The following is a 55,437-nucleotide window of genomic DNA, read 5'->3' as shown; positions in this document are numbered from 1 at the left end:
ATCCTCCACCTGTTCATGCGGCAGCAGGAGGCGCAGCGCAAGCTGCCCGAACGCGATCAATACCTCGCTTCGCACGGTCTCGATTCGGTCGTGTGCGCACACTGCCGCTCGATAGACACCCGCGAGTTCGGCCTCAACGATTCCGGCGACGACCGTCGCATCGTCGCCTGCTCGCAGTGCGACAAGCTCCTGTTCCGCTACACGCGGGGAACGCCCGGCTCGCTGCAGAACGATTCCGCATAGGGACGGGTCAACGCGGCATCATGCTCCTGGAGGCCGTTCATGGAACTCGCATCCCTGACATCCTCGCTGCTCGCCACGCTAGGCGTCGCGCAGGAGCGTTTCGAGAGCGGCGAGATCGCGGTCCATAGCCCGATCGACGGCAGCCTGATCGGCCGCGTCGGTGCCACGGAGCGGGCAGCAACGGACGCGGCCATCGCGCGCGCGCATGACGCGTTCCTGGCCTGGCGCAGCGTCCCGGCCCCCCGCCGCGGGGAGCTCGTGCGGCGCTTCGGTAATCTGCTGCGCGATCACAAGACCGATCTCGGCACGCTCGTCACGATCGAAACGGGCAAGATCCGCCAGGAAGGCCTCGGCGAAGTGCAGGAGATGATCGACATCTGCGACTTCGCCTGCGGCCTCTCGCGGCAGCTGTACGGACTCACGATCGCCAGCGAACGGCCGGGCCACCGCATGATGGAACAGTGGCATCCGGCGGGCGTGGTCGGCGTCGTGTCGGCCTTCAACTTCCCGGTCGCGGTATGGGCGTGGAACGCGATGCTCGCATGGGTGTGCGGCGACAGCGTGGTATGGAAGCCCTCGGAACGCACGCCCCTCACCGCGCTCGCCTGCAGGGCGCTGTTCGAGCGCGCGTGCCGTGGCATGTCCGAAGCGCCGGCGGGCTTGCTCGAGCTGGTGACCGGGGGGCGCGAACACGCGGCTGCACTCGCGGACGACAGGCGCATCGCGATCTTCTCGGCGACCGGCTCCTGCAGCATGGGGCGCGCGCTGGCGCCGCGCGTCGCAGCGCGGCTGGGGCGCTCCATCCTCGAGCTGGGCGGGAACAACGCCGCCATCGTGTGCCCGAGCGCCGATCTTGCGCTCGCAGAGCGCGCCATCCTCTTTGCCGCGGCAGGCACGGCCGGCCAGCGCTGCACGACTCTGCGCCGTCTCATCGTGCATGAATCGATCGCCGATACGCTGCTCGAACGGCTGCGCGCAGCCTGGCGCCGCATTCCCGTCGGCAGCCCCCTCGACGCTTCGTCGCTGGTCGGCCCGCTCATAGACCCGGGCGCCGGGGCGGCAATGGATGCCGCGCTCGCCGAAGCGAAGGCTGCGGGCGGCAAGGTATTCGGAGGCGAGGCGGTGATCGTGCGCGGCTGCGAGGGCGCTTGTTACCGGCGCCCGGCGCTGGTCGAGATGCCCGCGCAGAACGACATCGTCCGCCGCGAGACATTTGCCCCAATTCTCTACGCGATGCGCTACTCCACCCTCGAGGAGGCGATCGCGCTGCATAACGACGTGCCGCAAGGGCTGGCGTCGTCGATCTTCACCCGCGACCTTGCCGAGGCCGAACGCTTCCTCTCCGCCGCCGGGAGCGATTGCGGAATCGCCAACGTGAACATCGGCCCCTCGGGCGCCGAAATCGGCGGTGCGTTCGGCGGCGAGAAGGACACCGGCGGAGGGCGCGAATCGGGCTCGGATGCGTGGAAGGGCTACATGCGTCGTGCGACCTGCACGATCAACTATTCCGGCACGCTGCCGCTCGCGCAGGGGATTCGCTTCGGGCTGGATGAAAGCTGAGCCGGCGGGGCCGCCCTAGCCTTCGGCGGCCACAGCGGGCTCGCGCGTCACCAGCAGCTGGTCGATGCGGTAATTGTCGATGTCGACCACCTCGAACTTGTAGCCGCCGTAACTCACCGCATCGGTGCGCTTGGGCACCTTGCGCAGCATGTACATCATGAAGCCGGCGAGCGTCTCGTAGTTCTCGCTGCCTTCGAACATGTCGATCTCCAGCGCGTGCATCACGTCCTCGATCGGCGCAATGCCGTCGATGAGCCACGAATCGGCGTCGCGCTTGACGATGAGTTCCTCCTGCAGCGTGCTACCGAGTTCTCCCATCACGGTGTTCATGACGTCCTGCAGGCTCAGCAGGCCCACGATCAGCGCGTATTCGTTGACGATCAGCGCGAAGTCCTCACGCGCCGCGCGGAAGCGGTCCAGCGCTTCGAACAGCGTGAGCGTGTCGGGAATGACGAGCACGCTGCGCACCATCGGATCCGCGCGCAGCGAGAGCTTCTGCCCGGACAGGATGCGCGCGAAGATGTCCTTCAGGTCCACGTAACCGACCACGCTGTCGATCGTGTTCTCGCACACCGGGAATTTGCCGTGCGGCTGATCGGTGAGCTTGTTGCGGATGCTCTCCTCGGATTCGTTCAGGGTGAAGAAGACGATGTTCTCGCGATTAGTCATCGCCGAACCGACGGTGCGGGTGTCGAGTTCGAACACGTTCGCGATGAGCTCGCGCTCCTGGTTCAGCAGCGTACCGGTCTGCGCGCCGGCCTCGGCCATCGCGACGATGTCCTCCGAGGTGATGTCCTCGGCACGCACGTTGGGCAGCTTGAACAGCGCAAACAGGCGGTTCGCGAGCCCGTCGAAGAACCACACGGCCGGCGCGAAAGCGATCAGAAACAGCCGGATCGGCTTCACCACCGCCACGGCGACCCGCTCCGGCGCGACCATCCCCAAGCGCCGCGGAATCAGGTCGGCGAAAAGGATGAACAGCGAGGTGACGACAATGAAGGACAGCACGAAGCTCAGCGTGTCCAGCATCGGGCCGTCATAGGCAAGGGCGATCACGCCGGAAATCGCCGGCGAGAGCGCCGATTCGCCGACGATCCCGCCCAGGATGGCGATGGCGTTCAAGCCGACCTGCACCACCGTGAAGAAATGCCCCGGGTTCTCCTGCAGCGCCAGCACGCGAGCCGCGGCGACGTCTCCGCCGTCAGCCATCAGCCGCAGCTTGATCTTGCGTGCTGCGGCGAGGGAAATCTCCGAAATCGAAAAGAATGCGCTCAAGGCAATGAGCGCGGCAATGACCAGCAACTGATTCGACAGACTCACAATCAAACTCCGCACTCGTCCGCAGCAGTCCCCGCAGCGGCGATGCGCCGCCGCGTGCCTGCAACGGACTATTCACCGGGCAACTAAATACCGTTCGGGCTGAGCCTGTCGAAGCCCAGCCACTGCCCTTCGACAAGCTCAGGGCGAACGGTTGTATTTGATTGCCGCCTTAGCAGTACCGGTTCAGAAGAGGATCTTGAACCCGACGCCCAGCGCCCAGCCGCGCTCGTTGTCGTCCTTTGCGTCGCCCTGCGGCCAGAAGTGCCCCAGGCTCACCTCGACGAGCGTCCAGTCCCGATACACCGGTTGCTTCCAGATGGCACGCACGCCAGTCTCGGAGACGTTGTCGGAACCCGCGGTCGTTCCGCCGATCAGGCCTTCCAGCGACAAGCTGCGCAGATCGCCAAAGTTCTTGAAGATACCGATACTGTTCGACCATGCCAAGCCGTCCGTCTCGTCCGAGATCGTTCCGGCAAGCTGCCAGTGAAATGCGAGCGAGCGCGAAATGCCATGACCGAAGTTCAGCGAGGTCGTCGAACCCACGCCGTCCTTGCGGTTCCAGAAAACCGTTTCGCGAAATTCCAGGCGGTTGCGCTCGCCCAGCCTCCAATCCTTCCTGTAGCGGGCATGGGCGTAGGGTTTGATGCCGCTGCGCAGGCCCGCGCGGAAGTCGATGCTGTCGCGCAGCGCATAGCCGAGTCCGGCAAAGAAGGTCTGATCCTCCTTGCGGTCCTCCGGAAGCAGCAGTTCGTGGCGGGTGAAGGGCTCGGGCTGGTCGGTGAGTAGCTCGCGCTCGTTTTCCTGCCCGAAGAACAGGTAGGTCTTTTCCTTCACGTTGGGCATGTCGAGCCGTGCGCCGAAGCGGAAGCTCGCATCGGGTTTTTCTTGCTGGCGTGAAAGGAACTTGAACCCGATCTGGCCCGACACTTTCCCGCCCTGCTCGAACGGCTTGTCGCCGAACCAGCTGTCAACATGCCGCGCAACACCTTCCGTGAAGTCATGCACCAGTGCACGACTGCGGTCGAGCATGGGAATTTCCGCCTCGGCCGGCGCATCCGCCCCCGCTGCCCACCCGCTCGCGACATACCCGAGAAGCATGCAACCTGCCAGACTGCGCCTCATGGCCGACCCTCCTGCAACAATCGGAAAGCAGACACCTCCCCGTAATCTACGGTGTCCGACCGAAAAAGGCGAACGCGCAACGACGGGCGGCGGGAATCCCGTCACGAATGCCGCATCGTTTCCCGCCGCGGGCGATCAGTCGCGCGGCCCCATCAGGCGCTCCGGCTCAACGGACACGGTTTCGGTGCCGTCCGTGATCCACAGCTGCCCATCCTGGATCGTGCACTGCAGACGCATGCTGCGGGCGGTCAGCGCGGCGAGCGCGGGGGCAACGTCCTCAGGGAGATTGATCACGGTGAGGTTCGTAAGCCGCGTGAGCTTGTCGCGGATACCGCTCCACCAGATGTCGGCTGCCCTTCCGTAGCTCATGACCACGACTTCGTGCGCGCGACCGCAGGCCTTGCGGATCCATTTTTCGTCCGGCTGGCCAACGTCGATCCAGCGCTCGACGAGGCCGGTGAGATCCTTCTGCCACAGGTCCGGCTCATCGTCCACGCACAGTCCCTTCGCGAACGCGAGCGCGGGATCGGCATACAGCGCGAAGGCGAGGATGCGCACCATCATCCGCTCGTCGGTCTCCGACGGATGGCGCGCGATCGTCAGGTTATGGTCGCCGTAGTAGTTGCGGTCCATGTCGGCGACCACGAGCTCGGCCTTGAATATGGTTGCCTTGAGGGCCATTTGTTCGCATCCCGCTGCGGCCTCGGGCCGCGGTTGATTGATTGTGCGGCGTTTCAGTGCGTCGAATTGCCGGCGGCGCGGCGCGCGTGCTGCCACGCGAGCACCGCCTGCGTTGCGTGCGCCATCACGCGGTCGCGACACTGCGCCGGCAGCTCCGTCGACAAGGCGCCGAACAAGGCCTCGTTCATCTCGCGCGCGAGTCCGTCGGCCGCGTGCCCCTCGGCCAGGCACTGGATCTGGATGTGCGCGACCGCATCGGCCACCAGGCGCCACCCGAGCACCGGCATCAGCTCGGTCAGCGCAAACATCATCCCGCCGAGGCGGGTCAGGATCGCCGTCGCCTGCTCGCGCTCGTCGCTCGCGATCATCGCGTGCCACAGGGCGAGGTGGATGCCGCGCCGCAGATCGATCTTGAAGTCGATCGCATTGCCCTCGCCTTCGGCGATCGCGGCAAACTGGCGTTGGAAGCGCGCATCCTGCTCAGGGTCCAGCGCGGTGCGCAGGGCTCCGAGCAGTTCCGACAGGCCGGGAATGGCGACCAGTCCGAAAGCCTGGCTGTAGGCGAGCCCCCATTGATCCAGTCCGGATACGAGCATCGCCAGGCGCAGCGCACGGGCGTCGTCGTCCGCAGCCGCCCGGCTCCAGTTCCCGAGCGCCGCAGCGAGCGACTCGACCCCGCGCGCACGGCCGGCGTCGTCCTCGTCCAGCGTCAGGCGGAACACCTGCGCAAAGCCGTCCTGCGCCATGCGCGCGGCGAGCTTCTGCACGTCAACCGCCGCCAGGGCGGCGAGCGAGTCGACCGGGATCGTTTCAGCGGATACGTCTTGCGTCATGTCTGCGGTCCGGGAAAGAGGCACTGGAAAGGGGGCGTATTCTGAGCCTCGCGCGAGCGGACGGCAAATATCGCCGGGCACCGCTGCGGACGGTCTTGTGCATTGCGCCATTCCTGACAGAATGAGACCCCCTCCCGAAGACCGACGAACATGTCCGACCTGCCCTTCGAGTCACTGACTCCCGACCTCATTCTCGACGCGCTCGAGAGTGTCGGGCTGCAGCCCGACGGCCGCATGCTTGCGCTCAACAGCTACGAAAACCGCGTCTATCAGGTCGGCATGGAGGATGCCGCGCCGCTGGTCGTGAAGTTCTATCGTCCGGCGCGCTGGAGCGACGAAGCCATCGCCGAGGAACATGCCTTCGTGACCGAACTGGCCGCGCGCGAAATTCCCGTCATCGCGCCCCTCGTGCTCGCGACGGCCACGCTGCACCACTTTGCCGACCAGCGCTTCGCCGTCTTCCCCCGCGCCGGCGGGCGGGCGCCGGAGCTCTCCGACCCCGCGACGCTCGAATGGATGGGCCGCTTCATCGGCCGCATCCACGCCGTCGGCGCCCTGCAGCCCTACCGCGAACGGCCGACGCTGGACATCGCCAGCTTCGGCGTGGAGCCGAGGCGCTACCTGCTCGATAAGGATTTCATCCCCGCCGATCTGCTTGCGGCATGGACGAGCATCGTGGACCAGGCGCTGGACGGGGTGCGGCGCTGCTTCGATCGCGCCGGCGCGGTCGCGCACCTCCGCCTGCACGGCGACTGCCACGCCGGCAACGTGCTGTGGAGCGAATCCGCCGCGGCACCGGGGCCCCAGTTCGTCGACTTCGACGACAGCCGCATGGGACCCGCGGTCCAGGATCTGTGGATGCTGCTCTCCGGCTCGCGCCAGGAAATGAGCCGTCAGCTTGGCGACGTGCTGGCGGGCTACGAGGACTTCCACGAGTTCTCGCCACGCGAGCTGCATCTCGTGGAGGCGCTGCGCACGCTGCGCCTCATCCACTACTCGGCGTGGATAGCGCGACGCTGGAACGACCCGGCCTTCCCGCGCGCCTTCCCGTGGTTCAACACGCAGCGCTACTGGCAGGACCGCGTGCTGGAGCTGCGCGAGCAGGTCGCCGCGATGGACGAACCGCCGCTCTGGTCGATCTGACGGCGCCGTTCAGGCGCGCCGCAGGAACGACCGCTCGCGCGACTTGGGCGGCAATGCGGTGCCGGAGCGGAAGCTGTCCAGCATGCGCCGCAATGCGACCGCGTCGTCGTCGCCGAAGCCGCGCTTGAAGTCGGTCAGGACGAGACGCGAGCGCGTCATCCAGTTGCCCGGAGCGTCGTCCACCGCGCACCAGGATGCCGTCGATATATCCGGCACGTGCTGCCCGAGCCACAGCATGGCCTCGCGTTCGCGCAAGCCGTGCAGTTCGGCGCCGTTCTTGGGGATCACGTGCGGGGTTGCGCCGCACACCCGCGGGCGGATGTCCTCGGCAAAGCGCCCGACCAGCTTGGAGAGCGAAAACAGCATCCGCCAGTCGGAGGTGATGACGATGCGCGCCTCTTCATAGTCGCGCACGACCGCCTCGATGTGCGGCAGGCAGCGAAAATCCTCGACCTCGCCCCAAGGGTGGGTGACGCCGTCGAAATCCATGAAGATGTAGCTATGCCGAGTCATTGATTGATTGCCGATAGTAACGGCGCGAAGGCACGCCGAATGCTAGAATGCTGCATTGCGCAAAATCCCGCAAGTAGCCCGTAGAAACGACTGATTGCGGTTTTCACGTATTTCCAAAGACATACCTGCGGCGGTGCAATGCTGCAGAGCATCATTTTCATTCCAGCACTCCCGAGGATTTATCCATGAAGCCGCTCGTCAATCTCGAAGGCAAGGTCGGCCTGATCACCGGCATCGCCAACGAAAAGTCCATCTCCACCGGCGTCGCCGAGGCGTGCGCGGAGGCGGGCGCGAAGCTCGTCATCACCTACCAGAACGACAAGACGCGCGCCTTCATCGAACCCGTCGTCAATCGCCTCGGCGTCGAGGACGTGTATCTGCTGGACGTCACGCGCCCCGAAACCCTCGCCGACGTGCATGAGAAGATCGCGGCGCGCCACGGCAAGCTCGACTTCGCGATCCACAGCATGGCCTTCGCCAAGCGCGACGACCTGCACGGGCGCGTCGTCGACACCTCGCCGGACGGCTTCGCGATGGCAATGGACGTTTCCACGCACTCCTTCGTGCGCCTCGCCAAGATGGTCGAGCCGCTGCTGGAGCGTGCCGGCGGCGGTTCGCTGGTGACCATGACCTACCTCGGCAGCGAGAAGGTGATCCCCAACTACGGCGTGATGGGCCTGTGCAAGGCCGCGCTGGAAGCGGCGACCCGCTACATGGCGTTCGAACTCGGCGGCAAGAACATCCGCGTCAATGCGGTCTCCCCCGGCCCGTTGATGACTCGCGCCGCATCGGGCATCGCCGGCTTCGACGGCCTGATGGCGACCGCGGTGGAGCGCTCGCCGATGCACGCCCTCGTAACGCCCGAGGACATCGGCGCGCTGACGGCCTTCCTGGTCTCCGATGCGGGACGGCTGGTCACCGGCGGGGTCCATTTCGTGGACGCCGGCTACAACATCATGGCCTGAGAGCTTGTGAAGAAATCGTCGCGAGCAGGGGCGAGTGCAAGGCCTCAGTTGCAAATGATCGAGCGAACGACGAGACATACCATTTGGTAGGCGAGGAGTGAGCGAGTGAGCAACGCAGCAATCGACCCGCGCAGTAGATTTATTCACAAGCTCTGAGACGCGAGGCGGCGGTGATCGATCTTTCCGAAGCGCGCGCCCGACTCGGTCGTATCGGCCTCCGCCTGCCCGACCCGGTTCCCGCACACGCCCTGCTCGCGGGCCTGCGGGAGATCGGACGGGGCGAATACAGCATCGTGCTGGAACATCCCGACCCCGAGCGCGTCTATAAAGTCGTCAGTTCGCCGGCCGACCTGTTCCTCTACACGGCAGACGACCGCCCGCGCGGTCCGCACTTCCCGGTGGTGTACGCACACCACGGGGCGATCGGGCGCGCGGCCTCGGGTTATCCCTTCCATCTGCTGGAGATGGAGCGCCTCTACCCGTTGCAGGACGGAACACCCGCCGCCGAGCAGGCCGCCCAGCTGATCGACGCCTACTGGTCGGCCTGCGTGGAGCGCACGCAACTGGGTGGGGACATGGGCCGGATCGCGCTATACCATGTGAGCCTGGCGCCTCCGGCGATAGGCGAATCGCTCAAGCTCGCCCTGAAGGCGCTTTCGGACTTCGTCGAGGAATACCAGGTGCTGCCGGACATCCTCAACGCGGACAACATCATGGTGCGCAAGGACGGCACGCTGGTATTCTCCGACCCGGTATTCATCGCCTGAGCGTTTTCCCCAAGGTACAAAGGGCCACGATGAGCGATTTCGACGAGCACCACCCGCCCCACGGCCCCTGCACCGGCGCCGGCATCCCGCGCCAGGGGCAGTTCGACCCGGCCGCATTCGAGCGCGCAGTCAACGATCTCCTGGCCGCCTGCGGCATCGCCCCCGACACCACGCACATGGGCCGCACCGCGACGCGCGTGCGCGAACTGTGGCAGAAGCGCCTGCTCGGCGGATACGAGCTCGACCCCGCCGAAGCGCTGGGCGACGGTTTTCCCGACGAGCGCTCGGACATGGTCGTGATCCGCGGCATCGCCGTGCATGGCGTGTGTCCGCACCATCTCGTGCCGTTCCGCGGCGTCGCCCACGTCGCCTACCTCCCCGGCGGGCGCCTGCACGGTTTCGGGCGCATTGCCCGCCTCGTCGATGCCATCGGGCACCGCTTCACCTATCAGGAATGGATGACCCGCGACATCGCCGACGCCCTGCTGAAGCACGGCCATGCGCGCGGCGCAGCGTGCATCATCGAGGCGGAGCAGCTGTGCCTGCTGCTGGGCGAGGACCGTCGCGGCGACGAACGCGTCGTCACGCAGGCCTTTGCCGGAGAATTCGAGACGCGCGAGCACCTGCGCAGCGAGTTCCTGCACGCGGTGGCGGGTCACGGCCCGCGCTGAGTCCGGCGCCCGACGTTCAGTGGAGGGTGAAGGTCGGCGCCCCGCGGGGGCCGATCTCCAGCATCACGACATCCTTGCCGCGCAGCGTCACCGAACCGTGCACGCGATCGTTGCCCGAAACAGAATACTCGAACTCGTAAACACGCTGGGGACAGAGCCGGCCGTCCTCGTCACGGACCAGGCGCAAGGAACGGCTGGACACGGTTTCGTCGAGGAACTGCACGCCTTCGCGACGGCACGCCGCCCTCGCCGCCTGCACGCCGATTTCGCGCGTCCTGGCACTGTCCAGCCAGAACCAGCCGCACAGGCACAGCAGCATCAGGGCGAGCAACTCGGCGAATGTCATGGTCGGGAATTCCGCAAAACCGGATGCGCCATCATTCAAGCTCCATGCCGCGCATCACGAAGAAAAACAAACCGCCGAGCAAGGCCGACAACGGCACCGTCAGCAGCCACGCTGCGAAGATGCGTTGCAGTTGCGTGCGCGTGACCAGTTCCTTCCGATAAACCTCACGCAGCACCCTGCGCTCCCGCTTGGAGAAATTCGCCGGGTCCGTCTTCTGCTTCGAGCGCGCTTTCAGATCCGCGAGCATCGCCTTCTTCTCGGGCACGGCGGCACGCTCGAAGGAGCCGAGAAACTGATCGATCGCCCCCTGTTCACCGGCCGGATGGTGCGCCTTCATCTCCGCCACCATGCGCGCGTAGTTGCCCTTGAGGTACTCGCGCAGGAAACCGACGCCGATCACCGCGCCGACCGCGATGTGCGTCGAACTGACCGGAAGCCCCAGCACGCTGGCGGCGATCACCGTCACGGTCGCCGACAGGGCCACGCTGAACGCGCGCATCTGGTCCAATTCGGTGATCTCATCGCCCAGCGTGCGGATCACCCGCGGCCCGAACAGCGCGAGCCCCAGCACCAGCCCCATCGCCCCGGTCAGCAGCACCCAGAACGGCACCGGGGTCAGGCGCGCGACCGGCCCGTCGAGGTGTGCGAGCGACTCAACGATCGACGCCAAGGGCCCCACCGCGTTCGCCACGTCGTTCGAGCCGTGCGCGAAGCACAGCAGAGCGGCGGCGAAGATCAGCGGCGAATTGAACAGGCGATTCACGCCCGACTTGGTATTCGCAATTATGTGGCTCGGATTGGACAGCGCGCGCCGCACATACAGGTACGCGGCGCCCGCGGGGACCAGGCCGCTGGCTGCCGCCACGGTGAAATCGGCCGCCCACAAGCGCCCGAAGCCCTTCATCAGCAGGAAGGTCCAGAACGACCACGCCATGAAGGCCACGAGCCCGGGCAGCGTGCGCCGCGCCGCGGCGACCATGTCGACCTGATAGGTGATGAGACGCTTGATCAGGTACAGGAACAGCGCCGCAAAAAACCCGGCCAGCACCGGCGAGACCACCCAGCTCGCGGCGATCGCCCCGACGACCTTCCAGTTCACGATGTCCAGCCCCACGGCGGCGACGCCGGCGCCGAGCACCGCGCCGACGATCGAATGCGTCGTCGACACCGGCATGCCGAAAGCCGTGGCGACGTTGATCCAGAGGCCGCCGGCAAGAAGCGCGGCCATCATCACCCACACCATCGTCCAGCCGTCGCCGATGTTCGCGGGATCGATGATGCCGCTGCGTATCGTCCGGATGACGTCGCCCCCCGCGATCAGGGCGCCCGACGCCTCGAACACCACCGCGAGACCGAGCGCGCCAGTGAGCGTCAACGCCTGTGCGCCTACTGCAGGCCCGACGTTGTTGGCAACGTCGTTGGCGCCGATGTTCATCGCCATGTACGCACCGAGCACGGCGGCGACCACCACCAGGACCCCGCCCTCGGCACCGCCCTTCAGTGCCGCATACAGCATCACGCCCACGACGAAGAGCATGGTCGCACCCAGGCGCAGCAGCTCGCCGTGCCCCTGGCGCGTGGCCTTGTCGATTTCGTCGATATGCTTGAGTTCCAACTTTCAGCCGACCACTATGCGAACGCGGAATTGTTCATTTTCGCAGAATCCGGCCCCGCCTCAGAGGCGATCGTATTTGTCCGACCGTCCGCGCGCCTTGTCGACCGGGTAACGCTCGGCGTTGATGCGCAGCTTCGTGCGCGCGGCATCGGCCAGATCGACGCCGAGCACGTCGGCCAGACGCACGAGGTAGAGCAGCACGTCGGCCAGTTCGAGCGCCACTTCGGCGCGCGCCGCCTCGGGCAGCGCGGCCGACTCCTCGCCGCTGAGCCACTGGAAATGCTCGATCACCTCGCCGGCCTCGCCGGACAGGGCCATTGCCAGGTTCTTGGGAGAATGGAAACGCTCCCAGTCCCGTTCGGCGGCAAATGCCCGCAGCGCGTCGCGAAGCGCGTGGAGGCTGTCCTGCTCGCTCATTCGATGTGGTGCTCCAGGTCGAACCCCGCATCCGCGTCCTCGCCGAGTACGCGCACCAGCCACGGCATCACCGCTTCGAGCGTCTGCGGCAGAACCCACGGCGGATTGATGATGTAGAGCCCGCTGCCGAACATCCCGAAGCCGTCGCGCGCGGGCTTGTTCACCGCGAGCCGCACGTCGAGCCAGCTTTCAGCACCGAGATCGGCCAGACGCTCCGGCAGCTGTCGCGCTTCGGGGCGCGCAAGCATCGGATACCACACCGCGTAAGTACCGCCTGGAAAGCGCTTCATCGCGTCCGCAACGGTATCGACCACGCGCCGGTAATCCTCCTTCACCTCGTACGGCGGATCGATCAGCACCACCGCACGGCGCGCGGCCGGCGGCAGGAGTCCGCGCAATCCGGCAAAGCCGTCCGCCTTGCGGATCAGCACCCGGTCCGTGTCGCGTGCGAAGGTCTGTTCGAGCAGCGAGACGTCGGCCGGATGCAATTCGAACAGGCGCATGCGGTCCTGTTCGCGCAGCTGCGTCATCGCCAGCGCGGGGGAGCCCGGATAGAAGGTCAGCCGACCGTGCGGATTGAACTGGGCGACGGCGTCGATGTAGGCGCGCAAGGCCTCGGGAAGGTCGTCGCGCCCCCACAGGCGGCCGATCCCCGCGGCGAATTCGGCGGTCTTGCCCGCCTGTTCGCTGTCGAGCGCATAACAGCCTGCCCCGGCATGCGTATCGATGTACCACCACGGCTTGTCCTTGCGGTTGAAATAGCGCAGGAGCTCGATCAGGACGAAGTGCTTGAGGACGTCGGCGTGGTTGCCGGCGTGGAAGGCGTGGCGGTAACTGAGCATGGAGGACGCGTAACGGGGTCAGGCGGCGAATGCTAACACTGCCTGCTATGATTGCGGGCTGCCGGCGCGCACCGCCGGCTCCAACGGAGACAGGAAATATGGCGATTTACGCCCTGGGCGAACATACCCCGAGCTTCGGCGACGGGTGCTGGGTTGCGGACAACGCCACGGTGATCGGGCGCGTGGAAGCCGGATCCAACGTGAGCGTCTGGTACAACGTCGTGATCCGCGGCGACAACGACCCGATCACGATCGGCGACAACACCAACATCCAGGACGGCTCCGTCCTGCACAACGACGACGGCGTGCCGCTGAAGATCGGCTCCGGCGTCACCGTCGGCCACATGGTCATGCTGCATGGCTGCACAGTCGGCGACGACACGCTCATCGGCATCAACGCGGTCGTCCTCAACCACGCCGTGATCGGCAAGAACTGCATCATCGGCGCCAACGCCCTCATTCCCGAAGGCAAGGTCATCCCCGACCGTTCACTGGTGGTCGGATCGCCGGGCCGCATCATCCGCGAACTCACCGACGAGGACATCGCCGACCTGAAGCAGAATGCCAGGAACTACGTGCAGAACGCGCGCATGTATGCGGCCGACCTGCGCCACATCACGCCCGACCTGCCGAAGCGCCGCGACTGAGCCGGGGCCGAAGCCGCCGGCCAGGCGCAGGGGGAAGGTCATCCGCGCACCCCTGCCACCGCGGCCGGCGGGTGACGCGCAAGCCAGATCACCGCGGCAAGGATCACTGCGCCGCCGATCACCTGGTTGAACTCGATCGCCTCGCCAAGGAAGATCGCCGCAAGCACGAAGGTGACGACCGGCTCCAGCGTTGACAGGCTCGCGGCGTCCGCCGCGCCCAGTTTCTGCAGTCCGATGAAGAAGCTCACCATCGCAATGACTGTGGACACGATTGCGATCAGCAGCACCGCGATCCAACCGGTCGCCCCCTGCGGCCAGGTGGCACCGCCGACCCCGACCAGCCCCCCATACACTGCCGCCGCCGCCATCATCACCACCGTCGCACTCGCCAGTGGAGCTTCCCGCGCCATGACACGATTTCCGACGAGAATGTAGATGGAATAGATCAGTGCTGCGGCCACGCCAAGGATGATCCCCAGCGGCCGTCCGCTCAGTTCCCCACCGATCGTCAGCGCCGTTCCCGCCAGGGCAGTCAGCACTGCCAGCACACGCCCCGTCGTGAGACGCTGGCTCAGGAACACTGCGCCCAGGACTGTGACAAGGATCGGATAAAGGTATAGCAACAGGGCAACCAAGCCTGCCGAGGCGAAATTCAACGCCTCGAAAAAGGCGTACGACTGCGCCACGTAGCCGATTCCGCCCATCGCGACGAGAATCGCCGCATTGCGCGCGGAAGGCCAGCGGCGCCGGGTCGCCAGCATCACGGCAGCCATGAGCACGGCCGAAATGAGGAAGCGCAGGAACAGCACCGTCACGACGTCAGCACCGCTGGCGCTCGCAAAACGGGCAAAGATCGCCATCGCACCGAAGGCCGCTGCCGATACCGCCACGTATGCCGCACCGACCAGGCGCTCGTTTTGCATTCACCGACTCCGCAAAACCGCGAAGCTTGCCGAAGCAGCGGGACGCGGTCAATGAAATCGGACCATGCGCGCCTTATCCGCGACGATCGACATGGTGGACGGATCCATCCGCGTGCATGACCACACTACGCGCGTCGCGCATGGGAAGCGCCCCTTCCGCTTTTTGACTTGCCGCCGGCCGCTCGCCGAACGATCATGCAAAAATCCGAAAATCCTCGATCTCCCCGCGTTCTTCGCCATGCGCAAATGTAATAATCGGCTATGACGATTCCCGCAATCCGGCCCGAGATGACCGAAAAAGACGCCCCTCTCGCCAGGCTCGTGGCGGGTTGCCGTACGCAGCTGGAACACGACCTGTGCGAATTGTTCGAGGAAATGGGGCCCTCGCTGACGCAGGCGGCGACCGAGAGCGGCAACGCCGGCCGCGATCGCGCCCGGAACATCGCCGCCGCCGCGCTCGTACAGGCCCTTCCGACGCATTGGGACAAGGTGAGCGCTGCGCTGAAGGCCAATCTTGCCGCGCGCGCGGTCCATGTCGCGCGGTCCGAATTCGATTCGGCCGACCAGGCGAACCTGCGGCTCCTGAGCGCCGCAGAGGAATCTGTCCAGTTTGCGATGCGCGAGGTACTGGACCGCGTGACCCTGGCCTGCCGCGACGAAACCAAGCCCCTGGACCGGCGAATCAACTACCTCGTGTTGCGCAGGGTGATGCAACCGGGCGACAAGACCTTCAATCTCGCGGCCTTGTGGTCATGCATCGAAGCGGCCTGCGCCGAACTCACGACCGATACGGGCGCACTCATCCTGCTGCTGCAATTGGTCGGCGAACAAATGGCCACGGAGATGCCGCAGCTCTACCGCGTGGTCAACGAGACCATGATCGAGGCGGACATCCTGCCCTCGCTCAAACGCAGCTATCGCGACACGACGCCGGTCGACCCCAATGAGGTTGCGGAGGAGTCGTCGAAGCTGGCTAGCACCCTGGAGCGCCTCGTTCAGGCGCGCACGAAGGAAACTGCCGCGAAAGAAACGTCCAAGCCGGGCACCATCAGCCAGGAATTGTTCAACTCGCTGAAGACCCTGCAGGCTGCCGCGACGCCGCAAGCCCCCGGCAAGCACACCAACGTCGTGCGCATGGTGCGCGACAGCGGCGCCGCACGCAACGTCATGCCGCTCGAGGCGGTGACGCTGGACATCGTCGTCAAGCTGTTCGATCTCATCTTCAGCGATCCGAACGTCGGGGACGGAATCAAGGCACTGGTCGCCCGCCTTCAGACGCCGGTGCTGCGCGCCGCGATGCTGAACCAGCGCTTCTTCGCCGACCGCGGCCACCCGGCACGGCGCTTTCTCGACAGCATCTCGATCGTCGCCGTGCGCTGGGGAAAGGTCGTCAACGCCGAGGATCCCTTCTACCTCAAGCTGTCCGAGCTGGTCGACAAGGTGCAGAGCACTTACGACGGCGATCTGGCCGCGTTCGATGCCGCCAACGCAGAGCTCGACGCCTTCCTCACCGAACGCGAGGAACACGACGAGCAGCAGAACCGCGCCCTGGCCGACGCGGTTCTCGCACGTGAAGAGGAAATGCGCCTCAAGCGCGAAGGCGAGATCCGTGCGCAGCAGATGGCCGACGCCTGCATCGCCCGCATAGTGGAGCCGGAGACGCCGCCCGAGATCGAGGAGTTCCTCCGGACCTACTGGCGCGACGTCGTCCAGAACCGGATCTCGCAATCCGGTGAGGAAGGAGCCCCCACCGCCGAGGCCATGCAGGTCGCCACCGACCTGCTGTGGTCGGTCACGCCGAAACACCTTGCGGAAGAGCGGCAGCGGCAGGCCGCCGGGGTGCCGACACTGCTGAGCAGGATCAACACCGGTTTTGACGAGATCGGAGCCGCACCGACCGAGCGCAAGGCCTTCCTCGACACCCTGCTCGACCTGCAACTTGCCGCCATGCGCGCGAAAAAGGCCGGCGCGCGCATGGGTTCCTCGACGTCACGCACGCGCGGCGGCGGACCGACCCTTCAGGTCAGCCACGCAACGGACCTCGGCATTCGCGTCCAGGACATCTCGCTACCGACGAGCGAGGGGCTCGACCGGGAAAACACGCCGGACCGCGCAGACCTGCGCCGGGTGCGCCAATTGGTGCGAGGCGACTGGGTGGACTTCACGACCGCGCGACAAACCCGCCGCGAGCGCCTGAACTGGATCAACCGCAGCCGCACGCTCTTCCTGTTCAGCAACAGCGCCTCGCCCTGCGCGATCTCGATCACCCCGGAAGCGCTGGCGGTGCGCCTCAGGAACGGCACGGCGCAGATCGTGAAGATCGACCGGCCGATCTTCGAGCGCGCCATCCACGGCGCGATCAGGTCGCTCGACCAGCACGCCTGAGGGCTGCAGGTGACTCGTGGCACCTGTAGCTGCAGTGCCGTGGCGCCGATCCTGCAGAATCGGCTCCACCTTGCCGGAACTCTCTTCGCCATCTCCCGTCCATCTGCAAGCCACTTCACACGCAGGAACCTGCATGCAACGCGATCCCAGACTCGACGCCCTGTTCAACAACTTCAAGCAAAGCCCGCCCAAACCTGCCGGTCCGCTGCAAAAGCTCGCGGCGATAGCCGCTACCGTGCTCGTGTTCGGCCTGGCGCTGACCTTCTCCGTCCTGTTCTTTGCCGTCGTGGTCGCAGCCGGCGGGCTGATCTGGGGATACGTTTGGTGGAAGACTCGCAATCTGCGCAAGGCGATGCAGCAAGCGCAGGCGGAAGGGACGGCCCGGCGCGGCCCGCGGTCGGCGGACAATCTGGTGATCGAAGGGGAAGTGCTGCGGGAAATCCGCGAAGAGGATCACGACGCCCCACGCAAATGACTCAGGCCGCAAGCTTAGCCATGGCCACCCGCGCCTTCCAGGAGAAGGCGCTTCCGCACACACTTCAGGACACTACGCGCAGGGCGAGGCGAGCTTGCCCTGTCTCGGACACTCAGGGGCACGGGTCACGCGGCCCAGCGCGGCCGTGAGTCTTTCCCATGATTCTTCCGAATCGGGCAAACCGAAGCGGACCAGGGCGTGATCCTTGAAATATCGCGTGAAGATGCCGGCTCTGGCGAGCTCGTCGTGGACTTCTCTTGCGCGCGACTGAAAGACCGTCGCGAACAGCGGCGTCGCGCCCACCACGCCGAGCGGTTCAAGCAACTGCACCAGCCTCAGCCCGGCTGCACGCAGGCAAGGGCGCATGTCTTGTTGCCATGAACGATCCGACAGCGCCAGACGCGCAACCTCGCGCGACGGCCCCGCGATCGTCCACGGCCCGAGTCGGGATGCAAGGCGTTCGCGCAATCCCGTCGACGCGAACAGGAATCCGACTCGTGCACCAGCCAGACCGAAGAACTTGCCCAGCGAGCGCAGGACGATGAGGTTCGGCGCAGCGTCGGAACCGGCTATCGGAGCAAGGCTCTCCTCGGGATTCACGTCGATGAACGCTTCATCGACGACCAGGACGCCGCCCCGCGCTCGGAGCGATGCGGCCACCTCCAGCAACTCGGGAGCGTCGTAGCGATGACCGGTCGGATTGTTCGGATTGCACAGGACGATGTGCTGCGATCCGAAGGCCAACGCACCGCGCAGGTCGCCGGACGGGTGCAGGCGGACCGCGTGTCCGTGTGCCCTCCATGCGTGAGGGTGTTCATTGTAGAGCGGGGACAGGCAGACCACGGAACTACGCGGAAAGAAGGCCGGAAGCGCCTGTATCGCGGCTTGCGAGCCGGCCACCGCGAGCCCGTTCGAATTTCCGTAGTAGGCTGCGGCCGCGTCTTCAAGACCGTCGTCCTCTTCGGGCAACCGCGCCCACGCGCGGGCGGTGAGCATGGGCACCGGCCAGCCGAAGGGGCTCACCCCAGTGGACAAGTCGAGCCATTCGGAATGGGGAATGCCATAGCGGGCCGCCGCGGCCCGCAGCCTGCCTCCATGCTCCGGGACTTTGTAACCCAGGCTCGGAGTCATCTCTTCGATCTGCATGAGCGAATTGCCTTGCTTACAACGCGGATAGACGCCGCCCGCCGTCAAGCTGACGGCTCAGCAGCGCCAGTCGGGCATGAATGCGCGGATCACTGATCCGCAGCGCAAGGTCTGCACAGCGGTGCAGATCCTCCGCTTCGAGCGCGGCCCCACAACTGACCGCGGCCTCCAGGCGCTTCAACGATAGCCGGCGGTGCCCCAGGTCGAGACTGTGCCGCAGCAATGCCACGACCGCGGCCTTGCGTTGCGCCTCGTCCTGCGCGGCGCTGAACGCCTGCTTCAGTTTCCTTGCGACATCCCTGGGCACAATGTTCTCCTGGGGCTTTTGCTGCCGTGAATAAAAGGGAAAGACGCCACACGCGAGGGAGCATAGGGGGAGAGGGAGAACTGCCTTCGTGTGCTCGTCGGCGTCTTTCCATGAAACCGATTTGCCTTATGTACTTGAGACCAATTCCTGCACCACCAGACATTTTGCGAGGACTTCGTCGTATTCGTTGCGGGCGATCGAGTCGGCCGTGATGCCGCTGCCGACGCCGTACTGGCCGCTGCCGGAACCGGTGTCCACGGCGAGCGTACGGATTGCGACGTTGAAGACCGCATCGCCGCCCGGGCGCAGCATTCCGATTGCGCCGCAATAGATTCCGCGCGGCCCCGTTTCGAGTTCCGCGATGATCTTCATCGCTTCGATCTTCGGCGCACCGGTGATCGAACCGCAGGGAAAGGTCGCAGCGAAGATCTCTTCCAGCCCGATTTCGGGCGCGATCTCGGCGGTCACGGTCGAGGTCATCTGCCATACTGTCGGGTACTCCTCGACCGAGAACAGCGAGGGCACGGCTACGGAATGCGGCTGCGCGATGCGGGACAGGTCGTTGCGGATGAGATCGACGATCATGAGGTTCTCGGCCCGCTCCTTCTCCGCCGTCGCGAGCGAGTCGCGCAGCGCGCGATCCAGTTCCTCGGACGTGCCGCGGCGGGCCGTGCCTTTCATCGGCTTGAAGGTCAGGCGCTGCTTCTCGCGGGAGAAGAACAATTCGGGCGAGACGCTCAGAATGCGGTGCCGGCCCAGCTCGACACAGGCGCAATACCCTGTCGCCTGTCTCTCCCGCAGCCCCTCGTAAAGGGATTGCCAATCGCCGACGTAGTGTCCGGCCAGGCGCAGCGTGTGGTTGACCTGATACACGTCGCCCGCGCGAATGTGCTCGAGGATCGTCGCGATATCCTGCTCGTATCGTGCGCGCCCGGCCGACAAGCCCCAGTCGAAGGCTGGCGCCGACGCATGCGTTCGGGCATACGCACCGACCGGCTTGTCGAAGACGCCGAACCACGCGAGCGGCAGGTCGGCCCGGCCCCGGAAACGAAACGCCGGGTCGAAGGCCGCACCGGCCTCATAGCAGACGAAACCCGCGACCCACTTGCCTTCGCGGGCAGCACGATCCGCACGGGCAACCGCCTCGCGCACCTGCGATACTTCTCGGGCTTCGATGATCTCGGACGGCTGCTCGAAGACCAGCGGCCCTTCCTGCCCGGCCGCGTTCGGAAAGTCGAAACGCAGGCGCGTCACGGCTTCGTCACTCCGCACGGCTTCTTCCCGGCGTCCCATGGTCGTTCTCAGGCGAACTCGATCAGGAGGTCTTTGGCATTTTGAAAACGGATCAGGCCGCCTGCTGCAGCGGGAAAGGTGCCTGTGCGACGTATTCGTCGTACTTGCGTTCGATCATCACGCCGACACGGCCGACGCCTTCGAGCACCTGGGGCTTATGCACTGAGAGGCTGATCCAGCTCGGCCGGAACTCGTCGAAGATCACGCCGGCGAGCGAATCGGCGAGGTGTTCGAGCAATGCAAAGCGGCGCTCCGCGAGGTACCCGCGCAGGCTTGCGACCAATTCCGCATAGTCGATGGTGTCCTCGATGCGGTCGCTGCGCGCCGCACGGCTACCGATGCCGAGGCGCAGGGTGATGGACACCGGCTGCGAACCGACCAGCTCATGCGGGTAGATGCCGACCTGCGCGTCTGCGCGGATGTCGTCGATGAAGATCTGGTTCATGTTCGTTCCCGTTTGATGTTGCGAAATCTCAAGATAAATCAGCAGCCTGACCTTGACATGCCGTCTTGCGACAAGCGCGAGCGCTCGAGCGACGATGGCTTTCGTGTTCGTATCGCGGGACGAGCATCCCGGCTTCATCAAGCGGCTTCAGCCGCGAATGGGCGTCGATTCGCGGCTGAAGCTCCCACGGAACAGACCGGCCAGCTCCACGTGAAAACGGAGCCGGTGAACAACCACCGGCTCCGTTTTCGGGACTTGCGTCGACCCGCGATCAGCCGTGCAGCGCCGCCTCACGCACCGCGGCCCGCTCGCCGCTGCCGATGGGCTCCGCCGGCGCCACGAAGACCCCAAACTCTTCCGCGGCATCGAGGATCCAGCTGTACAGGTAATCCGCGAAGCTGCGGCGGATCACCAGTTCCCAACGCTCCTCATCGACACGACGGATCACCGCCGAGCTCTTCGCAAACACACTCGACACCCCCTTGCCCACCGGGAAGGCGCGCGGATGCACGTCATAGGGCGTGCACTTCATCAAGAGCTCGCGCACCCTGGGGCCGGTCAGCTCCAGCACCGTCTGCCCGCCGGTGACGTTCATCACCGCGTAGTGGCCGCTGAGCTCGCGCCGCAGCGCGGCCTCGGCTTCGAACTCGAGGCCCGCCGGCACGACGATCAGCCACTCGTCGGGCGACATCCACTGCAGGCTCACGCCGCGCGACTCGTCGCGGGCGACCGCACCCAGCGCGAGCGGCAGTGCAAGGCCCAGCACGCGCTCGACGCCGGCGCGGAAGCCTTCGTCCTGAGCGTTGCCGCGCAGCACGAGATGACCGAGGAAGGGCTTCTCGCGCACGACCACACCGGCCTCGCGCGCCGAGGCGGCGAGCACCACGTTGATGCGCGCCCTCACCAGCGGCGACTCCGACTTCACCCCGCCGCCGCGCGGGTTCAGATCCATTTGTGCGTAATCAGACATTCTGGCGTGCTCCTTCCGCATCGTAGAAGACCGGGCTCACGACCTCGGCCGCATGCACCCGGCCGTCGGCCATCGGCAGATAAACGGTTTCCCCCAGGCGCTTGGCGCCGCCCTTGACGACCGCCAACGCGAACGAGTGGCCCAGGTTCGGGCTGTAGTAGCTCGAGGTGACGTGCCCGACCATCGGCATCGGGATGCGGATCTCCTTCTCGAGCACGATCTGCGCGCCCTCGTCCAAGACCAGCTGCGGGTCGAGGGGCTTGAGGCCCACGAGCTGCTTGCGGTCCTCGCGCTGCGTGTCCGGGCGCGTGAGCGCGCGCCGCCCGATCCACGAGAAGGGCTTCTTGTAGCCGACGCACCACTGCATGCCGAGGTCCTCCGGCGTCATCGAGCCGTCGGTTTCCTGGCCGACGATGATGAAGCCCTTCTCCGCACGCAGCACGTGCATCGTCTCGGTGCCGTACGGGGTGAGGTTGTACTTCTCGCCCTTCTCGAACAGCGCCTGCCACACGTGCATCGCGTGGTGCGCCTGCACGTTGATCTCGTAGGAGAGCTCGCCCGTGAAGGAGATGCGATAGACGCGGGCCGGAACGCCGGCGACCGTGCCTTCGCGCATGTCCATGAACTTGAAGTTGTCCTTGGAGAGATCGATGTCGTCGGTGAGCTCGGCCAAGAGCTTCCGCGCGTTGGGGCCGTTGATCGCCATCGCCGCCCAGTGGTCGGTCACCGAGTTGAAGTACACCTCCAGCTCGGGCCACTCGGTCTGGTGCCACAGCTCCATCCAGTCGAGCACCGCCGCGGCGCCGCCGGTGGTGGTCGTCATGTGGAAGTGGTTCTCGGCGATGCACGCGGTCACGCCGTCGTCCATCACCATGCCGTCGTCCTTGCACATGAGGCCGTAGCGGCACTTGCCCACGTCGAGCTTGGTCCAGGCGTTGGTGTACAGGCGGTTGAGGAACTCGCGCGCGTCCTTGCCCTGGATCTCGATCTTGCCCAGCGTCGAGGCGTCGAGGATGCCGACCGACTCACGCACGGCGCGGCACTCGCGCTGCACGGCCTCGTGCATCGTCTCGTTGCCCTGCGGGAAGTACCACGGGCGCATCCACTGGCCGACTTCCTCGAACTTCGCGCCGTGCTCGACATGCCACGCATGCAGCGCCGTGTAGCGGCGCGGATCGAAGAACTCGCGGCAGTGACGGCCGGCGATGGCGCCGAAGGTGATCGGCGTGTAGTTCGGGCGGAACACGGTGGTGCCGGTCTGCGGGATGGTCTGCTTCAGGCAGCGCGCGGCGATGGCCATGCCGTTGATGTTGCCGAGCTTGCCCTGGTCGGTGCCGAAGCCCATGCCGGTGTAGCGCTTGACGTGCTCGATCGACTCGAAGCCTTCGCGCGTGGCGAGCTCGATGCCGGCGGCGGTGACGTCGTTCTGCGGATCGACGAACTGCTTCGGGGCGCGCATCGCCGGTTTCACGTGCGGCACCTGGTAGAGCGCCGCGGCCTTGCCCTCGCGCAGCTTGGCGACCTTGGGCAGCGCCGGAGCGGTGACCTCGAAGCCGGTGCGCTGCGCGGCGGCCGTGCCGGCTGCGGCACCGTCGGCGAGCGCCTCGACGAGCGCGCCCTTGCCGTGCACGCCGCCCACCGGGGTCATGCCCGGCACCTTGCCGGGGACGAAGCCGAGGATGTCGTCGCGCCACTCGGGGCGGGCGCCGGTGTGCGCCGCCAGATGCACGACGGGGCTGTAGCCGCCGGAGCTCGCGAGGGTGTCGCAGGCAAGCGTCTCGACGCGGCCCGCCACCTTGAAGCCGCCGATGTCGATGCGGGCGACCTGGGCACCGGTGACGCGCTTCTTGCCGTTCGCCTCGATCACCGCGGAGCCGGGGATGATGCGGATATTGCGCGAACGGGCCTCATTGACGAGGTCGCCCTCGGGGTGCTCACGCGCATCGACGATCGCGACCACTTCGCGGCCGGCATCATGCCAGTCGAGCGCGGCGCGATAGGCGTGGTCGTTGGCGGTCGACAGCACCAGGCGCTTACCCGGCGCCACGGCGTAGCGGCGGATGTAGGTCGACACCGCGCCCGCCACCATGCAGCCCGGCACGTCGTTGTTGGCAAAGACCAGCGGACGCTCGTGCGTGCCGGTGGCGAGGATCACCTCATGGGCGCGCACGCGGTGCATGCGGGCGCGCACCTGGCGGCGGCCGTTCACGCTCGGCGCGAGGTCGGCGAGGTGCTCGGTGCGGCGCTCGTGCAGGGTCACGAAGTTGTGGTCGTGGTAGCCGTTGGCGGTGGTGCGCGGCAGGATCAGCACTTCGGGCAGGGTCGCCAGTTCCGCGAGCACGGCGGCGACCCAGGCCGAGGCCGGGCGGCCGTCGATGAGCTCGCGCGTGTCGAGCAGCGAGCCGCCCATCTCTTCCTGCTCGTCGCACAGGATCACGCGCGCACCGCTACGGCCGGCGGCGAGCGCGGCGGCGAGGCCCGCGGGACCGGCGCCGATCACCAGCACGTCGCAGTGACGGTTGATGTGGTCGTAGATGTCCGGATCCTTCTCCCTGGGCGTGCGGCCCAGGCCCGCGGCCTTGCGGATGTACTTCTCGTACTTCGGCCACAGCGAGGCCGGCGCCATGAAGGTCTTGTAGTAGAAGCCCGGGGGCATGAACTTGCCGCCGACGCTGCCGATCACGCCCATCAGATCGCGGTCGACGTTCGGCCAGCCGTTGGTGCTCGTGGCGACCAGCCCGCCGTAGAGCGCCTGTTGCGTGGCGCGCACGTTCGGCACCTGGCCCGCTTCGGTCGCACCCAGTTGCACGATCGCATTCGGCTCCTCGGCGCCGGCGGCCATGATGCCGCGCGGGCGGGAGTACTTGAAGCTGCGGCCCACGACATCGACGCCGTTGGCAAGCAGGGCCGAGGCGAGCGTGTCGCCGGCGAAGCCCTGGTAGTCGACGCCGTTGAAGCTGAAGCGCAGCGGGCGGCTGCGGTCGATGCGCCCGCCCGTCCCCAGTCGATTGCTCTGGCTCATTTTGCCGCCCCCTTGTCTGCGGACTGGCCGGCGACCACCGAAGGCTTCTGGCCGACCTTGTAGGTTTCGAGGATCTGGTAGCTCACGGTGTCACGCGTGACGTTGAAGAACTTGCGGCAGCCGGCGGCGTGGTACCACAGCTCGTGGTGCAGGCCGCGCGGGTTCTTGCGGAAGAAGAGGTAGTTGCCCCAGTCCTCGTCGCTGGTCGCTTCCGGTTCCAGCGGGCGGGCGATGTGGGCCTCGCCCTTGGGGCGGAACTCTTCTTCCTCGCGGGTTTCCGCGCAGTGCGGGCAGTAGATGTGCAGCATGGTGTCCTGCTCCTCCTCAGTGCGCGACGCCCGCGGCGCCGTGTTCGTCGATGAGTTTGCCGCTGATGAAGCGGTCGATGGAGAACGGCGCCGCGAGCGGATGCGCCTTGCCGGCCGCGAGCGTCGCCGCGAACACGTTGCCCGAGCCCGGGGTGGCCTTGAAGCCGCCGGTGCCCCAGCCGCAGTTGAAGAACAGGCCGCCGACGGGCGTCGCCGAGATGATCGGGCAGGCGTCCGGGCAGGTATCGACGATGCCGCCCCACTGGCGGTTCATGCGCACGCGCGAGAACATCGGGAAGAGCTCGACGATGGCCTGCAGCGTGTGCTCGATGGTCGAGTAGCTGCCGCGCTGGCCGTAGCCGTTGTAGCCGTCGATGCCGGCGCCGATCACGAGGTCGCCCTTGTCCGACTGGCTGACGTAGCCGTGCACCTTGTTCGACATCACGACGGTGTCGAGGATGGGCTTCATCGGCTCGGACACCAGCGCCTGCAGCGGGTGCGATTCGATCGGCAGCTGGAAGCCGGCCATCTTGGCGAGCACGCCGGAGTTGCCGGCGGTGACCACCCCCACGGTGTCGGCGGCGATGAAGCCGCGGTTGGTCTCGACGCCCACGACCTTGTTGCCGTTCTTGCGGATGCCGGTGACTTCGGTCTGCTGCAGCATGTCCACGCCCAGCGCATCGGCGCCGCGCGCAAAGCCCCAGGCCACCGCGTCATGACGGGCGACACCGCCGCGCGGCTGCCACGAGGCGCCCAGCACCGGATAGCGGGTGTTCTTCGACAGGTCCATGATCGGCACGATCTCCTGGATCTGGTTCACGTCCAGCACTTCGCCATCGATGCCGTTCAAGCGGTTGGCATTGACGCGGCGGTGGATGTCGCGCATGTCCTGCAGCGTGTGGCCCAGGTTCATGACCCCGCGCTGGGAGTACATCACGTTGTAATTCAGGTCCTGGGAGAGCCCCTCCCACAGCTTCATCGCGTGCTCGTACAGCCACGCGGCCTCGTCCCACAGGTAGTTCGAGCGCACGATGGTGGTGTTGCGCGCGGTGTTGCCCCCGCCCAGCCAGCCCTTCTCGACCACCGCGACGTTGGTGATGCCGTGTTCCTTGGCGAGGTAGTAGGCGGTGGCGAGACCATGGCCGCCGCCGCCGACGATCACGATGTCGTACTTCTTCTTCGGCGTCGGATTGCGCCACGCGCGCTGCCAGTTCTCGTGGTAGGTGAGCGCGTGCTTGACGAGCCCGAATCCCGAGTAATGCTGCATGTCCTATCTCCTCGTCTTCAGCATTCGATGACGTTCACGGCGAGTCCCCCGCGCGACGTCTCCTTGTATTTGTCCTTCATGTCGCGACCGGTGTCGCGCATGGTCTTGATCACCTTGTCGAGCGACACGAAGTGCTTGCCGTCGCCCCTGAGCGCCATGCGCGCGGCGTTGATCGCCTTGATCGAGCCCATCGCGTTGCGCTCGATGCACGGCACCTGCACGAGCCCGCCCACCGGGTCGCAGGTGAGGCCGAGGTTGTGCTCCATGCCGATCTCGGCGGCGTTCTCGACCTGCTCGGGGGTGCCGCCCATGACTTCGGTCAGCGCGCCGGCGGCCATCGAGCACGCGACGCCGACCTCGCCCTGGCAGCCCACTTCGGCGCCCGAGATGGAGGCGTTCTCCTTGAACAGGATGCCGATCGCGGCCGCGGTGGCGAGGAAGCGCACGACGCCGTCCTCGGTCGCGCCGGGGATGAAGCGGTAGTAGTAGTGCAGCACCGCGGGGATGATCCCGGCCGCGCCGTTGGTGGGGGCCGTCACGATGCGCCCGCCCGCGGCGTTCTCTTCATTCACCGCCAGCGCGTAGAGATTCACCCAGTCCATCGTGGTGAGCGGGTCGCGCAGGCTCGCCTCGGGGGCGTTTGCGAGCTTGCGGTACATCTCGGCGGCGCGGCGCTTGACCTTCATGCCGCCGGGCAGCGTGCCTTCGATCTCGCAGCCGCGGCGCACGCAGGCCTGCATCACCTTCCAGATGTGCAGCAGGCCGTTCCGCGTCTCGGCTTCGCTCCTCCACGCCTTCTCGTTCTCGAGCATCAGCTGGCTGATCGAGAGTTCGTTCACCGCGCACTGGGTGAGGAGCTGGTCGGCGCTGTGGAAGGGGTACGGCAGCTCGGTCGCGTCCTCGACGATGCGGTCCGCGCCGGCGGCTTCCTCGTTGACGACGAAGCCGCCGCCCACCGAGTAGTACACGCGGCTCGCAAGCTCCGCCTCGCCCTCGCCGAAGGCCGTCAGGCGCATCCCGTTGGGGTGGTAGGGCAGCGTCTGGCGGCGCAGGAAGACGAGATCGGTCTTCTCGCAATAATCGACCGGATGCAGGCCCAGCAGCGTCAGGCGCTTGCCCTCGCGGATGCGCACGAGGCGCGCCTCGATGGTGTCGGGGTCGACGAGATCGGGCGCCTCCCCTTCCAGGCCCAGCAGCACCGCCTTGTCGCTGCCGTGGCCCTTGCCGGTCGCCCCGAGCGAGCCGTAGAGCTCGGCGCGGATGCGGCGCACGCGCGGCAGGACCCCCTCGTCCTTGAGGCCGGAGGCGAAGGTGAGCGCGGCACGCATGGGCCCCACCGTATGGGAACTCGACGGGCCGATCCCGACCTTGAACATCTCGAATACGCTGATCGCCATGACGTGTCGCTCCGCGGGCCGATCAGCGGGTGGCCGGATAGACCGGGAAGCGCGCGCACAAGGCCTTCGCCTTCTCGCGCACCGCGGCGATCACGGACTGGTCGTCGATGTGGTCGAGCACGTCGCAGATCCAGTTCGTCAGTTCCTTCGCTTCGGCTTCCTTGAAGCCGCGCGTGGTGATCGCCGGCGTGCCGATGCGGATGCCGCTGGTGACGAAGGGCGACTGCGGGTCGTTGGGCACGGCGTTCTTGTTCACCGTGATGTGCGCCGCGCCCAGGGCCGCGTCGGCCGCCTTGCCGGTGAGGCCCTTGTCGACCAGATCGACGAGGAAGAGGTGGTCATCCGTGCCGCCGGAGACGATCTTGTAGCCGCGCTCGATGAAGACGCCCGCCATCGTCCGCGCGTTCTTGAGCACCTGCTGCTGGTAGGCGCGGAACTCGGGCTGCAGCGCTTCCTTGAGCGCGACCGCCTTGCCCGCGATGACGTGCATCAGCGGGCCGCCCTGGATGCCGGGGAACACCACCGCGTTGAGCTTCTTCTCCAGATCCGGGTTGGCGCGCGCCAGGATCAGGCCGCCACGCGGGCCGCGCAGGGTCTTGTGGGTGGTGGTGGTGACGACGTCGGCGAAGGGGATGGGGTTCGGATACAGGCCCGCGGCGACGAGGCCGGCGACGTGGGCCATGTCGACGAAGAGGTACGCGCCGACCGCATCGGCGATCGCGCGGAAGCGCTGCCAGTCGACCACGCGCGAGTAGGCGGAGAAGCCGGCGACGATCATCTTCGGCTTGTGCTCCTTCGCGAGCTGTTCGACCTGGGCGTAGTCGATCTCGCCGGTCGCTTCATCGAGGCCGTACTGGATGGCGTTGTAGAGCTTGCCGGAGAAGTTCACCTTGGCGCCGTGCGTGAGGTGGCCGCCGTGGGCGAGGCTCATGCCCAGCACGGTGTCGTGCGGTTCGAGCAGCGCCATGTACACCGCGGCGTTGGCCTGCGAGCCGGAGTGCGGCTGGACATTGGCGAAGTCGGCGCCGAAGAGGAGCTTGGCGCGGTCGATCGCGAGCTGCTCGACCACATCGACGTGCTCGCAGCCGCCGTAGTAGCGCTTGGCGGGGTAGCCCTCGGCGTACTTGTTGGTGAGCACGCTGCCCTGCGCTTCGAGCACGCGCGGGCTGGTGTAGTTCTCGGAGGCGATCAGCTCGATATGCGATTCCTGGCGCTCGAACTCGCCCTCCATCGCCGCCTGCAGTTCGTCGTCGAAATCGGCAATGCGGTCGGTCAGTGCAAACATGGGTCCTGTCTCCTCGGTTTGTTGGCTGTCGTATGAGCCTTGTGCCGCGACGCAATCGCGGCTTCATGGGAGGAGATGGTAGGAATTCCAGCGACGGGGCCTTTGCCTGTATCCGTCACGCACGTGCTCAATTCGGACCGATGCCCACGACGGTATGCGAAATTGCGACACGCATGAAAAGCGCTGCGGGTCCCACCGACCACGGCGCGGCAGGAAGCACGGAATCGTAGGGCGGGAGCAGCCGAAGGCGTATCCCGCCATGCAGCCCTGGAATACCTTCGGCCGGTGGATCGGCGGGATACGCTGCGCTACTCCCGCCCTACGGAAGAAGCAGGGCGTGAACCACGGGATCGTAGGGCGGGAGGAGCCGAAGACGCATCCGGCCAGCGACCGAGGAACCTGCACGACCGAGGAACTGGCGGGATTACGCTGCGCTACGCCCGCATCAGGCGACGAACGCCTTCATGTGGAATACCTGCATGTCTGTCGGATAGCGATAGGCCGCGCCGTAGGGACAGGCAAGGCGGTCGAGGCAGCCGGAGCTCATGCACTGCCGGCCGGCCCCCGAGTGCAGCTGGCTCCGGCACCCGGCGTAGTCGAAGCCCGTACCGGAATACGCGCCGACCGGACAGGATTTCAGGCACGGCTTTGCGACACAGGCGTCGCACAGATGCACCGCCTCCTCCCCTGCCGCAACCTCGATTTCCGTGTCGAACAGCAGCGCGCCGCGGTAGGCATGCCACAAGCCGTAGCGTGGATGCATGAGGAGGCCGAGCGGAGACGCGCGCAATCCCTCTGCGCGCATCGCCCATTGCTGGAACGGGACGAAAGGTCGGTCCGAAGGCGAAACCGCCCGCGCGCCGACCTGCGCGGCCACGGCACCGATCACCTCGCGCGCCCAGGTGTCGAGCGGGTCGCGCAGCTCCTTCGGCTGGCGCTCACGCCATGCCAGGAAATGCGGCCAGGCGGACGCGCCGGCCTGCCCGACCACCACGACCGCGCGTGCCGGACTCCCGGAGGGACCCTGCGGCGCACGCTCTTCGGGTCCGAAATTGAAGCCGCCGCGCACGATGAGCCCGTGGGCCGAAAGCGCCTCGCCGATCGATATTTCAAACCGTGAACTATTCATATTCCTGTCGGGCGACGCGCTTGTCGCGTTCGATCAGCGCGTAGGCCGAATGATTGTGAATGGACTCGAAGTTCTCCGACTCCACGACGTAACGCTCGATGCGCCTCTCGGCATCGAGCAGGCCCGCGACGTCGCGCACCATGTCTTCGACGAATTTTGGATTCTCGTAGGCACGTTCGGTCACGAACTTTTCATCCGTACGCTTGAGCAGGCCGTAAAGTTCGCACGAAGCCTGGCTCTCGACAAGCCGGACGACTTCCTCGATCCACACGAAGCCGCGTGTCTGCGCGGTGACGGTCACGTGCGAGCGCTGGTTGTGCGCGCCGTATTGCGAGATCTTTTTCGAGCACGGGCACAGGCTCGTCACCGGCACCACGACCTTCATCGTGAAGACGTATTCCCCGCCTTCGCGCAGTTCCGCGATGAAGCTGACCTCGTAGTCCATCAGGCTCTGCACGCCGGACACCGGCGCGGCCTTGTTGATGAAATACGGGAAGCGCAACTCGATCATGCCCGTCTCGGCTTCCAGGCGCGCGACCATCTCGCGCAGCATCGGCCCGATCGACTCGACCGAGATCTCGCGCTCGTTGCCGTTCAGGATCTCGATGAAGCGCGACATGTGCGTGCCCTTGAAATGCTGCGGCAGGCCGACGAACATGCTGAATTCCGCGACCGTGTGCTGCACGCCCTCGCTCTTGTCGCGCACGCTCACGGGATGGCGGATCCCCTTGATGCCGACCTTGTCGATGGCGATGCGGCGCTCGTCCTCGGCGTTCTGCACGTCTTCAAGTTTTTCGCTCATGTCCCGGCCTCTTCGGATAGCGTACGCTCCCGCCGTCCGCGCCGCGGCCGTCCCGCAGCGCCTTCCCGCTCGCGGACCTTGTTCTCCGGTAGCTGCACCACCGCGCGCAGGTTCAGGAAGGGATCGGACTTGTGCGGAATCGCCATCGCATCGACGAAATACTGCTGGAAGCTCGGCTCGACCGCCGTCTCGATCTTGTCGACACGGCGCACGACGGTCTCGATTTCCTCGCGCCGGCCGCGGTTCAGGAGCGCGATGCGCGCGCCCGTCCCCGCCGAATTGCCGACCGCAGCGACATGATCGAGCGGGCAGTCGGGGATCAGGCCCAGGATCATCGCGTACTTGACATCGATGTGGCTGCCGAAGGCGCCGGCGAGGCTGATCCGCTCGACGCGCTCGACACCCATCTTGTCCATCAGCAGGCGCACGCCGGCATACAGCGCGGCTTTCGCGAGCTGGATCGCGCGCACGTCGTTCTGCGTGATCTGCAGCGTGCGCTCGTCCGTCTCGACGAGCGTGTACGCGAAGGTGCGCCCGTTGGGCGTGATGCGCGGATTGCGCTGCGCGAGCGAACCGTCGATCACGCCGTCCTGGTCGATGATGCCGGCGAGGTACATCTCGGCGATGACCTCGACGATGCCCGAGCCGCATATGCCGGTGATGCCGGTTGCGGCCGTCGCTGCGGCGAAGCCCGCTTCGTCCGACCACAATTCGCTGCCGATCACCCTGAAGCGCGGCTCGAGCGTCACCGGATCGATGCGCACGCGCTCCATCGCACCCGGCGCCGCGCGCTGGCCGCAGCTGATCTGCGCACCCTCGAAGGCGGGCCCGGTGGGGCTGGACGCCGCGAGCAGGCGGGTGCGATTGCCAAGGACGATCTCGGCGTTGGTGCCGATGTCGACGATCAGCGTCATCGCGTCGGTGAGGTAGGGCGTCTCGGACAGGATCGCCCCTGCCGTGTCCGCGCCGACATGGCCCGCGATGCAGGGCAGCGCGTAGATGCGCGCGTTGGGGTGGATGTGGAGATCGATCTCGGTCGCCCACAGGCCGGTCACCGCCTCGTCGGTCGCCAAGGCAAACGGCGCGCCGCCAAGTTCGATCGGGTTAATCCCGAACAGGAGGTGGTGCATGATCGGGTTGCCGACGAAGGTCGCTTCGAGGATATCGACAACCCGGATGCCCGCCTCGGCCGCGAGTTCGGAGGCCAGCCCGTTGAGCGCCGCGCGCACCTCGCGTGTCATCTCGCCGTCGCCACCCGGCTTCATCATCACGTAGGAGACGCGGCTCATCAGGTCTTCGCCGAAGCGGATCTGCGGGTTCATCTTGCCCGCGGACGCGACGACCTCGCCCGTCTGCAGATCGCACAGGTGCGCGGCGATGGTCGTCGAGCCGACGTCCACCGCCATGCCGTAGACCTTCTCGCGCAGGCCCGGCCACACCGCGATGATGCGTTCGGAATCGACCACTGCGACGGTGACCTTCCATTCGCCTTGACGGAGGGCAGACTGCAGCTCCTGCACGACGCGGATGTCGGCCTGCAGGTTCGTCAGGCGCCAGTCGAAGTCCAGCGCCTCCTTCAGGCGGCGCAGGTCGGACGAAGGCACGTGCATGTCCGGCTGCTGCACTTCGACGTAGTACAGCCGGACCGCGGGATCGAGCTCGATGTCGCGCACTTCGGCGCGCTTGCGCACGATCTGGCGATGCACCTGACTGTCGGCGGGCACGTCGATCACGACGTCGCCGAGCACGGTCGTCGAGCAGCTCAGGCGTCGGCCGGGGCTCATCGCGCCGTGGGTCTTTTCCCAGGCCTGCTCGTTGTCGCTGCGCTCGCTGAGGTTGCTCGCACAGGAGTTCACACCGTGCTTGGCGAACTCGCCTTCGCTCAACACGACCTGGCAGCGTCCGCAGATGCCACGTCCGCCGCACACCGAGTCGATGTCGACGCCGAGCGCGCGCGCGGCCTGCAGCACCGGCGTGCCGATGGGGAATCGGCCGCGCCGTCCGGAGGGAGTGAAGACGACTAGGGCGTCCTGGGTCACGGGGTTCTCCTGTGGGGTTGGAGGAGACGGTTAGCGCTTGCAAAGACGGTCAGACCATCTATCCCTCCCCTGCAAGGGGGCGGAAGCGGGGTTTCGCGGAGCACTGCTCCGCGCCGCTGCAGCGGCGGAGCGAAGCGGAGACTCCCGGGCCGGGGTGGGGATGGGTGTAGAGCGCGAGCGGTAATAAGCAGCGTCCCCATTCACCCATCCCCCTCCTGTCCTCCCCCTTGAAGGGGGAGGAACCTGCTAATCAGGCCTCCACCCGCCTCCGCCGCGTCTCACGGCGGCCGCGCGCCTCGACTCCGTCGGCACCAGCCGGCGGCACCTCGCGGAACTTTCGGATCCACCGCATGCAATCCTGGTCATGCCCCATCAGCACGTCGGCGCCCATGATTGCGGTCATGATCTCGGTGTGCAGCGGGTTGGTGATCGCCGAGGTCATGCCCGAGGCGATCGCCATGCTCATGAAGGCGGCATTGACGCCGTTGCGGTTGGGCAGGCCGAAGCTGACGTTCGAGGCGCCGCAGGTGGTGTTCACCTTCAACTCCTTCTGCAGGCGATGGCACAGCTCGAACACCTGGCGGCCGGACGTGGGCACCGCGCCGATCGGCATCACCAGCGGATCGACGACGACGTCGCAGGCGGGGATGCCGTAGTCGGCCGCGCGATTGACAATCTTGCGCGCGATCTCGAAGCGCACGTTGGGATCCTGCGAGATGCCGGTTTCGTCGTTGCTGATCGCGACCACCGCTGCACCGTACTTTTTCACCAGCGGCAGCACCGTCTCGAGGCGGTCTTCCTCGCCGGTCACGGAGTTCACCAGCGCCTTGCCCTTATAGACCGAGAGGCCGGCCTCGAGCGCGGCGACGATCGAGGAGTCGATCGACAGCGGCACGTCGGTCAGCGACTGCACCAGCTTGACGGTCTCAGCCAGGATCGCCGGCTCGTCCGCGAGCGGGATGCCCGCATTGACGTCGAGCATGTGCGCGCCGGCCTCGAGCTGCGCCTGGACGTCGGAGATCACGCGGGAGAAATCGCCCGCCGCCATCTCGGCCGCGAGCAGCTTGCGGCCGGTCGGATTGATGCGCTCGCCGATGACGACGAAGGGGCGCTCGAAGCCGATGACGACTTCCTTCTTGTGCGAACTGATTACGGTGTCGGTCATGATTCCATCCTTTGTGGATTGCAGGCGCCGGATAGCGGCACCGCGCGTATGTGCTTCTTGTCGTTGTGGAGGCGCATCAGGCCGCGCGCCGCTGCTGGATAAGGGCCTTGGCGGTCTCGACCGCCACGCCCGCATCGCGGCAGTAGGCATCCGCCCCCACCGCCTTGCCGAAGGCCTCGTTCAGCGGCGCGCCACCCACCAGCACGATGTAGTCGTCGCGCAGGCCCTTTTCCTTCAGGGTGTCGATCACGACCTTCATGTAGGGCATCGTCGTCGTCAGCAGCGCCGACATCCCCAGGATGTCCGGCTTGTGCTTCTCCAGTTCCTCGATGTAGGTCTCCACCGGGATGTTGATGCCGATGTCGATCACCTCGAAGCCCGCCCCTTCCATCATCATCGCCACCAGGTTCTTGCCGATGTCGTGGATGTCGCCCTTCACCGTGCCGATCACGATCTTGCCCACCGTCTCCGCACCCGTGTCCGCCAGCAGCGGACGGATGATCTCCATGCCGCCCTTCATCGCGTTGGCCGCCATCAGCACTTCGGGCACGAACAGGATGCCGTCGCGGAAATCCACCCCCACGATGCGCATGCCTTCGACCAGCGCCTCGTCGAGCACCCGGCTCGCGCTCCAGCCGCGCGACAGCAGGATGTTGGTCGCCTCCACGATCTCCTCGCGCAGGCCGTTGTACAGGTCGTCGTGCATCTGCTCGATGAGCTCGTCGTCGGGCAGCGATGCCAGGTCGAAATCTTCGTCCTCGAATTGCTCCGCCATGGTCGTCTTCTCCTTCAAATCGTTGCGGGTGCCGACCGCAGCGGACCCGATGCGGCACAGGTTAGGGCGGCGCCCCGCAACTGGCAGGCATCTCAACGACCCCGCCATGTCCAAACGCGACAGGCTTATGCAGCTCCTTATGCAGCCCCTCATACCGCCCATTCGCGGCGAGCGAGCTTGCCCGTCAGCAATGACGGGACTGTCGCCTCACGACCCGAAGCCGTCGCAACCAGACAAGCGAAGGTCGGAAAGAAGACTAAATTGCGCATACATCAATCTGCGGATGTTGTAAGGAGACGCCGCGGTGGAGGTCACACCGGCGGGGTGACACCACAACAACAAGCTCCATGGCCCATGCCGCCTTCGGAGCACCTGCCCCATCAACTTTCTCCAGACCTTCATGACCCCCTCGGATTTTGTCGGACTCGTCGGTGTGATCGCCTGTCTCGTCGCATACGCCGGCCTGCAGATGGGCCGCCTCCAGCACGACGACCTTCGCTACATCGGACTGAACATCCTCAGCCCCGCCTGCCTGCTGGTCTCGCTGATGCATGACTTCAACCTCGCGGCCGTGATCACCCAGGTGCTATGGCTCGGCCTGAGTCTCATCGGCCTGTTGCGGGCGATGTACGCGCGCAGCCGCAAGACGGAACACTTGGGCGCCAAGTGCGCGGAAAACGAAACCTGACCGGGAGACAAGAATGGGCCTGATGCTGGGTATCGATACGGGCGGCACCTTCACCGACGCCGTGCTCGTCGACGAGCGGCGCGAAGTGATCGCTGCCGCCAAACAGCTGACGACGCGCTACGACCTGACCGTCGGCATCGCACGCGCGATCGACAGCCTGCCGCCCGAATCCCTTTCCAACGTCTCCCTCGTCTCCCTGTCGACCACGCTGACGACGAACTCCGTCGTCGAAGGCAAAGGTTCGCCCGTCTGCGCGCTGCTGATCGGCTACGACGAGCGCCAGGTGCAGAACAGCGGGCTCGCGGAGCTGCTCGGCCCCGAGACGATCGTCACGATTGCCGGCGGACACGATGCCGGCGGCGCGGAAGCCGCACCGCTCGACGAAGAGGCTGTGCGCAACGCAATCCTGAACTGGCGCGACAAGGTGTCGGCCTTCGCCATCTCGGCGACCTTCAGTGTGCGCAACCCACGTCACGAAGTACGGGTGCGCGAAATCGTGCAGGAACTCTCGCGCAAGCCGGTGACCTGCGGGCATGAACTCGCGTCCTCGCTCGGCGCGCCGCGTCGCGCGGCGACGGTGGCGCTCAACGCGCGCATGATCACCCACGTCCAACGCCTCATCGAGTCGGTGGAGGCGATCCTCGCAGCTCGTGGCATCGACGCCCCGCTGATGATCGTCAAGGGCGACGGCTCGCTGATCAATGCGCAATCGGCGCTGCAGCGGCCGGTCGGGACGGTGCTGTCCGGCCCCGCGGCGAGCGTGCTGGGCGCCTGCGCGCTGAGCGGATTGCGCGATGCGATCGTCGCCGACATGGGCGGCACAACGACCGACATCGCGGTCGTGCGCAACGGGCGGCCGGAACTGAGCTTCGACGGTGCCCTGATCGGCGGATGGCAGCCGATGGTCGAGGCGGTGCGTGTGTACTCGATCGGTCTCGGTGGCGACAGCGAGGTCCGCTTCAGCGGCGGCGAAGGGATCGCGATCGGCCCGCGCCGCGTCGTACCGCTCAGCCTGCTCGCCGCCGAACATCCGGAAGTGCTGCCCGTCCTCGAGCGTCAGGCGACATCGGCTCCCCACGGCAGCCAACTGCGCTTCGCGCTGCGCCTGCAGCACGACGAGGCGCTGCTGGCGCGCCTGCCCGACGACGAACGGCAGGCCTGGGAGCGTGTGTCGGTCAAACCCGTGGACATGGAATACGCCACCGCGGAGGACCGCCGGCTCGCCCGCGCCCTCGCCCGCCTCGAACGCAAGGGGCTGGTGATCTACAGCGGCTTCACGCCCACCGACGCGGCCCACGTGCTCGGCATCTCGAGCCACTGGTCCACGCGCGCCGCCGAGCTGGGCGCCCGCATCTGGGCGCGCCAGATGCGGCGCCTGTATGGCTGCGGCACGTGGCCCGACGGCGACGCGGAAGGCCCGTCACGCGAGGTCTTCGATCTCGTCGTCGACGGCATCAGCCAGAAACTGATCGAGGCCGGGCTGCACGAGCAGAACCGACTCGCCGCGGCCCAGGCGGACAAGCTCTCGCGGCTGCTCACCGAGATGGTCATGGAACAGCGCCGGGATCCTTCAAAGCCCTCGCTGTTCTCGGTACAGTTCGCAAGCGACGCGCCGGTCGTCGCCGTCGGCGGTCCCGCCGCGAGCTACTACCCCGAAGTCGCGCGCGGGTTGCGCACCGGCCTCTACATGCCCCGCTTCGCCGAAGTCGCCAACGCCGTCGGCGCGGTGCTGGGCGAGGTCGCGCAGCGGGTGCACCTGACGATCACGCAGCCGATGCGCGGTACGTTCCGGGTCTTCGCGCCCGATGGACCGAAGGATTTCGCGCAGCTCGGCGAGGCGATCGAATTCGCACGCGTACTGGCTGCCGACGAGGCGGCGAGCCAGGCACGCCAGGCCGGGGCGGCCTCGGTGCAGATCGACTTCGAACAGGACGAGAACAGCGTCAGCAACGAGATCGACGGCGACGTGTTCTTCGAGATGCGGCTCACCGCGATCGCCTACGGTCCGCCGTGCCGGCGCACTGATCGCGTCACGCAAGCCGAGCTGGCCTGAATAGTCGGTGAACCGCGGCTGGGCCCCGCTCCGCGGGAGACTCACACCGAACTTGCCGAGCCAGTCCGCCCAGTCGATACGCGGCCGGTACCGCTCCTCGAAGTGCAGTAGCGTGGCGGTGCTCGGCGACTGCGGCGTCGCATTCGAGGAGTTTCAGCGCAGCGGCCCCTCCTCTGCCGAGATCGCGCTTCTGTCCGCGCGCGGCGAAGCGACGTACGGAAGCCTCAAGCACGCCGCGTAAGCGCTTGATAACTCGGCAACGAGTGCCGTTCGGGGGAAGCCGCTCCGCCCTTTACGGTTCGATTGCCCTTCGACAAGTCCGTTGCAGGCTTGGCGAAGGGCTTGGGCGTTGTCATCTTGCGGCGTCGGTCAGGCCTCCATCGCCTCCCGTAGAAGCTGCCGGTCACGTCCCGGATACCACGGCACGCGTCCCTCCAGCACTCCGGAGCTCTGGATGATTTCCGCGACCGCCTCCTCCTGGCGGTAGGCCATCACATGCACGCCGCTGACGCCTTCGATCTCGCGGATCTCCTGGATCAGGTCGATGCACAGCTTCCGGCCTTCGGCCTTCTGCTTCTCGGCACCGGCCAGGCGCTTGATGACGCTGTCCGGAATATGGACGCCGGGCACGTGCTCGCGGATCCAGGTCGCGCTCTTGGCGGACGCGAGCGGGCCGACGCCGGGCATGATGAACACACGGTTCGGCCCTTCGAGCAGGCCCAGGTCGCGCACCTGCGCCATGAAGATCTTCAGGCGCGGGATGTCGTAGCAGTACTGCGTCTGGATGAACTGGGCGCCGGCCGCGACCTTCTTCGCGAGCCGATGCGGACGCCAGTCGAAGGGCGGCGCGAAGGGGTTCTCGGCCGCGCCGAGGAACACGCGCGGCGGCGTGTCGAGCTTGCGGCCGCTCTGGAAGCGGTGCTCGTCGCGCATCGCGCGGGCGATCTCCAGCAGCGACATCGAGTCGAGGTCGAACACGGGCTTGGCCTGCGGATGGTCGCCCGCCTGCACGCCGTCGCCGGTCAGGCACATGATGTTGGCCACACCCATCGCCGCCCCGCCCAGGATCTCGCCCTGGATCGCGATACGGTTGCGGTCGCGGCAGGAGATCTGCATCACCATCGCGTAGCCGCGGCGCGTCAGCAGCGAGCACACGCCGACGCTGGACATGTGGCAGTTCGCCCCCGAGCCGTCGGTCGCGTTGATCGCGTCGACGTAGCCGTCGAAGATCGCGGCGCGCTTGAACACTTCGTCGGGATCGGCCGAATCGGGCGGGTCGATCTCGGAGGTCACCGCGAACTTACCCGCGCGCAGCACGCGCTCCAGGCGGCCCGGTGAAACGTGGCCGGGCAGGATCGGCAGTCCTTCGCCGGGTGTCGGTTCGTCGTCGAAAATCATTTCTGCTCTCCCTGCGGTGCGCGTTTCTCGGCGATCTGGCGCACCACGCGCAACCAGGACGAGGTGTCGCGGAAGCGGTTATCGACGGGCTTCTGCACCACGTGGATCTTCGTGCCGGACTTCATGTGCTGGCTCCCGGCCCAGGCCTCCGCCCACACGCACTTCATCTCCGGCTTGACCTCGCAATGGCCGTTCGCCCGCACGCCGCCGCAGGGGCCGTTGCGCAGTGTCTTGGGGCAGTTCATCGGACAGGACATGCCGGTCGAACTGAGCGCGCACTGGCCGCACATCTTGCAGTCGAACAGGAAACCCTTGACGGCCCTCTCGACCCTCGCGACAGGTCCTTCCGCGCGCGCGTATCCGATGCGGCGCCACAGCGGATCGAGCCGTGCGATGAGCGGCTCGAAGGCGTTGTAGATCATCTCGAAACCCCGTGAGTGTCGGACCACCCACCGGCGTACTGCGTACATGAATGTCTCCTTCGTCCGCCACCGTCGTTGGCGCGGCAGCGTGGATGTTTGTCGATGTCGTTCTCTAGTTCGCCGCGTCCTGCGCGACCGCCACGCCCTTCGCACGGACCAGGGTTTCGAGGTCGCCGTCGCTGTATCGCGCTTCGATGCGCTCGGCCTCGGCGGAAGCTTCGGCCTGCAGGTCGTTGCCGCACTCGCGCGGCGGCTGCCGCTGCCAATCCTCGAGGTAGGCCTCGGAACTACCCTTGCCGGCGCGCATCGCCGCCCGGTCGATTGCGACCTGGAAGCGCTCCGAGAGCTGCACCTTTGCGCTCTCCCGGCCGTTCTTGACGATCACCTGCGCAGGGATGTCACGCCACTGCACAACAATCAGCTTTGCCATGAATCCTGCTCCCTGCGGGCATCGCGCCCCGGCTGTCTGTGGAAGCGGACGACGGCCCCTTCGAGGTCGCCGTAGCCCGTGAATTGATGATGGAATTCGAGGTCGAGCCGTCTGGCGGCGTCCCGCGCCTGCTCCAGCAGCTGCGCGTCCTCCGACTGGGCGAGGTACACAAGCCGGCGGTAGTTGCCGAAGTACTGCGACGCGAGTTCCGGGTGGCGTTCGATGCCGAGCTCCCGGATCACCAGCCGCTCGAAGTGACGCACGAGGAAATCGGTGAGGTAGAAGCTGCCCGGCTCGGCATCGGCGAGCGCATTGAAGGCGGCCATGCCCGCGTAGAACTCGTAGCAATGCGCGCCCGGCAGGCGCTCGATGCCCTCCTCTTCGAGCACGCGGTCGAGCAGCCCCCCGGTGCCGCAGTCGGCATAGCCGACGAGGATGCGGGCGAAGCGCAGTCGGCTCGCACGGATCTGCTCGCGCACCGCCTCGGGGATGCGGTCCGGGCGGTTATGGAGGTCCGCCGGCAGGCAATGCAGCTGCACGTGCTGCCAGCCGTTCGCGGCGATCACGGCCTTCAGCTCGCGTGCAAGCGCACCGCAGGCGATGATCAGGACGGGCTCCATGCCAGCGCCTCGTTGTCGGGAATCAGGCGGCGCGCCGTTGCTGGATGAGCGCCTTGGCAGTCTCGACGGCCACGCCCGCATCGCGGCAGTAGGCATCCGCCCCCACCGCCTTGCCGAAGGCCTCGTTCAGCGGCGCCCCACCCACCAGCACGATGTAGTCGTCGCGCAGGCCCTTTTCCTTCAGCGTGTCGATCACGACCTTCATGTACGGCATCGTCGTCGTCAGCAGCGCCGACATCCCCAGGATGTCCGGCTTGTGCTTCTCCAGTTCCTCGATGTAGGTCTCCACCGGGATGTTGATGCCGATGTCGATGACCTCGAAGCCCGCCCCTTCCATCATCATCGCCACCAGGTTCTTGCCGATGTCGTGGATGTCGCCCTTCACCGTGCCGATCACGATCTTGCCCACCGTCTCCGCACCCGTGTCCGCCAGCAGCGGACGGATGATCTCCATGCCGCCCTTCATCGCGTTGGCCGCCATCAGCACTTCGGGCACGAACAGGATGCCGTCGCGGAAATCCACCCCCACGATGCGCATGCCTTCGACCAGCGCCTCGTCGAGCACCCGGCTCGCGCTCCAGCCCCGCGACAGCAGGATGTTGGTCGCCTCCACGATCTCCTCGCGCAGGCCGTTGTAGAGGTCGTCGTGCATCTGCTCGATGAGCTCGTCGTCGGGCAGCGATGCCAGGTCGAAATCTTCGTCCTCGAATTGCTCCGCCATGGTCGTCTTCTCCTCCTGGGACGTTGTGGGTGCGCCGATGCTGCGGACCCGATGCGGCACAGGTTAGGCGTAGCCCCTCGAACTGGCAGGCGTCTCAACGACCCGCTCATATCCAAACGCGACACCGCGGACCGCCCGCGATCGCCGCCATCGTCAGCACTGGCGCGGTGTCGTGCGGCGATCAGAACTCGTCGTAACCAGACAGGCGAGCGCTGACCGGAAGACTAAATTGGGCGACGGCCAACAGTTGCGGCCACCCAGGAATCAGGAGCCGCCTCGCACGACCGGGGCGGACACAACGCTACATTCAGGAGACGCGCGATGTCGGTAATGACCGAAGGCAAGAACATTTACGTACTCAAGGCGAGCTGCAAGGGCGTGATCGGCACGGTCGCGCGCATCTCGTCCTTCCTGGCCGAGCGCCATTGCTACATCATGGAAATGCAGCAGTTCGACGAGATCCTGACCGGGCGCTTCTTCGTGCGCACGGTGTTCTCGACCGAGCCCGGCCGCACGCCGTCCTTCGAGCTGCTCAAGCAGGCCTTCGGCGAGGAACTGCCGCGCGCCGAGGAGGACTTCACCTGGGAGATGCACGACACCCTGGTTCGCCCGAAAGTGCTGCTGATGGTGTCGAAGTTCGACCATTGCCTCGACGACCTGCTCTACCGCATGCGCACGGGCGAATTGAAGATGCAGGTGCCCGCCATCGTGTCGAATCACCCCGACCTCAAGCGTCTCGCCGACTGGTACGGCATCCCCTTCCATCACCTGCCGGTGACGCCCGAGACGAAGGCAGCGCAGGAGGCGCGCCTGCTCGAGATCGTCGCCGAGACCGGCTCCGATCTGGTTGTGCTCGCACGCTACATGCAGGTGCTGTCCGAGGACCTGTGCCACAAGCTCGCGGGACGCGCGATCAACATCCACCACTCCTTCCTGCCCGGCTTCAAGGGCGCCAAGCCCTACCACCAGGCGCATGACCGCGGCGTGAAGCTGATCGGCGCGACCGCGCACTACGTGACGTCAGACCTCGACGAGGGCCCGATCATCGAGCAGGCGGTCGAGCGTGTCGATCACACCTACCAGCCGGAACACCTCGTCGCCGTCGGCCGCGATACCGAATGCCTCGCCCTCGCCCGCGCCGTCAAATACCACATCGAGCACCGCGTGTTCCTCACGGGGAACAAGACCGTCGTGTTCCGCTGAGCAGGGAGAGCCGGATGAAAGCCGAGATCATCGACGGAAAGCAAGCCGCCGAACGCCTGCGCACCGAGATCGGGCGCCAGGTCGTGCGCCTGCGCGAACAACACCTCCTCACCCCCGGCCTCGCAGTCATCCTCGTCGGCGAGGATCCGGCGAGCCAGGTCTACGTCCGCAACAAGGCGCGTCAGGCGCGCGAAGCCTCGATGGCCTCGTTCGAGTACCGGCTGCCGTACAGCGTGCCGCAGGAAAAGGTGCTGGAACTGATAGCCCGGCTCAACGACGACCCGGCAGTGCACGGCATCCTCGTCCAGCTGCCCCTGCCGCCGCAAGTCGACGCCGACCGGGTCATCAATGCGATCCGCTCCGAGAAGGACATCGACGGCTTCCACCCCGTCAACGCGGGCGCCCTGGCGACCGGTGGCGACGGCATGGTGCCCTGCACGCCGCTGGGCTGCCTGATGCTCCTCAAGCACCGACTGGGTGACCTGTCAGGCCTGCGCGCGGTCGTGTTGGGGCGGTCGAACATCGTCGGCAAGCCCATGGCCGCGCTGCTCCTGCGCGAAAGCTGCACGGTGACGATCGCCCATTCGAAGACGCGCGACCTCGCCGACGAATGCCGACGCGCCGACATCCTCGTCGCCGCCGTGGGCCGGCCCCGCATGGTCCCCGGCGACTGGATCAAGCCGGGCGCGACGGTGATCGACGTGGGCATCAACCGCATCGACACACCGGACGGCAAGGGCCGCCTAGTCGGCGATGTGGACTTCGACAGCGCCGCCGAGGTCGCCGGTGCCATTACCCCGGTGCCGGGCGGCGTCGGTCCGATGACGATCGCCTGCCTGCTGCTCAACACGCTCGAAGCGGCCTGCCGCCAGCACGGCCTCCCCGTGCCGCAGGGGCTCATGGAGGCCGCGTGGGGATGAGCTTCCCGACCGACGACGTCGCGGTGGCCGCAGCCCAGCCGCTGCGCCACGCCGACGACCTCGCGCGGCTGATCGACGCGCTCGTCGCCGCCGAACCGCTCCGCCCCTACCCACCGGCCGCGCTCGCGCCGCAACCGGTTGGCGAGTTGCTTGCCCGCATCGGCAACCCGGAGCGGGCGCTGAGGTGCATCCACGTCGCGGGGTCCAAAGGCAAGGGCAGCACGGTCCTGCTGTGCGAGGCGATCCTCGGCGCCGCCGGCCTGCGGGTCGGCAGCTACACCTCGCCGCACCTGCAGCGGTACAGCGAGCGCTACCGCGTCGGCGGGCGGGAGATCGGCGAAGCCGGGTTCGTCGCCGCGGCCGAGCGCGTCCGTCCGCATCTCGCCGCGCTGCTGAGCGATCCGCACCCGCCGGGGTTCTTCGATTTCGCGACGGCAATCGCCTTCGCTCTGTTCGAGAGCGAGCGCGTCGACGTCGCGCTGATCGAGGTCGGGCTCGGCGGACGGCGCGATCCCACCAACGTCATCTCCCCGCTCGTGTCCTGCATCACCAGCATCGAGCTCGAACACACGGACCGCCTGGGCACGACCCTCGCGGCGATTGCCGGCGAGAAGGCCGGCATCATCAAACCCTGGGTCCCGGTCGTCATCGGCGAGCTGCCCCGCGAAGCCTTCGCCTTGGTCGAAACCCAGGCCACCACCTGCGCCGCACCCTTGCACCGCCTCGGCATCGAGTTCGCCGCGGAAGTGACGCGCGCGGACGCGGAAGGCCTCGCGCTGCGCCTCGACTGCGGCCCCCTGGCGCTCGACCTCGCGCTGCCGGTCCTGGGCCCCCATCTCGCCGGCAACGCCGCGATGGCGCTCGCATGCATCCGCCACGCCGACCTGCTGCCCCTGCCCCAGCTCGCGGACGCCGCCCGTCGCGGCCTGGCCCAGGTCACGCTGCCAGGACGCACCGAGATTCTCCGACGCGCCCCCTGGGTCGTTGCGGACGGCGCCCACACCGAAGCCTCGACGCTCGCCCTGATGCGCTCGCTCGAGGTGCTCCCGTCCAGCGAGCGCCACATGGTCGTGTCCATCTCGTCCGGCAAGGACCTCGCGACGCTGCTCCCGATTCTCGCCTCGAAAGCAGCCTCGCTTGTCGTGACACGAGCCGACCGCCAACGTTCGCTCGAACCGATCACGATCGCCGACTGGGTCAGGCAGCGCTTTCCCGACCTGCCCGTGCGAATCATCGACGACCCGTTGCAGGCGGTGAGGGACACCCTCATCGACCTGCCGCCCGATTCGCTGATGTGCGTCACCGGGTCCGTGTATGCGGCGGGCGCGGCGAGGGCCGTATTGGCCGTATGACCCGCTCGCATGCAACGGCTGCAGCGCCGGGCGACGGGTGCTCTTGTCCAACAATGGATCCATCGGACTTGCGGCCCTACGCTCAAAATCACCGCAGCCGATGCCCGTCGCACGGCGGGCAGAGCTGGCAGGTGTTCGAAGCAAGTGGGGCTCCCGCCATGGTTGCACGCCGGAACCCGGGCTCCGCTCACCCCAAAGCCGCCGCTCATCTCGAACTATGGATGCTACGAACCGAGACCCCACGCCCGCCATGCCGTTAAGATGATCGACGTCCTCCGCCCCTCTGCGTGCCCCGTTGCCGCAATCCCGTAGGGCGGGAGGAGCGCAGCGCATCCCGCCACTCAAACGTTGTCGCGCCGAAGAACACGGGTGTGGCTATGTGGGCCAGCGGTCGATTGGCTTGGCGGCCGGAAGGTGATCGGCCGTTGCTGTCGGCCAGCCAGCTCCAATTGAGCGGCGGCAGCGCTGCTGACAACTGCCGCACGACGTTCACCGCCGTCGGCCGGTAGGTCTCCGGTTCATCGGACTGGTGCTATCGACCTATAGCCGACGTACAGTTTGTTGGCTGACTTGCTCAGGAATATGTCCGGCAACACCCGTACGGTGACATTTAGATCGGGGCCGCTTTAGCGACCCCGAATTCCCGCTTTGAGATGCTCACACACTCTAGAACCCCCGGTCTTGCCGGGGAATGCTATCGCATGCCCGCAACGCACGCGCCATCTACGAACAGCCGCACCACCGCCGCGAATTCCTGCTTCAGGTCGAGCCGCCGATCGGTGATCCATCGCATCAGCGCACCGAAGTACAGGTAGTGGAAATAGGTCGCCAACTGTTCAATCGGACGCGTCGGATCGAGTTCTCCGCGCTGCTGGCCGGCGACGATCAGCAGCGTCCACGCCTGCACCAGGTCACCGCTGTCGCCGGGTCTATCGGCCGTCTTGGCACTCGGCTCAAAGCTGGCAAATTTGTAGCGGATGTAGGGCAGAAGGTAGTCGGAATGGCGCTCGCACCATTCCGCCGACTCCGACAGCAGTGCCGAGACGTTGCCCCGGAAAGAGGCGTTCAGATCAAAGCGGAAACCGAGGCGAGCAAGGTCTCGTGCCAGTTCGCCTTCCAGCAGATGCGCCAGCACCGCCTCCTTGGCCGGGAAATATTTGTACAACGTGCGCTTGGAGACCTCGGCGGCGCACGCGATCTGTTCCATCGTTACCGCCGCGTAACCTTGGGTCTGAAATAGTTCGCCGGCAGCAGCGATGATGCGCTCCATCAGACGCGCCTTCTTCAAGGGTCGCAGGCCGCCGGCGAGCGCGTCAGTTTGGATTTCCAAGTCGGTCGGGGAAGTCATCGCCGGGGAGTATAGAGGATGTTAAAGTATACGTCGTATACTTTTCAGGTGATGCCATGAAACTGCTGATCCTCACGTACGGCACCGAGGGCGACACTCGGCCGCTCGTCGCCCTCGGCCAAGCGCTGCGCGGCGCCGGTCACAACGTGCATCTGCTCGGCGATGCGCGCACCCTCGGTTCGGCCGACGAAGTCGGCCTACCCCACTCGGCGCTGTCCGGCGACATCCGCCAGCTGTTCACTGAATGGAGCGGCCAGGGGCCGAAAGGCACGGCCAAGGCCTTGGTGCAACTGACCAACGCCCACACCCGCGCCTGGGTGCTGGAAACGCTGACTTCTGCTGAAGGCTGCGACGCGATTCTCACATCAGGCTTGGCCGGCTTCGTCGGCCTCTCGGTAGCCGAACGCCTGGGCATTCCGGCTATCGGCACCGGCATGATCCCTCTCACGCCTTCACGCGAATTCGCCTCGCCCTTCCTTCCCGCCGGCGTGGTGCCGTACTGGCTCAATCACGCCAGTCTCAAGCTAACCAACCACTTGTTCTGGCTGGCATTCAGGAAAACCCTGAACGAAGCGCGCCAGACTGTGCTCGGACTGCCGCCGCGCCGAACGCTGCCGACCGAACACCCCATGCTCTACGGCATCTCCCCGACGATACTGCCGCAACCCGCCGACTGGCCAGCTCACGCCCGCCTGTGCGGCCAATGGCAGACGCCGGCCAGCGATTTCAGGCCGCCACCCGAACTCGCCAGCTTCCTCCACGCCGGCCCGTTGCCGATCTATATCGGCTTCGGCAGCATGGTCGGGATCGACGGGCAGCGCATCAGGAAGACGCTGATCACCGCTCTGGCCGGGCGCCGCGCGCTGTTCTATCCGGGCTGGAGCGGTATGGACGACATCGTGCTGCCTGACAACATTTTGCGCATCGGCACCACCCCGCACGATTGGCTGTTCCCGCGCACCGCTGCCGTCATCCACCATGGCGGCTCCGGCACCACCCATTCCACCACCCGTGCTGGCAAGCCCTCGATTGTCATCCCCTTTGCCGGCGACCAGTCATTCTGGGCCGAACGCCTTAATCGTCTGGGCATTGCGCCGCCAGCGTTAGATGCAGCGAAGCTGAATGAGAGGTCATTGCGGAAGGCGATAGACTTTGTTGATAGTTTGGCGGTCCAGAGGCGGGCAGCGGAGCTTGGCGAGCGGATGGAGCGGGAAGACGGGCTGGATACGGCTATGCGAGAGATTGAGAAGCTGATTGGGCGGTAGTTTTGTGTGGAAATGCGCGATTAAGCTGACGGCATGTTGAGTGAAGCCGTCGCTTGAGCCCGCAAAGTTGGACGACTGCTCATGGCAGGGAAGGTGAATTCGCTGGAAATCCACTAAGCTGCCGTTCGCCGCAACAACGATATTGATAACGTCCGCTTTGGAGCCCGGGGCTGACTGGCTGATCCCGGCCAAGAGCGGACTGTGGCCATACTCGCGCCGAAGCGGTCATTTGACGGCGGCACTCTCAAGAATTCCGCCTATCACCGTGTTTAGCGACAGTCCGGCCGCCGTTTCTCGGGACCGACAGGGCTTCGGCCGACCCTAGATCTCCACCCTCGACTTTGCCTTTGGGCAGCCAAGGTCTCGGTATGCCCGACTGCTCACTTGTGTCGCCCCGACAACGCCTTGCAAAGCCCGACACCGAGCAGCCATCCTTTGACGCCTTAATACATTTTGATTATTGTCCATCTTTCGGTCGCTACGATGCGCACCGCATGGTGCGGTCGCATTCCGTCTAAGAATAGGCGGATTCCGTCTAGCACCAATAGGCGGAATCGGCCTAGTTCAATACTCGTGATTCCGTCCACTCAACTGCTAGGTTCCAATCGGAGTAAACCAAGGAATGAGAGATAACATTGCAGCCAGAGCCATCGACGCAGGAGGTAAGCTCACTGTCAAAAGTGCGCTTAACCCAATACTTTGGCTGTGTGCGATCGTTTCAATTCCTGGACTAGTAGCCATTCAGTTTATAACCCCCACGCCAGTATGGTTGATTATTCTCGTGTGCGGCCCAGTAGTAACCGCCATGTTAGGTTTTCTTATTCTTCTATTTATTGATAGAGATAAATTACAATCGGAAGAGTACCAGATAAGAAAACAAACATTAGAGTATATGCAGCAAAAAGGGCAGACCTTACCATCTCCTGTCAGTGACTCTGAACTAATAACCCCTCCAGAGCTTGGGCGCTTTTTAGAGGGAGAGAGAAAATGAAGTCATATATTTTCGTCTTTAGTGGCGGCGTAACCGAGCGTGACAAATTGGTTGAGATTCTCAATAAAACCCCAGAAGTCCATACATGGCGTTACGACATGGAGTCGTGTTTTTATATTTTATCCAACTCCACAGCCAAACAAATAGCAGACTCCATAAAGCGCCAGCATCCATCCATTGGCCGCCATGTAATAACGAAACTTGGCGATGAGTATTGGGGGGAATTGACCGGTGACAGTTGGCATATGTTAGAAAAGTGCGAGACACCTCCGCCACCTAACAAATAGTTCAAGCCGCTCGCTTCGCTCGCTCGGACTGGCTAAAGCCAGCCCCTTAACCAAACGATAGCGCCCATAACGAGGAATAAACACTTGAGCAGCAATTTCATTCTTGTCGACTTTGAAAACGTGCAGCCTGATTTACTTGCGGCTGTAGAACAAGCCAAATTTAGTGTTATCGTGTTTGTTGGTGCCAGCCAGACTAAAATACCGTTTGAAATTGCGGACGCGCTACAGCAAATGGGGCCAAATGCCGCATACGTCAAAATTTCCGGAAACGGCAAGAACGCATTAGACTTTCACATTGCTTTTTGGATTGGTCAGTTGTCGTCGCGTTTCCCATTGGCGGCATTTCACATTATTTCAAAGGACAACGGGTTTGACCCGCTAATTGCCCACCTAAAAGAAAGGGGCATTCCAGCTACTCGCAGGCCAAGCATCTCAGAGATACCACAACTGAAGAGCGCATCGCGTCAAACCAAGAATCCAAAGCCTTCATCGGCTTCTGTGAGCACGCCGAAAAACCCAACCGCACCCATGCAGCCAGCACCTGCACCTGCACCTGCACCTGCACCTGCACCTGCACCTGCACCTGCACCTTCAATGATCATAACGTGCCCAACCTGCAAGCACCCCGTGCCCGCAACCCCAGAACAAATAGATTTTGTTTGCCCTTCTTGCAAGGGCGCGTTCAGGTATTAAAGGAAATGCGCGCTAACAACTGCTTGCAGCGGACCGGGCGGCTCCTACGGTTTAGTAGACAGCGTGGACCACGGATGAGCGTCTGCTTTCAGTTGAGCCGAATGACCGCAGCGGGTCGATATCACCAATTCGATGAACTGTAGACCTGCCGTTCGACGGTGCTGAGGGCCACGCGGCAGCTTTCCGCAACACTTCTGCCGCTCAATCGACTCGGGTTGGCCGTCGGCATTTGCCGACCACCTGCCGGCCAGCAAGCCAATTGACTGTCAGCTCGCCCACGTAGCCACACCCGTATTCTTCGGCGCGACAACGTTTGAGTGGCGGGATGCGCTGCGCTCTCCCGCCCTACGGGATTGCGGCAACGGGGCACGCAGAGGGGCGGAGGACGTCGATCATCGTAACGGCATGGCGGGCGTGGGGTCTCGGTTCGTAGGATCCATAGTGCGAGATGAGCGGCGACAGTCGTCCACATCCCTCGATTTTGTCCAACTCGATCTGGATGACGGCTCCGGCCGAATTGTGCGCCTCCCCCGTACGGCAGCCATTTCGGGGAAGAGGCGCTCCAACCGCGATTGCACAGGAAGGGCGAGCCGTAGCCAGCCGCTGTCCGGTTACCGGAAGCGCCTGCAAACTCAGGAAGCCGCGCGCAGCTCGACCGCGCTGCGCTCCGGGCGCCCACGCACCGGCGCCTCTCCGGCGACGTAATAGCGTGCCGTGCTGCGCGGCAACGGCGCGCGGCCACGGATGCGATCAGCGATCTTCTCGCCGATCATGATGGTGGTGGCGTTGAGGTTGCCGGTGATGATCAGCGGCATGATCGAGGCATCGACCACGCGCAGCCCCTGCAGGCCGTGTATGCGGCCCTGACCGTCCACGACCGCCATCTCGTCCTCGCCCATCCTGCACGAACATGACGGATGGAAAGCCGTTTCCGCGCGTGCGCGCACGAAGGCGTCCAGCTCTGCGTCGCTCTCCACGTCGAACCCGGGGCTGAGCTCGCGGCCGCGGTACGGGTCGAGCGCGGGCTGGCTCATGATCTCGCGCGTGATCCGGATGGCATCGCGGAACTCCTGCCAGTCCTGCGCTGTGCTCATGTAGTTAAAGAGGATGCTCGGGTGCTGGCGGGGGTCCTTCGACTTGACGTGGACACGACCGCGGCTGGGCGAGCGCATCGAGCCGACGTGCGCCTGGAAACCGTGCTCGCTCACCGCGTTGCTGCCGTTGTAGTTGATTGCGACCGGCAGGAAGTGAAACTGGATGTTCGGCCACGCGAACTCCGTGCGCGTGCGGATGAAGCCGCCGGCCTCGAACTGGTTGCTGGCGCCGATGCCCGTGCCGCTGAACAGCCACTGCGCGCCGATCGCGGGCTGGTTCCACAGCTTGAGCGCCGGATACAGCGACACCGGCTCCTTGCACGCGTATTGCAGGTACATCTCCAGGTGGTCCTGAAGGTTGGCGCCCACGCCCGGCAGGTCGTGCACCACATTGATGTCTAGGCTGCGCAGCAGCGGCGCGGGACCGACGCCGGAGCGCTGCAGGATCTGCGGCGACGCGATCGCGCCCGCACACAGCAGGACCTCACGACGGGCGTGCACGGTGACCGGCTCGCTACTGTCGCCGTGCAGGTAGGCGACGCCAATCGCGCGCTTGCCGCTGAAGAGGATGCGGTCGGTGAGCGCGTGGGTGACGATCGTGAGATTGGCCCGCTCGCGTGCCTGGTCGAGGTAGCCGCGCGCGGTGCTGGAACGCCGCCCTTGCGGCGTCACGGTGCGGTCCATCGGCCCGAAGCCTTCCTGCTGGTAGCCATTGAGGTCGCTGGTGCGCGGGAAGCCCGCCTGCACGCCCGCCTCCACCATCGCTTCGAACAGCGGGTTGTTGCCCGGCTTCGGCGTGGTCACGCTGACCGGACCGTCTGCGCCGTGGTAGTCGTCGGCGCCGATGTCGCGCGATTCGGCCTTGCGGAAGTATGGCAGGCAGTCGAGGTAGGTCCAGTCCTCCAGCCCTCGCGCCGTGGCCCAGTTGTCGAAATCCAGCGCGTTGCCGCGGATGTAGCACATGCCGTTGATCAGCGACGAGCCGCCCAGCCCCTTGCCGCGCCCGCACTCCATGCGCCGCTTGTTCATGTGCGGCTCGGGATCCGTCTCGTAGGCCCAGTTGTAGCGGCGGCCCTGCAGGGGGTAGGCGAGCGCGGCCGGCATCTGGGTGCGGAAGTCCTGGCGATAGTCGGGGCCGCCCGCCTCCAGCAGCAGCACGCTGACGTCGGCGTCCTCGGTCAGGCGCGCGGCGAGCACGTTGCCCGCAGAGCCGGCGCCAATGATGATGTAGTCGTATTCTTTCTTCACGTTATCGTCCTCGGGAGGGCTCAGAACACCGAGTGGAATTCGCCGAGTTCGACCTGCACCGACTTCAGCCGCGTGTAGTGCTCCAGCGTCGTGAGACCGTTCTCGCGCCCGACGCCGGACTGCTTGTAGCCGCCCACCGGCATCTCGGCCGGCGATTCGCCCCAGGTGTTGATCCAGCAGATGCCGGCCTCCAGGCGATGGATGATGCGGTGCGCGCGGGCGAGATCGCGCGTCACGACCCCGGCGGCGAGCCCGTAGTCGGTCGCGTTGGCGCGGCGCACGGCCTCCTCTTCATCGTCATAGACCAGGATGCTCATGACCGGGCCGAAGATTTCCTCGCGCACGATGGTCATCTCGTCCGTGCAGTCCGTGAACACCGTGGGGGCGACGTAGGCGCCGCGCTCGTATTCACCGGAAACGATCCGCGCGCCGCCGCACAGCAGGCGCGCGCCTTCAGCCCTGCCCTTTTCGATGTAGCCGAGCACGCTGTCCATGTGGCTGAAGCTCGAAAGCGGCCCGAAGTTGGTGCTTTCCTGCATCGGGTCGCCGACGCGGATGCGCGCCACACGCGCCAGCACGCGCGCCTCGAATTCGCCCTGCAGGGCGCGCGGCACGAACACGCGCGTGCCGTTCGTGCAGACCTGACCGGCGCTGAAGAAGTTCGCCATCACCGCAATGTCGGCGGCACGGTCGAGGTCGGCGTCGGCGCAAATGACGAGCGGCGACTTGCCGCCGAGCTCCATCGTCACTTCCTTGAGCGTCGAGCCCGACGCGCTGGCCATGACCTTCTTGCCCGTCGCGCTGCCGCCCGTGAAGGATATCTTGGCGATGCCAGGGTGCTCGGTCAGCCACTGGCCGACTTTGCGGCCGCTGCCGGTGAGCACATTGAAGACGCCATCCGGCAAGCCGGCCTCGGTGTAGATCTCGGCGAGCTTGAGGGCTGTGAGCGGCGTGATTTCACTCGGCTTGAAGATCATCGCGTTGCCCGCAGCGAGCGCCGGCGCGGACTTCCACAGCGCGATCTGGATGGGGTAGTTCCACGCGCCGATGCCGGCGACCACGCCCAAGGGTTCGCGGCGCGTATAGACGAAGCTCGTCTCGCGCAGCGGGATCTGCGCCCCCTCGATCGCCGGTGCCAAGCCGGCGTAGTATTCCAGCACGTCTGCCCCGGTCGCGATGTCGACGCTGCGCGTCTCGGCGAGCGGCTTGCCGGTGTCCAGCGTCTCGAGCTCGGCGAGGGCATCGTTGCGCTCGCGCAGGATCTCCACCGCGCGGCGCAGGATGCGCGAACGCTGCATCGCCGTCATGGCGGCCCATGTCGCCTGGCCGGCCGCCGCGCTTCGCACCGCTGCGTCCACGTCGGACTGGCTGGCATGCTGCACGCGAGCCAACACCTCGCCATTGGCCGGATTGACGGTCTCGAAGCTGGCACCGCTGGTGGCCGGCACGTAGCGGCCGTGGATATAGAGCTGCTGTTCGTTGAAACGGGGCATGACGACTCCTCTGATCGGGTATCCGCGCCGCGCTTCGCACGGGGCGGGATCTCGGAGCCAAGGCTACGTGCTGGGGATTGAACGCTCAGCCAAAAAAACGACCGGAGCGGTTCTGCGCGCGACCGCGGAGGATCCGCGGGCTGGATGCTTGCCTCAACGCCACGCGCCGCAGCGCTCGCCCCGTTTCCCTTTCCATTTTACGAGTAGCTTTTAAGCTACAATGACAATCATGATCGAACTTCTCCGCTACCAGCGCGAAGACGGCCGCGAGCCGTTCAGCGAATGGCTCGATACGGTCCGCGACAAGCTGGCTCAGGCGCGTATCCGCGTTCGATTGCGCCAGGTGCAAGCAGGCAACTTCGGCGACTGCGAGCCGGTCGGCGAAGGGGTAATAGAACTGCGCGTGCATGTCGGGGCCGGATATCGCGTCTATTGCGGACGCCACGGCAAAGCCGTGGTGCTTCTGCTGTGCGGTGGCGACAAGGGCAGCCAGGTGGCCGACATCAAGCGTGCCAAGGAATTGTGGTCGGAATGGAAACGGAGGCAAGCATGAGCAAACTCAAGGGCACTGTATCGCACCATGAGGCAGAGGTCGCCGAATTGCGCGCCGATCGCGAACTGGCCGTGGCATACCTAAAGGCGGCGATGGAATCGCTCGATGATCCCGACAATCGAGCGGCCGGCCTGCTCGCTCTGCGGACCGTGGCCGAAGCTTACGGCGGCCTCGGCGCCGTGGCGGCGGAAGCCGGCATCAGTCGCGAATCCCTCTATCGCACGCTGTCACCGAAGGGCAATCCGACGCTCAAGACCCTGCTGGCCGTCCTCAAGACAGTCGGCATGCGCCTGTCCGTAGAGCCGGAAGATCACGCACACGCTTGATCGAGCGAACTCGGAAATTCTGATTCAGGCCTTGGCGAGTTGCAGGTCGACGTACTCGTAGGCGATCTGCAGCGCCTGTTCGGTGTCGAAGGCCTTGCCGGACAATGCGCCGCGCAACCACAAGCCGTCGATCAGCGCAGCCAGGCCGCGCGCGGCGGAGCGCGCGAGCTCCGGGGGCAGCGCGCGACGGAACTCGCCGCACAGGTTCGAGTACAGGCGCCGGTCGTTGATGCGCTGCAGGCGCTGCAGCAAGGGGTGATGCATGCTGCTGGCCCAGAAGGCGAGCCAGGTCTTCATCGCTGCGCCGCTCACCTGGCTGGTGTCGAAGTTTCCCTCGATGATCGCGCGCAGATGGGCACGCGGGTGCGAGTCGGAAAGCGCTGCGCGCCGCGTGCGCACGCCCTCGCCCAGCGCCTGCATCAGGTGGCGCATGGTCGCCTCGATCAGCCCGTTCTTGTCGCGGAAGTAGTGGCTGATGATGCCGTTCGACACCCCGGCGAGGCGCGCGATGTAGGCGATGCTGGCGTCGCCGAGGCCGACCTCGTCGACCGCCTTGAGCGTGGCCTCGATCAGCTGCGACCGGCGGATCGGCTGCATTCCGACCTTGGGCATGGATTCCTCTGGCTGGGGACAGGAGGGCGGAAGTCTGAAGGGTTTACATTGAACAGGCAATCAATATAAATACAGCCCCGCCCCGTGGGGGCGTGGGCTGCAGGTCGAACGCAGAGCCTCAGGCCTTAGTTGGCCGAGTCACGCCGAAGCTCTCGGTCATCCGGTCGACAATGATCGCGAGCAGCACGACCGCCAGTCCCGACTCGAAGCCGAGACCGATGTCGAGGCGCGAGATGCTGGTCAGCACGTCGTTGCCGAGACCGCCCGCGCCCACCATCGACGCGATGATCACCATCGACAGCGCCATCATGATGGTCTGGTTGATGCCGGCCATGATGGAAGGCAGCGCGCCCGGAATCTGCACCTTGAACAGCAATTGCCAGGGTGTGCAGCCGAAGGTCACGCCCGCCTCGACCTGCTCGCTGTTGACCTGGCGGATGCCGAGGCTGGTCAGGCGCACCACCGGCGGCATCGCGAAGATCACCGTCGCCAGCACGCCGGGCACCTTGCCCAGGCCGAACAGCATCGCCGCCGGAATCAGGTACACGAAGGCCGGCATCGTCTGCATGAAGTCCAGGCTGGGCCGCACGAAGTAGGCCGCAAGCCTGCTCTTCGCCGTCCAGATGCCGAGCGGCACGCCCACCATCAGGCTGATCAGGGTGGCCGAGATCACCAGTGCGAGCGTGGCCATCGTCGCGTTCCAGAATCCGGTGCCGATGATCACCACGACCGCGGCTGCGCAGAACAGCGCGAAGCGCCAGCCCACACGCCGGAATGCGAGGGCCGTCAGCACGACGGCCAGCACCCAGCTCGGGATGAACATGAGGGCCTGCTCGACGAGTTCGGTCAGGCTGCCGACGAAGGTGCCGAGCGCCCCGAAGGTGCCGCTGTCGTTCTCCAGC

The 55,437-nt window shown here is 65.9% G+C and carries 55 protein-coding genes (2 of these 55 running past the window's edge); 20 read left to right on the top strand and 35 right to left on the bottom strand.

Going from position 1 to position 55,437, the window contains the following annotated elements; genetic code table 11:
- Both U5817_RS11110 and U5817_RS11105 read left to right on the top strand, forming a co-directional pair.
- A protein-coding gene (locus tag U5817_RS11110; protein WP_407280785.1) for a hypothetical protein crosses the window boundary here: on the top strand, positions 1–243 show its 3' portion. 60 nt of this gene lie to the left of the window's left edge; 243 of the gene's 303 nt are visible here — the last part of the coding sequence; the start codon falls outside the window, past its left edge; it ends in the stop codon at positions 241–243.
- Positions 244–282: 39 nt separating this feature from the next.
- Positions 283–1,803, top strand: a complete 1,521-nt coding sequence (locus U5817_RS11105; RefSeq protein WP_407280783.1) for an aldehyde dehydrogenase family protein — start codon at positions 283–285, stop codon at positions 1,801–1,803.
- Positions 1,804–1,818: 15 nt separating this feature from the next.
- On the opposite strand, the gene U5817_RS11100 is transcribed toward U5817_RS11105, so the two are convergent.
- The 4 genes from U5817_RS11100 to U5817_RS11085 all read right to left on the bottom strand — a co-directional run bounded on the left by U5817_RS11100 (position 1,819) and on the right by U5817_RS11085 (position 5,759).
- On the bottom strand, positions 1,819–3,123 hold the full coding sequence (locus U5817_RS11100) for a hemolysin family protein (RefSeq protein ID WP_407280781.1): 1,305 nt from the start codon (positions 3,121–3,123) through the stop codon (positions 1,819–1,821).
- 183 nt (positions 3,124–3,306) lie between these two features.
- Positions 3,307–4,245 carry a hypothetical protein gene (locus U5817_RS11095; RefSeq protein WP_407280780.1) on the bottom strand — a complete coding sequence of 313 codons (939 nt, stop codon included), beginning with the start codon at positions 4,243–4,245 and terminating at the stop codon, positions 3,307–3,309.
- Between the two features lie 135 nt (positions 4,246–4,380).
- Complete coding sequence (locus U5817_RS11090) at positions 4,381–4,926, bottom strand: YaeQ family protein (RefSeq protein ID WP_169132306.1); 546 nt, start codon at positions 4,924–4,926, stop codon at positions 4,381–4,383.
- A gap of 53 nt (positions 4,927–4,979) precedes the next feature.
- Positions 4,980–5,759 carry a hypothetical protein gene (locus tag U5817_RS11085; RefSeq protein WP_407280778.1) on the bottom strand — a complete coding sequence of 260 codons (780 nt, stop codon included), beginning with the start codon at positions 5,757–5,759 and terminating at the stop codon, positions 4,980–4,982.
- A gap of 150 nt (positions 5,760–5,909) precedes the next feature.
- Between U5817_RS11085 and U5817_RS11080 the strand changes: the two genes are divergently transcribed.
- Positions 5,910–6,902 carry a serine/threonine protein kinase gene (locus U5817_RS11080; RefSeq protein WP_407280776.1) on the top strand — a complete coding sequence of 331 codons (993 nt, stop codon included), beginning with the start codon at positions 5,910–5,912 and terminating at the stop codon, positions 6,900–6,902.
- A 9-nt stretch (positions 6,903–6,911) separates the two neighbouring features.
- Here the strand turns inward: U5817_RS11080 and U5817_RS11075 are convergent, their stop codons facing one another.
- On the bottom strand, positions 6,912–7,415 hold the full coding sequence (locus U5817_RS11075; protein WP_407280775.1) for an HAD domain-containing protein: 504 nt from the start codon (positions 7,413–7,415) through the stop codon (positions 6,912–6,914).
- Positions 7,416–7,600: 185 nt separating this feature from the next.
- Between U5817_RS11075 and fabI the strand changes: the two genes are divergently transcribed.
- The 3 genes from fabI to folE all read left to right on the top strand — a co-directional run bounded on the left by fabI (position 7,601) and on the right by folE (position 9,818).
- Positions 7,601–8,380 carry an enoyl-ACP reductase FabI gene (fabI, locus tag U5817_RS11070; protein ID WP_169132310.1) on the top strand — a complete coding sequence of 260 codons (780 nt, stop codon included), beginning with the start codon at positions 7,601–7,603 and terminating at the stop codon, positions 8,378–8,380.
- 170 nt (positions 8,381–8,550) lie between these two features.
- Positions 8,551–9,147 (top strand): hypothetical protein, encoded by a 597-nt coding sequence (locus tag U5817_RS11065; RefSeq protein WP_169132311.1) that lies wholly within the window; start codon positions 8,551–8,553, stop codon positions 9,145–9,147.
- A 29-nt stretch (positions 9,148–9,176) separates the two neighbouring features.
- Entirely contained in the window at positions 9,177–9,818 is a 642-nt protein-coding gene (gene folE / locus U5817_RS11060; RefSeq protein ID WP_407280773.1) for a GTP cyclohydrolase I FolE, read from the top strand.
- A 16-nt stretch (positions 9,819–9,834) separates the two neighbouring features.
- Here folE and U5817_RS11055 read toward each other — a convergent pair whose 3' ends face one another.
- The 4 genes from U5817_RS11055 to U5817_RS11040 are packed head-to-tail and all read right to left on the bottom strand — an operon-like array spanning position 9,835 to position 13,038.
- Positions 9,835–10,164, bottom strand: coding sequence for a DUF3301 domain-containing protein (locus tag U5817_RS11055; RefSeq protein WP_407280772.1), 330 nt, complete (start codon positions 10,162–10,164; stop codon positions 9,835–9,837).
- A 31-nt stretch (positions 10,165–10,195) separates the two neighbouring features.
- Positions 10,196–11,779, bottom strand: a complete 1,584-nt coding sequence (locus U5817_RS11050; RefSeq protein WP_407280770.1) for an inorganic phosphate transporter — start codon at positions 11,777–11,779, stop codon at positions 10,196–10,198.
- Positions 11,780–11,839: 60 nt separating this feature from the next.
- Positions 11,840–12,196 (bottom strand): nucleotide pyrophosphohydrolase, encoded by a 357-nt coding sequence (locus U5817_RS11045; protein ID WP_407280768.1) that lies wholly within the window; start codon positions 12,194–12,196, stop codon positions 11,840–11,842.
- Complete coding sequence (locus U5817_RS11040; protein ID WP_407280767.1) at positions 12,193–13,038, bottom strand: 23S rRNA (adenine(2030)-N(6))-methyltransferase RlmJ; 846 nt, start codon at positions 13,036–13,038, stop codon at positions 12,193–12,195. Before U5817_RS11040 ends, U5817_RS11045 begins: the two co-directional genes overlap by 4 nt.
- Before the next feature lie 98 nt (positions 13,039–13,136).
- Here U5817_RS11040 and U5817_RS11035 point away from each other — a divergent pair, with 98 nt between their 5' ends.
- On the top strand, positions 13,137–13,685 hold the full coding sequence (locus tag U5817_RS11035) for a gamma carbonic anhydrase family protein (protein ID WP_407280766.1): 549 nt from the start codon (positions 13,137–13,139) through the stop codon (positions 13,683–13,685).
- A 38-nt stretch (positions 13,686–13,723) separates the two neighbouring features.
- On the opposite strand, the gene U5817_RS11030 is transcribed toward U5817_RS11035, so the two are convergent.
- Positions 13,724–14,608, bottom strand: a complete 885-nt coding sequence (locus tag U5817_RS11030; RefSeq protein WP_407280765.1) for a DMT family transporter — start codon at positions 14,606–14,608, stop codon at positions 13,724–13,726.
- A gap of 288 nt (positions 14,609–14,896) precedes the next feature.
- On the opposite strand from U5817_RS11030, the gene U5817_RS11025 reads away from it, so the two are divergent.
- Together U5817_RS11025 and U5817_RS11020 are read left to right on the top strand one after the other, a co-directional pair.
- The gene (locus U5817_RS11025; RefSeq protein WP_407280764.1) at positions 14,897–16,993 is read left to right on the top strand and encodes a DUF1631 family protein; all 2,097 of its coding nucleotides are present in this window, start codon (positions 14,897–14,899) and stop codon (positions 16,991–16,993) included.
- Between the two features lie 133 nt (positions 16,994–17,126).
- A complete protein-coding gene (locus tag U5817_RS11020; protein WP_169132910.1) occupies positions 17,127–17,468 on the top strand; it encodes a CPBP family intramembrane glutamic endopeptidase in 342 nt (113 codons plus the stop codon).
- 72 nt (positions 17,469–17,540) lie between these two features.
- Here U5817_RS11020 and cobD read toward each other — a convergent pair whose 3' ends face one another.
- The 15 genes from cobD to U5817_RS10945 form a co-directional block, all read right to left on the bottom strand.
- Positions 17,541–18,614: a threonine-phosphate decarboxylase CobD gene (cobD, locus tag U5817_RS11015; protein WP_407280763.1), complete on the bottom strand. Its 1,074-nt coding sequence runs from the start codon at positions 18,612–18,614 to the stop codon at positions 17,541–17,543.
- Between the two features lie 16 nt (positions 18,615–18,630).
- A complete protein-coding gene (locus U5817_RS11010) occupies positions 18,631–18,921 on the bottom strand; it encodes a hypothetical protein (RefSeq protein ID WP_169132909.1) in 291 nt (96 codons plus the stop codon).
- 126 nt (positions 18,922–19,047) lie between these two features.
- Positions 19,048–20,193, bottom strand: coding sequence for an aminodeoxychorismate synthase component I (gene pabB / locus U5817_RS11005; RefSeq protein ID WP_407280762.1), 1,146 nt, complete (start codon positions 20,191–20,193; stop codon positions 19,048–19,050).
- Positions 20,194–20,266: 73 nt separating this feature from the next.
- Positions 20,267–20,659, bottom strand: coding sequence for a dihydroneopterin aldolase (locus U5817_RS11000; protein WP_407280761.1), 393 nt, complete (start codon positions 20,657–20,659; stop codon positions 20,267–20,269).
- 271 nt (positions 20,660–20,930) lie between these two features.
- Positions 20,931–21,629 (bottom strand): sarcosine oxidase subunit gamma, encoded by a 699-nt coding sequence (locus U5817_RS10995; protein WP_407280760.1) that lies wholly within the window; start codon positions 21,627–21,629, stop codon positions 20,931–20,933.
- A complete protein-coding gene (locus U5817_RS10990) occupies positions 21,622–24,651 on the bottom strand; it encodes a sarcosine oxidase subunit alpha family protein (protein WP_407280670.1) in 3,030 nt (1,009 codons plus the stop codon). The genes U5817_RS10995 and U5817_RS10990 overlap by 8 nt, the downstream gene beginning before the upstream one ends.
- Positions 24,648–24,959, bottom strand: coding sequence for a sarcosine oxidase subunit delta (locus U5817_RS10985; protein WP_407280759.1), 312 nt, complete (start codon positions 24,957–24,959; stop codon positions 24,648–24,650). The genes U5817_RS10990 and U5817_RS10985 overlap by 4 nt, the downstream gene beginning before the upstream one ends.
- Before the next feature lie 16 nt (positions 24,960–24,975).
- A complete protein-coding gene (locus U5817_RS10980; protein WP_407280668.1) occupies positions 24,976–26,226 on the bottom strand; it encodes a sarcosine oxidase subunit beta family protein in 1,251 nt (416 codons plus the stop codon).
- 17 nt (positions 26,227–26,243) lie between these two features.
- Positions 26,244–27,623, bottom strand: coding sequence for an L-serine ammonia-lyase (locus U5817_RS10975; protein WP_407280758.1), 1,380 nt, complete (start codon positions 27,621–27,623; stop codon positions 26,244–26,246).
- A 22-nt stretch (positions 27,624–27,645) separates the two neighbouring features.
- A complete protein-coding gene (gene glyA, locus U5817_RS10970; RefSeq protein ID WP_407280757.1) occupies positions 27,646–28,908 on the bottom strand; it encodes a serine hydroxymethyltransferase in 1,263 nt (420 codons plus the stop codon).
- Between the two features lie 445 nt (positions 28,909–29,353).
- Entirely contained in the window at positions 29,354–30,037 is a 684-nt protein-coding gene (locus tag U5817_RS10965; protein ID WP_407280756.1) for a hypothetical protein, read from the bottom strand.
- Entirely contained in the window at positions 30,030–30,839 is an 810-nt protein-coding gene (gene folE2, locus U5817_RS10960) for a GTP cyclohydrolase FolE2 (RefSeq protein ID WP_169127901.1), read from the bottom strand. Before folE2 ends, U5817_RS10965 begins: the two co-directional genes overlap by 8 nt.
- Positions 30,836–32,878, bottom strand: a complete 2,043-nt coding sequence (locus U5817_RS10955; protein WP_407280755.1) for an ASKHA domain-containing protein — start codon at positions 32,876–32,878, stop codon at positions 30,836–30,838. The genes folE2 and U5817_RS10955 overlap by 4 nt, the downstream gene beginning before the upstream one ends.
- A gap of 250 nt (positions 32,879–33,128) precedes the next feature.
- Positions 33,129–34,043, bottom strand: a complete 915-nt coding sequence (locus tag U5817_RS10950) for a dihydropteroate synthase (protein WP_407280754.1) — start codon at positions 34,041–34,043, stop codon at positions 33,129–33,131.
- Positions 34,044–34,119: 76 nt separating this feature from the next.
- Positions 34,120–34,818, bottom strand: coding sequence for a B12-binding domain-containing protein (locus U5817_RS10945; protein WP_169127907.1), 699 nt, complete (start codon positions 34,816–34,818; stop codon positions 34,120–34,122).
- A gap of 400 nt (positions 34,819–35,218) precedes the next feature.
- Between U5817_RS10945 and U5817_RS10940 the strand changes: the two genes are divergently transcribed.
- Together U5817_RS10940 and U5817_RS10935 are read left to right on the top strand one after the other, a co-directional pair.
- Positions 35,219–35,506 (top strand): hypothetical protein, encoded by a 288-nt coding sequence (locus U5817_RS10940; RefSeq protein WP_407280753.1) that lies wholly within the window; start codon positions 35,219–35,221, stop codon positions 35,504–35,506.
- A gap of 13 nt (positions 35,507–35,519) precedes the next feature.
- Complete coding sequence (locus U5817_RS10935) at positions 35,520–37,559, top strand: hydantoinase/oxoprolinase N-terminal domain-containing protein (RefSeq protein ID WP_407280752.1); 2,040 nt, start codon at positions 35,520–35,522, stop codon at positions 37,557–37,559.
- 369 nt (positions 37,560–37,928) lie between these two features.
- Here U5817_RS10935 and U5817_RS10930 read toward each other — a convergent pair whose 3' ends face one another.
- From U5817_RS10930 to U5817_RS10910, 5 genes are all read right to left on the bottom strand, one after another.
- The gene (locus U5817_RS10930; protein ID WP_169127909.1) at positions 37,929–38,957 is read right to left on the bottom strand and encodes a methylenetetrahydrofolate reductase; all 1,029 of its coding nucleotides are present in this window, start codon (positions 38,955–38,957) and stop codon (positions 37,929–37,931) included.
- Entirely contained in the window at positions 38,954–39,427 is a 474-nt protein-coding gene (locus tag U5817_RS10925; RefSeq protein ID WP_407280751.1) for a methylenetetrahydrofolate reductase C-terminal domain-containing protein, read from the bottom strand. The genes U5817_RS10930 and U5817_RS10925 overlap by 4 nt, the downstream gene beginning before the upstream one ends.
- A gap of 64 nt (positions 39,428–39,491) precedes the next feature.
- Complete coding sequence (locus tag U5817_RS10920; protein WP_407280750.1) at positions 39,492–39,809, bottom strand: virulence factor; 318 nt, start codon at positions 39,807–39,809, stop codon at positions 39,492–39,494.
- Positions 39,797–40,429: a DUF1638 domain-containing protein gene (locus U5817_RS10915; protein ID WP_407280749.1), complete on the bottom strand. Its 633-nt coding sequence runs from the start codon at positions 40,427–40,429 to the stop codon at positions 39,797–39,799. The genes U5817_RS10920 and U5817_RS10915 overlap by 13 nt, the downstream gene beginning before the upstream one ends.
- Positions 40,430–40,451: 22 nt before the next feature.
- Positions 40,452–41,150 (bottom strand): B12-binding domain-containing protein, encoded by a 699-nt coding sequence (locus tag U5817_RS10910; protein WP_169127907.1) that lies wholly within the window; start codon positions 41,148–41,150, stop codon positions 40,452–40,454.
- A 330-nt stretch (positions 41,151–41,480) separates the two neighbouring features.
- On the opposite strand from U5817_RS10910, the gene purU reads away from it, so the two are divergent.
- From purU to U5817_RS10895, 3 genes are read left to right on the top strand one after another with little or no spacing between them, the layout of a single operon-like run.
- On the top strand, positions 41,481–42,353 hold the full coding sequence (purU, locus tag U5817_RS10905) for a formyltetrahydrofolate deformylase (RefSeq protein WP_407281056.1): 873 nt from the start codon (positions 41,481–41,483) through the stop codon (positions 42,351–42,353).
- Between the two features lie 14 nt (positions 42,354–42,367).
- Entirely contained in the window at positions 42,368–43,273 is a 906-nt protein-coding gene (gene folD, locus U5817_RS10900; RefSeq protein ID WP_407280748.1) for a bifunctional methylenetetrahydrofolate dehydrogenase/methenyltetrahydrofolate cyclohydrolase FolD, read from the top strand.
- Positions 43,270–44,625, top strand: a complete 1,356-nt coding sequence (locus U5817_RS10895) for a bifunctional folylpolyglutamate synthase/dihydrofolate synthase (RefSeq protein WP_407280747.1) — start codon at positions 43,270–43,272, stop codon at positions 44,623–44,625. Before folD ends, U5817_RS10895 begins: the two co-directional genes overlap by 4 nt.
- Before the next feature lie 694 nt (positions 44,626–45,319).
- Here the strand turns inward: U5817_RS10895 and U5817_RS10890 are convergent.
- Positions 45,320–45,895 (bottom strand): TetR/AcrR family transcriptional regulator, encoded by a 576-nt coding sequence (locus U5817_RS10890; RefSeq protein WP_407280746.1) that lies wholly within the window; start codon positions 45,893–45,895, stop codon positions 45,320–45,322.
- Between the two features lie 134 nt (positions 45,896–46,029).
- On the opposite strand from U5817_RS10890, the gene U5817_RS10885 reads away from it, so the two are divergent.
- From U5817_RS10885 to U5817_RS10870, 4 genes are all read left to right on the top strand, one after another.
- The gene (locus U5817_RS10885; protein WP_407280745.1) at positions 46,030–47,238 is read left to right on the top strand and encodes a glycosyltransferase; all 1,209 of its coding nucleotides are present in this window, start codon (positions 46,030–46,032) and stop codon (positions 47,236–47,238) included.
- A gap of 622 nt (positions 47,239–47,860) precedes the next feature.
- Positions 47,861–48,229: a hypothetical protein gene (locus U5817_RS10880; protein ID WP_407280744.1), complete on the top strand. Its 369-nt coding sequence runs from the start codon at positions 47,861–47,863 to the stop codon at positions 48,227–48,229.
- The gene (locus tag U5817_RS10875) at positions 48,226–48,516 is read left to right on the top strand and encodes a hypothetical protein (RefSeq protein WP_407280743.1); all 291 of its coding nucleotides are present in this window, start codon (positions 48,226–48,228) and stop codon (positions 48,514–48,516) included. The genes U5817_RS10880 and U5817_RS10875 overlap by 4 nt, the downstream gene beginning before the upstream one ends.
- An 84-nt stretch (positions 48,517–48,600) precedes the next feature.
- Positions 48,601–49,209, top strand: coding sequence for a PIN domain-containing protein (locus U5817_RS10870; RefSeq protein WP_407280742.1), 609 nt, complete (start codon positions 48,601–48,603; stop codon positions 49,207–49,209).
- Positions 49,210–49,841: 632 nt separating this feature from the next.
- Here the strand turns inward: U5817_RS10870 and betA are convergent.
- Positions 49,842–51,551, bottom strand: coding sequence for a choline dehydrogenase (gene betA, locus U5817_RS10865; RefSeq protein WP_407280741.1), 1,710 nt, complete (start codon positions 51,549–51,551; stop codon positions 49,842–49,844).
- A gap of 20 nt (positions 51,552–51,571) precedes the next feature.
- On the bottom strand, positions 51,572–53,044 hold the full coding sequence (gene betB, locus U5817_RS10860; RefSeq protein WP_407280740.1) for a betaine-aldehyde dehydrogenase: 1,473 nt from the start codon (positions 53,042–53,044) through the stop codon (positions 51,572–51,574).
- 229 nt (positions 53,045–53,273) lie between these two features.
- Here betB and U5817_RS10855 point away from each other — a divergent pair, with 229 nt between their 5' ends.
- Both U5817_RS10855 and U5817_RS10850 read left to right on the top strand, forming a co-directional pair.
- On the top strand, positions 53,274–53,597 hold the full coding sequence (locus tag U5817_RS10855) for a type II toxin-antitoxin system RelE/ParE family toxin (protein ID WP_407280739.1): 324 nt from the start codon (positions 53,274–53,276) through the stop codon (positions 53,595–53,597).
- Positions 53,594–53,923, top strand: a complete 330-nt coding sequence (locus tag U5817_RS10850) for an addiction module antidote protein (protein ID WP_169127936.1) — start codon at positions 53,594–53,596, stop codon at positions 53,921–53,923. Before U5817_RS10855 ends, U5817_RS10850 begins: the two co-directional genes overlap by 4 nt.
- A gap of 24 nt (positions 53,924–53,947) precedes the next feature.
- On the opposite strand, the gene betI is transcribed toward U5817_RS10850, so the two are convergent.
- On the bottom strand, positions 53,948–54,535 hold the full coding sequence (betI, locus tag U5817_RS10845) for a transcriptional regulator BetI (RefSeq protein ID WP_169127938.1): 588 nt from the start codon (positions 54,533–54,535) through the stop codon (positions 53,948–53,950).
- Positions 54,536–54,653: 118 nt separating this feature from the next.
- Positions 54,654–55,437, bottom strand: the 3' portion of a protein-coding gene (locus tag U5817_RS10840) for an ABC transporter permease (protein ID WP_407280738.1). The gene runs 53 nt beyond the window's last position; the window shows 784 of its 837 coding nt (coding positions 54–837); its start codon lies off the right edge, out of view; the stop codon is at positions 54,654–54,656.

Origin of the sequence: Aromatoleum evansii (genome assembly GCF_045689615.1) — a bacterium.
GTDB classification, from domain to species: domain Bacteria; phylum Pseudomonadota; class Gammaproteobacteria; order Burkholderiales; family Rhodocyclaceae; genus Aromatoleum; species Aromatoleum evansii.
This window is presented reverse-complemented; position numbering and strand designations above follow the sequence as displayed.

What these genes read in the sequence shown, in the direction of transcription:
- U5817_RS11105 (WP_407280783.1), top strand. Translation starts at nt 283, where the DNA reads ATGGAACTCGCATCCCTGACATCCTCGCTGCTCGCCACGCTAGGCGTC.
- U5817_RS11095 (WP_407280780.1), bottom strand. Translation starts at nt 4,245, where the DNA reads ATGAGGCGCAGTCTGGCAGGTTGCATGCTTCTCGGGTATGTCGCGAGC.
- U5817_RS11090 (WP_169132306.1), bottom strand. Translation starts at nt 4,926, where the DNA reads ATGGCCCTCAAGGCAACCATATTCAAGGCCGAGCTCGTGGTCGCCGAC.
- U5817_RS11085 (WP_407280778.1), bottom strand. Translation starts at nt 5,759, where the DNA reads ATGACGCAAGACGTATCCGCTGAAACGATCCCGGTCGACTCGCTCGCC.
- U5817_RS11080 (WP_407280776.1), top strand. Translation starts at nt 5,910, where the DNA reads ATGTCCGACCTGCCCTTCGAGTCACTGACTCCCGACCTCATTCTCGAC.
- U5817_RS11075 (WP_407280775.1), bottom strand. Translation starts at nt 7,415, where the DNA reads ATGACTCGGCATAGCTACATCTTCATGGATTTCGACGGCGTCACCCAC.
- fabI (WP_169132310.1), top strand. Translation starts at nt 7,601, where the DNA reads ATGAAGCCGCTCGTCAATCTCGAAGGCAAGGTCGGCCTGATCACCGGC.
- folE (WP_407280773.1), top strand. Translation starts at nt 9,177, where the DNA reads ATGAGCGATTTCGACGAGCACCACCCGCCCCACGGCCCCTGCACCGGC.
- U5817_RS11055 (WP_407280772.1), bottom strand. Translation starts at nt 10,164, where the DNA reads ATGACATTCGCCGAGTTGCTCGCCCTGATGCTGCTGTGCCTGTGCGGC.
- U5817_RS11045 (WP_407280768.1), bottom strand. Translation starts at nt 12,196, where the DNA reads ATGAGCGAGCAGGACAGCCTCCACGCGCTTCGCGACGCGCTGCGGGCA.
- U5817_RS11040 (WP_407280767.1), bottom strand. Translation starts at nt 13,038, where the DNA reads ATGCTCAGTTACCGCCACGCCTTCCACGCCGGCAACCACGCCGACGTC.
- U5817_RS11035 (WP_407280766.1), top strand. Translation starts at nt 13,137, where the DNA reads ATGGCGATTTACGCCCTGGGCGAACATACCCCGAGCTTCGGCGACGGG.
- U5817_RS11030 (WP_407280765.1), bottom strand. Translation starts at nt 14,608, where the DNA reads ATGCAAAACGAGCGCCTGGTCGGTGCGGCATACGTGGCGGTATCGGCA.
- U5817_RS11025 (WP_407280764.1), top strand. Translation starts at nt 14,897, where the DNA reads ATGACCGAAAAAGACGCCCCTCTCGCCAGGCTCGTGGCGGGTTGCCGT.
- U5817_RS11020 (WP_169132910.1), top strand. Translation starts at nt 17,127, where the DNA reads ATGCAACGCGATCCCAGACTCGACGCCCTGTTCAACAACTTCAAGCAA.
- cobD (WP_407280763.1), bottom strand. Translation starts at nt 18,614, where the DNA reads ATGCAGATCGAAGAGATGACTCCGAGCCTGGGTTACAAAGTCCCGGAG.
- U5817_RS11000 (WP_407280761.1), bottom strand. Translation starts at nt 20,659, where the DNA reads ATGAACCAGATCTTCATCGACGACATCCGCGCAGACGCGCAGGTCGGC.
- U5817_RS10995 (WP_407280760.1), bottom strand. Translation starts at nt 21,629, where the DNA reads ATGTCTGATTACGCACAAATGGATCTGAACCCGCGCGGCGGCGGGGTG.
- U5817_RS10990 (WP_407280670.1), bottom strand. Translation starts at nt 24,651, where the DNA reads ATGAGCCAGAGCAATCGACTGGGGACGGGCGGGCGCATCGACCGCAGC.
- U5817_RS10985 (WP_407280759.1), bottom strand. Translation starts at nt 24,959, where the DNA reads ATGCTGCACATCTACTGCCCGCACTGCGCGGAAACCCGCGAGGAAGAA.
- U5817_RS10980 (WP_407280668.1), bottom strand. Translation starts at nt 26,226, where the DNA reads ATGCAGCATTACTCGGGATTCGGGCTCGTCAAGCACGCGCTCACCTAC.
- U5817_RS10975 (WP_407280758.1), bottom strand. Translation starts at nt 27,623, where the DNA reads ATGGCGATCAGCGTATTCGAGATGTTCAAGGTCGGGATCGGCCCGTCG.
- glyA (WP_407280757.1), bottom strand. Translation starts at nt 28,908, where the DNA reads ATGTTTGCACTGACCGACCGCATTGCCGATTTCGACGACGAACTGCAG.
- U5817_RS10965 (WP_407280756.1), bottom strand. Translation starts at nt 30,037, where the DNA reads ATGAATAGTTCACGGTTTGAAATATCGATCGGCGAGGCGCTTTCGGCC.
- folE2 (WP_169127901.1), bottom strand. Translation starts at nt 30,839, where the DNA reads ATGAGCGAAAAACTTGAAGACGTGCAGAACGCCGAGGACGAGCGCCGC.
- U5817_RS10950 (WP_407280754.1), bottom strand. Translation starts at nt 34,043, where the DNA reads ATGACCGACACCGTAATCAGTTCGCACAAGAAGGAAGTCGTCATCGGC.
- U5817_RS10945 (WP_169127907.1), bottom strand. Translation starts at nt 34,818, where the DNA reads ATGGCGGAGCAATTCGAGGACGAAGATTTCGACCTGGCATCGCTGCCC.
- U5817_RS10940 (WP_407280753.1), top strand. Translation starts at nt 35,219, where the DNA reads ATGACCCCCTCGGATTTTGTCGGACTCGTCGGTGTGATCGCCTGTCTC.
- U5817_RS10935 (WP_407280752.1), top strand. Translation starts at nt 35,520, where the DNA reads ATGGGCCTGATGCTGGGTATCGATACGGGCGGCACCTTCACCGACGCC.
- U5817_RS10930 (WP_169127909.1), bottom strand. Translation starts at nt 38,957, where the DNA reads ATGATTTTCGACGACGAACCGACACCCGGCGAAGGACTGCCGATCCTG.
- U5817_RS10925 (WP_407280751.1), bottom strand. Translation starts at nt 39,427, where the DNA reads ATGTACGCAGTACGCCGGTGGGTGGTCCGACACTCACGGGGTTTCGAG.
- U5817_RS10920 (WP_407280750.1), bottom strand. Translation starts at nt 39,809, where the DNA reads ATGGCAAAGCTGATTGTTGTGCAGTGGCGTGACATCCCTGCGCAGGTG.
- U5817_RS10915 (WP_407280749.1), bottom strand. Translation starts at nt 40,429, where the DNA reads ATGGAGCCCGTCCTGATCATCGCCTGCGGTGCGCTTGCACGCGAGCTG.
- U5817_RS10910 (WP_169127907.1), bottom strand. Translation starts at nt 41,150, where the DNA reads ATGGCGGAGCAATTCGAGGACGAAGATTTCGACCTGGCATCGCTGCCC.
- purU (WP_407281056.1), top strand. Translation starts at nt 41,481, where the DNA reads ATGACCGAAGGCAAGAACATTTACGTACTCAAGGCGAGCTGCAAGGGC.
- folD (WP_407280748.1), top strand. Translation starts at nt 42,368, where the DNA reads ATGAAAGCCGAGATCATCGACGGAAAGCAAGCCGCCGAACGCCTGCGC.
- U5817_RS10895 (WP_407280747.1), top strand. Translation starts at nt 43,270, where the DNA reads ATGAGCTTCCCGACCGACGACGTCGCGGTGGCCGCAGCCCAGCCGCTG.
- U5817_RS10890 (WP_407280746.1), bottom strand. Translation starts at nt 45,895, where the DNA reads ATGGAGCGCATCATCGCTGCTGCCGGCGAACTATTTCAGACCCAAGGT.
- U5817_RS10885 (WP_407280745.1), top strand. Translation starts at nt 46,030, where the DNA reads ATGAAACTGCTGATCCTCACGTACGGCACCGAGGGCGACACTCGGCCG.
- U5817_RS10880 (WP_407280744.1), top strand. Translation starts at nt 47,861, where the DNA reads ATGAGAGATAACATTGCAGCCAGAGCCATCGACGCAGGAGGTAAGCTC.
- U5817_RS10875 (WP_407280743.1), top strand. Translation starts at nt 48,226, where the DNA reads ATGAAGTCATATATTTTCGTCTTTAGTGGCGGCGTAACCGAGCGTGAC.
- betB (WP_407280740.1), bottom strand. Translation starts at nt 53,044, where the DNA reads ATGCCCCGTTTCAACGAACAGCAGCTCTATATCCACGGCCGCTACGTG.
- U5817_RS10855 (WP_407280739.1), top strand. Translation starts at nt 53,274, where the DNA reads ATGATCGAACTTCTCCGCTACCAGCGCGAAGACGGCCGCGAGCCGTTC.
- U5817_RS10850 (WP_169127936.1), top strand. Translation starts at nt 53,594, where the DNA reads ATGAGCAAACTCAAGGGCACTGTATCGCACCATGAGGCAGAGGTCGCC.
- betI (WP_169127938.1), bottom strand. Translation starts at nt 54,535, where the DNA reads ATGCCCAAGGTCGGAATGCAGCCGATCCGCCGGTCGCAGCTGATCGAG.